48 protein-coding genes (1 of these 48 only partly in view) are annotated in these 57,671 nt (G+C 35.7%); 21 read left to right on the top strand and 27 right to left on the bottom strand.

The window, feature by feature from the left end; all coding sequences use genetic code 11:
- Window positions 1–121 precede the first annotated feature (121 nt).
- The 3 genes from aceB to BC781_RS18205 all read left to right on the top strand — a co-directional run bounded on the left by aceB (window position 122) and on the right by BC781_RS18205 (window position 4,212).
- Entirely contained in the window at window positions 122–1,723 is a 1,602-nt protein-coding gene (aceB, locus tag BC781_RS18215) for a malate synthase A (protein WP_109620489.1), read from the top strand.
- 79 nt (window positions 1,724–1,802) lie between these two features.
- Complete coding sequence (aceA, locus tag BC781_RS18210; RefSeq protein WP_109620487.1) at window positions 1,803–3,077, top strand: isocitrate lyase; 1,275 nt, start codon at window positions 1,803–1,805, stop codon at window positions 3,075–3,077.
- Window positions 3,078–3,270: 193 nt separating this feature from the next.
- A complete protein-coding gene (locus tag BC781_RS18205; protein WP_109620485.1) occupies window positions 3,271–4,212 on the top strand; it encodes a manganese-dependent inorganic pyrophosphatase in 942 nt (313 codons plus the stop codon).
- Window positions 4,213–4,292: 80 nt separating this feature from the next.
- On the opposite strand, the gene BC781_RS18200 is transcribed toward BC781_RS18205, so the two are convergent.
- Window positions 4,293–4,523 (bottom strand): hypothetical protein, encoded by a 231-nt coding sequence (locus BC781_RS18200; RefSeq protein ID WP_146201730.1) that lies wholly within the window; start codon window positions 4,521–4,523, stop codon window positions 4,293–4,295.
- A gap of 641 nt (window positions 4,524–5,164) precedes the next feature.
- On the opposite strand from BC781_RS18200, the gene BC781_RS18195 reads away from it, so the two are divergent.
- Complete coding sequence (locus BC781_RS18195; protein ID WP_109620481.1) at window positions 5,165–5,560, top strand: hypothetical protein; 396 nt, start codon at window positions 5,165–5,167, stop codon at window positions 5,558–5,560.
- Here BC781_RS18195 and BC781_RS18190 read toward each other — a convergent pair.
- The 4 genes from BC781_RS18190 to BC781_RS18175 form a co-directional block, all read right to left on the bottom strand.
- Entirely contained in the window at window positions 5,557–5,934 is a 378-nt protein-coding gene (locus BC781_RS18190; RefSeq protein WP_109620478.1) for a hypothetical protein, read from the bottom strand. The genes BC781_RS18195 and BC781_RS18190 overlap by 4 nt on opposite strands.
- A 91-nt stretch (window positions 5,935–6,025) precedes the next feature.
- Window positions 6,026–8,617: a PspC domain-containing protein gene (locus tag BC781_RS18185; protein WP_109620476.1), complete on the bottom strand. Its 2,592-nt coding sequence runs from the start codon at window positions 8,615–8,617 to the stop codon at window positions 6,026–6,028.
- 242 nt (window positions 8,618–8,859) lie between these two features.
- A complete protein-coding gene (gene mltG / locus BC781_RS18180; protein ID WP_109620474.1) occupies window positions 8,860–9,900 on the bottom strand; it encodes an endolytic transglycosylase MltG in 1,041 nt (346 codons plus the stop codon).
- Window positions 9,901–9,920: 20 nt separating this feature from the next.
- Window positions 9,921–11,192 (bottom strand): M16 family metallopeptidase, encoded by a 1,272-nt coding sequence (locus BC781_RS18175; protein WP_109620472.1) that lies wholly within the window; start codon window positions 11,190–11,192, stop codon window positions 9,921–9,923.
- Window positions 11,193–11,392: 200 nt separating this feature from the next.
- Here BC781_RS18175 and BC781_RS18170 point away from each other — a divergent pair, with 200 nt between their 5' ends.
- The 3 genes from BC781_RS18170 to BC781_RS18160 all read left to right on the top strand — a co-directional run bounded on the left by BC781_RS18170 (window position 11,393) and on the right by BC781_RS18160 (window position 14,032).
- Window positions 11,393–11,761, top strand: a complete 369-nt coding sequence (locus BC781_RS18170) for a nuclear transport factor 2 family protein (RefSeq protein WP_109620470.1) — start codon at window positions 11,393–11,395, stop codon at window positions 11,759–11,761.
- A gap of 174 nt (window positions 11,762–11,935) precedes the next feature.
- Window positions 11,936–12,877, top strand: coding sequence for a TRM11 family SAM-dependent methyltransferase (locus tag BC781_RS18165; RefSeq protein ID WP_109620468.1), 942 nt, complete (start codon window positions 11,936–11,938; stop codon window positions 12,875–12,877).
- A 198-nt stretch (window positions 12,878–13,075) separates the two neighbouring features.
- Window positions 13,076–14,032, top strand: a complete 957-nt coding sequence (locus tag BC781_RS18160) for an isopenicillin N synthase family dioxygenase (RefSeq protein WP_109620466.1) — start codon at window positions 13,076–13,078, stop codon at window positions 14,030–14,032.
- Between the two features lie 56 nt (window positions 14,033–14,088).
- Here BC781_RS18160 and ilvA read toward each other — a convergent pair whose 3' ends face one another.
- The 10 genes from ilvA to sppA all read right to left on the bottom strand — a co-directional run bounded on the left by ilvA (window position 14,089) and on the right by sppA (window position 26,970).
- Entirely contained in the window at window positions 14,089–15,363 is a 1,275-nt protein-coding gene (gene ilvA / locus BC781_RS18155) for a threonine ammonia-lyase (protein WP_109620464.1), read from the bottom strand.
- 83 nt (window positions 15,364–15,446) lie between these two features.
- Window positions 15,447–15,983 carry an acetolactate synthase small subunit gene (gene ilvN, locus BC781_RS18150; RefSeq protein ID WP_109620462.1) on the bottom strand — a complete coding sequence of 179 codons (537 nt, stop codon included), beginning with the start codon at window positions 15,981–15,983 and terminating at the stop codon, window positions 15,447–15,449.
- Window positions 15,983–17,740 carry a biosynthetic-type acetolactate synthase large subunit gene (gene ilvB / locus BC781_RS18145; protein ID WP_109620460.1) on the bottom strand — a complete coding sequence of 586 codons (1,758 nt, stop codon included), beginning with the start codon at window positions 17,738–17,740 and terminating at the stop codon, window positions 15,983–15,985. Before ilvB ends, ilvN begins: the two co-directional genes overlap by 1 nt.
- Window positions 17,741–17,752: 12 nt before the next feature.
- On the bottom strand, window positions 17,753–19,435 hold the full coding sequence (gene ilvD, locus BC781_RS18140; protein WP_109620458.1) for a dihydroxy-acid dehydratase: 1,683 nt from the start codon (window positions 19,433–19,435) through the stop codon (window positions 17,753–17,755).
- A gap of 46 nt (window positions 19,436–19,481) precedes the next feature.
- Window positions 19,482–20,375, bottom strand: coding sequence for a branched-chain-amino-acid transaminase (ilvE, locus tag BC781_RS18135; protein WP_109620456.1), 894 nt, complete (start codon window positions 20,373–20,375; stop codon window positions 19,482–19,484).
- Window positions 20,376–21,058: 683 nt separating this feature from the next.
- A complete protein-coding gene (locus tag BC781_RS18130) occupies window positions 21,059–21,961 on the bottom strand; it encodes a metal ABC transporter permease (protein ID WP_109620454.1) in 903 nt (300 codons plus the stop codon).
- Window positions 21,962–21,966: 5 nt separating this feature from the next.
- On the bottom strand, window positions 21,967–23,262 hold the full coding sequence (locus BC781_RS18125; protein ID WP_109620452.1) for a metal ABC transporter permease: 1,296 nt from the start codon (window positions 23,260–23,262) through the stop codon (window positions 21,967–21,969).
- 11 nt (window positions 23,263–23,273) lie between these two features.
- Window positions 23,274–24,071: a metal ABC transporter ATP-binding protein gene (locus BC781_RS18120; RefSeq protein ID WP_109620450.1), complete on the bottom strand. Its 798-nt coding sequence runs from the start codon at window positions 24,069–24,071 to the stop codon at window positions 23,274–23,276.
- A gap of 6 nt (window positions 24,072–24,077) precedes the next feature.
- The gene (locus tag BC781_RS18115; RefSeq protein WP_109620448.1) at window positions 24,078–25,013 is read right to left on the bottom strand and encodes a metal ABC transporter solute-binding protein, Zn/Mn family; all 936 of its coding nucleotides are present in this window, start codon (window positions 25,011–25,013) and stop codon (window positions 24,078–24,080) included.
- Between the two features lie 190 nt (window positions 25,014–25,203).
- On the bottom strand, window positions 25,204–26,970 hold the full coding sequence (gene sppA / locus BC781_RS18110; protein WP_109620446.1) for a signal peptide peptidase SppA: 1,767 nt from the start codon (window positions 26,968–26,970) through the stop codon (window positions 25,204–25,206).
- A 255-nt stretch (window positions 26,971–27,225) separates the two neighbouring features.
- Here sppA and BC781_RS18105 point away from each other — a divergent pair, with 255 nt between their 5' ends.
- The 8 genes from BC781_RS18105 to BC781_RS18070 all read left to right on the top strand — a co-directional run bounded on the left by BC781_RS18105 (window position 27,226) and on the right by BC781_RS18070 (window position 36,907).
- The gene (locus BC781_RS18105; protein ID WP_109620444.1) at window positions 27,226–28,290 is read left to right on the top strand and encodes a bestrophin family protein; all 1,065 of its coding nucleotides are present in this window, start codon (window positions 27,226–27,228) and stop codon (window positions 28,288–28,290) included.
- A 118-nt stretch (window positions 28,291–28,408) separates the two neighbouring features.
- On the top strand, window positions 28,409–28,933 hold the full coding sequence (locus BC781_RS18100; protein WP_109620442.1) for a DUF4924 family protein: 525 nt from the start codon (window positions 28,409–28,411) through the stop codon (window positions 28,931–28,933).
- 153 nt (window positions 28,934–29,086) lie between these two features.
- Window positions 29,087–29,941, top strand: a complete 855-nt coding sequence (locus BC781_RS18095) for a LytR/AlgR family response regulator transcription factor (protein ID WP_109620440.1) — start codon at window positions 29,087–29,089, stop codon at window positions 29,939–29,941.
- 117 nt (window positions 29,942–30,058) lie between these two features.
- Complete coding sequence (locus tag BC781_RS18090) at window positions 30,059–30,706, top strand: hypothetical protein (protein WP_109620438.1); 648 nt, start codon at window positions 30,059–30,061, stop codon at window positions 30,704–30,706.
- 48 nt (window positions 30,707–30,754) lie between these two features.
- Entirely contained in the window at window positions 30,755–33,139 is a 2,385-nt protein-coding gene (locus BC781_RS18085) for a TonB-dependent receptor (protein ID WP_245935635.1), read from the top strand.
- 400 nt (window positions 33,140–33,539) lie between these two features.
- Complete coding sequence (locus BC781_RS18080) at window positions 33,540–34,403, top strand: LytR/AlgR family response regulator transcription factor (RefSeq protein WP_109620434.1); 864 nt, start codon at window positions 33,540–33,542, stop codon at window positions 34,401–34,403.
- A 130-nt stretch (window positions 34,404–34,533) separates the two neighbouring features.
- Window positions 34,534–35,766 (top strand): parallel beta-helix domain-containing protein, encoded by a 1,233-nt coding sequence (locus tag BC781_RS18075; protein WP_109620432.1) that lies wholly within the window; start codon window positions 34,534–34,536, stop codon window positions 35,764–35,766.
- Between the two features lie 76 nt (window positions 35,767–35,842).
- On the top strand, window positions 35,843–36,907 hold the full coding sequence (locus BC781_RS18070; RefSeq protein WP_146201729.1) for an SO2930 family diheme c-type cytochrome: 1,065 nt from the start codon (window positions 35,843–35,845) through the stop codon (window positions 36,905–36,907).
- 133 nt (window positions 36,908–37,040) lie between these two features.
- Here the strand turns inward: BC781_RS18070 and BC781_RS18065 are convergent, their stop codons facing one another.
- A complete protein-coding gene (locus BC781_RS18065) occupies window positions 37,041–37,490 on the bottom strand; it encodes a lipocalin family protein (protein WP_109620428.1) in 450 nt (149 codons plus the stop codon).
- Between the two features lie 141 nt (window positions 37,491–37,631).
- The gene (locus BC781_RS18060) at window positions 37,632–38,228 is read right to left on the bottom strand and encodes a YdeI/OmpD-associated family protein (protein WP_109620426.1); all 597 of its coding nucleotides are present in this window, start codon (window positions 38,226–38,228) and stop codon (window positions 37,632–37,634) included.
- Between the two features lie 245 nt (window positions 38,229–38,473).
- On the opposite strand from BC781_RS18060, the gene BC781_RS18055 reads away from it, so the two are divergent.
- A complete protein-coding gene (locus tag BC781_RS18055; protein ID WP_109620423.1) occupies window positions 38,474–39,313 on the top strand; it encodes an energy transducer TonB in 840 nt (279 codons plus the stop codon).
- 464 nt (window positions 39,314–39,777) lie between these two features.
- Complete coding sequence (locus BC781_RS18050) at window positions 39,778–41,202, top strand: DUF5700 domain-containing putative Zn-dependent protease (protein ID WP_158281518.1); 1,425 nt, start codon at window positions 39,778–39,780, stop codon at window positions 41,200–41,202.
- 182 nt (window positions 41,203–41,384) lie between these two features.
- On the opposite strand, the gene BC781_RS18045 is transcribed toward BC781_RS18050, so the two are convergent.
- Entirely contained in the window at window positions 41,385–41,711 is a 327-nt protein-coding gene (locus BC781_RS18045; protein WP_109620419.1) for a hypothetical protein, read from the bottom strand.
- On the bottom strand, window positions 41,684–42,043 hold the full coding sequence (locus tag BC781_RS18040) for a hypothetical protein (protein ID WP_109620417.1): 360 nt from the start codon (window positions 42,041–42,043) through the stop codon (window positions 41,684–41,686). Before BC781_RS18040 ends, BC781_RS18045 begins: the two co-directional genes overlap by 28 nt.
- Window positions 42,044–42,546: 503 nt before the next feature.
- On the opposite strand from BC781_RS18040, the gene BC781_RS18035 reads away from it, so the two are divergent.
- On the top strand, window positions 42,547–43,155 hold the full coding sequence (locus BC781_RS18035) for a hypothetical protein (RefSeq protein ID WP_109620415.1): 609 nt from the start codon (window positions 42,547–42,549) through the stop codon (window positions 43,153–43,155).
- Between the two features lie 436 nt (window positions 43,156–43,591).
- Here the strand turns inward: BC781_RS18035 and BC781_RS18030 are convergent, their stop codons facing one another.
- The 6 genes from BC781_RS18030 to BC781_RS18005 form a co-directional block, all read right to left on the bottom strand.
- A complete protein-coding gene (locus tag BC781_RS18030) occupies window positions 43,592–45,061 on the bottom strand; it encodes an NADH-quinone oxidoreductase subunit N (protein WP_109620413.1) in 1,470 nt (489 codons plus the stop codon).
- 174 nt (window positions 45,062–45,235) lie between these two features.
- Window positions 45,236–46,966 carry a complex I subunit 4 family protein gene (locus BC781_RS18025; protein WP_109620411.1) on the bottom strand — a complete coding sequence of 577 codons (1,731 nt, stop codon included), beginning with the start codon at window positions 46,964–46,966 and terminating at the stop codon, window positions 45,236–45,238.
- Window positions 46,967–46,998: 32 nt separating this feature from the next.
- Window positions 46,999–48,999 (bottom strand): NADH-quinone oxidoreductase subunit 5 family protein, encoded by a 2,001-nt coding sequence (locus BC781_RS18020; protein ID WP_109620409.1) that lies wholly within the window; start codon window positions 48,997–48,999, stop codon window positions 46,999–47,001.
- Between the two features lie 38 nt (window positions 49,000–49,037).
- Window positions 49,038–49,340, bottom strand: a complete 303-nt coding sequence (gene nuoK / locus BC781_RS18015; RefSeq protein ID WP_109620407.1) for an NADH-quinone oxidoreductase subunit NuoK — start codon at window positions 49,338–49,340, stop codon at window positions 49,038–49,040.
- Window positions 49,341–49,566: 226 nt separating this feature from the next.
- Entirely contained in the window at window positions 49,567–50,361 is a 795-nt protein-coding gene (locus BC781_RS18010) for a hypothetical protein (RefSeq protein WP_146201728.1), read from the bottom strand.
- A gap of 195 nt (window positions 50,362–50,556) precedes the next feature.
- Window positions 50,557–51,660, bottom strand: coding sequence for a hypothetical protein (locus BC781_RS18005; RefSeq protein ID WP_146201727.1), 1,104 nt, complete (start codon window positions 51,658–51,660; stop codon window positions 50,557–50,559).
- A gap of 568 nt (window positions 51,661–52,228) precedes the next feature.
- On the opposite strand from BC781_RS18005, the gene BC781_RS18000 reads away from it, so the two are divergent.
- The 3 genes from BC781_RS18000 to BC781_RS17990 all read left to right on the top strand — a co-directional run bounded on the left by BC781_RS18000 (window position 52,229) and on the right by BC781_RS17990 (window position 56,832).
- Window positions 52,229–54,154: a serine protein kinase gene (locus BC781_RS18000; protein ID WP_109620812.1), complete on the top strand. Its 1,926-nt coding sequence runs from the start codon at window positions 52,229–52,231 to the stop codon at window positions 54,152–54,154.
- Window positions 54,155–54,265: 111 nt separating this feature from the next.
- On the top strand, window positions 54,266–55,423 hold the full coding sequence (locus BC781_RS17995) for a YeaH/YhbH family protein (RefSeq protein WP_109620401.1): 1,158 nt from the start codon (window positions 54,266–54,268) through the stop codon (window positions 55,421–55,423).
- A gap of 23 nt (window positions 55,424–55,446) precedes the next feature.
- Window positions 55,447–56,832 (top strand): SpoVR family protein, encoded by a 1,386-nt coding sequence (locus tag BC781_RS17990; RefSeq protein ID WP_109620399.1) that lies wholly within the window; start codon window positions 55,447–55,449, stop codon window positions 56,830–56,832.
- A 65-nt stretch (window positions 56,833–56,897) separates the two neighbouring features.
- Here BC781_RS17990 and BC781_RS17985 read toward each other — a convergent pair whose 3' ends face one another.
- Together BC781_RS17985 and BC781_RS17980 are read right to left on the bottom strand one after the other, a co-directional pair.
- Window positions 56,898–57,455 carry a hypothetical protein gene (locus BC781_RS17985; protein WP_109620397.1) on the bottom strand — a complete coding sequence of 186 codons (558 nt, stop codon included), beginning with the start codon at window positions 57,453–57,455 and terminating at the stop codon, window positions 56,898–56,900.
- A 15-nt stretch (window positions 57,456–57,470) separates the two neighbouring features.
- Window positions 57,471–57,671, bottom strand: the end of a protein-coding gene (locus tag BC781_RS17980) for an SRPBCC family protein (RefSeq protein WP_211323875.1). 444 nt of this gene lie beyond the right edge of the window; 201 of the gene's 645 nt are visible here — the last part of the coding sequence; its start codon lies off the right edge, out of view; it ends in the stop codon at window positions 57,471–57,473.

Raw genomic sequence — 57,671 nt, 5'->3', positions numbered from 1 at the left:
AAAATACTATAACGAAACTATATTATTTAGCGAATTTTATTACATTAGCGAAATTTCGCTTTTATTTTACATTTCGCTTTTATACCTTTGAAGTAAGAGATCACCAAAAACAGAATTACCCATGGAGATGACGACAACTCAAAAACTTTCGATTGACATCAAAGGGGAAATGAAAAAGCAGTATCAAGAGATACTTACCCCTGCAGCTTTAGACTTTTTAGCTGAACTACATCTTCGATTTAATAACCGAAGACTATCTTTACTGGAAGCTCGTGTCAAAAGGCAAAAGCGCATCGACGCGGGTGAAATGCCTGACTTTTTACCAGAGACCGAGCATATCCGTGAAGGTGATTGGACTGTTGCACCAGTTCCTGCCAACATTCAGGACCGAAGAGTAGAAATCACAGGTCCTGTAGATCGTAAAATGATCATCAATGCCTTGAATAGTGGTGCAAATGTATTTATGGCTGACTTTGAAGACGCTTGCTCTCCTAAATGGGAGAACATCATGGATGGGCAAATAAATCTTAGAGATGCTGTAAATGAAACTATTTCGTACACAAACCCAAAAAATGGGAAGCAGTACCAACTGAATGATGAACGAGCAGTACTTTTTGTAAGACCGAGAGGTTGGCATTTAGAAGAAAAAAATCTGATCATTGATGGTAAACCAATTTCGGGTGCAATCATGGACTTCGGATTGTATTTCTTCCACAATGCAAAAACATTGCTTGAGAAAAACAGTGCTCCATATTTCTACTTGCCAAAAATGGAAAGTCATATGGAAGCAAGGCTTTGGAATCACATTTTTGTTTTCGCTCAACACCGTTTAGGTATTCCACAAGGGTCGATCAAAGGAACAGTATTAATTGAAACGATTCTTGCTGCTTTCGAAATGGATGAAATTCTTTACGAATTAAAGGATCACTCTGCTGGCCTGAATTGTGGTCGTTGGGATTACATTTTTTCTTATATCAAGAAATTCAGAAATCACTCTGACTTCATCTTACCTGACCGTTCGCAAGTAACAATGACAGTTCCGTTCATGAAAGCCTACTATGAGCTTCTGATCAAAACTTGTCACAAGCGTAAAGCTTTTGCTATGGGAGGTATGGCTGCTCAAATCCCAGTAAAAGGAGATGAAGAAGCTCATTTAGCTGCAATCCAAAAAGTGGCTAAAGATAAAGAAAGAGAAGCTCAAGCAGGACATGATGGTACTTGGGTAGCACACCCTGGTTTGGTAAGTACAGCAAAAGGTGTATTTGATCAATACATGCCTACTCCAAATCAATTACAAGTACTAAGAAACGATGTAAAGGAAGACCCGCATGCTTTAATTGAACCAGCCAAAGGAGAAGTTACTCTTCACGGTTTTAAGAACAATATGGATGTAGCAATTCAATACATTGAATCTTGGTTGAGAGGACATGGTGCAGTACCGATTTACAACCTGATGGAAGATGCTGCCACTGCCGAAATATCAAGAGCACAATTGTGGCAATGGATTAAGAATGAGGTAAAACTCAGTAATGGTCAGACAGCTACCTTCGCTTTGTATGAAGAATTACTTCCTGAAGTTATAGCTCATATTCAAGATTTGGTAGGACTTGAAAAGTACAATACTGGAATGTATGAAAAAGCTACAGAACTCCTTACCGAATTAGTGAAGGAACAAGTCTTCAATGAATTTTTAACCTTGAAAGCATACTCTTTCATAAAATAAAAAAAGCGGTAAGCAGACCCCTATCTGTTTACCGCACAATTCAAAATTGTTTTATTATCAAATTTAAAGTTCTCAAAAAATGACTAAAGAAGCAAGAATCCAAGCGATCAGAAAAGATTGGGAGACAAACCCTCGTTGGAAAAATATTACTCGCCCATATACTGCTGAAGAAGTAGTTAAACTTCAAGGAAGCGTAGTCATTGATCATACTCTGGCAAAACTAGGAGCAGAAAAATTTTGGAAAGCTTTAAATAATGACGAGTGGATAGCAGGACTTGGTGCACTTACGGGTAATCAAGCTATTCAAGAAGTACAAGCTGGCTTAAGAGCAATTTATTTGAGTGGATGGCAAGTTGCAGCAGATGCAAATATGGCTGGAGAAATGTACCCAGACCAATCTTTGTACCCTGCCGACTCAGTGCCTAAGGTAGTTAAGAAAATAAATAATGCGCTGATGAGAGCTGATCAAATTCAGTCTGTAAATGGAGATGGAAATACCGATTGGATGGTTCCTATCATTGCTGATGCGGAAGCAGGATTTGGTGGCAACTTGAACGCTTTCGAATTGATGAAAATGATGATCGAATCTGGTGCCTCAGGTGTTCACTTCGAAGATCAATTGTCATCAGCTAAAAAATGTGGACACTTAGGAGGTAAGGTACTTGTACCGACCCAAGAAGCAATCAATAAACTAGTTGCAGCCCGTTTGGCTACTGATGTTTGCAATACATCAACTATACTTATTGCACGTACAGATGCAGATGCAGCAAACTTACTAACGAGTGACATTGACTCTCGTGACAGAGACTTTATCTATGGTGAACGTACGTCTGAAGGATTCTACAAAGTTAAAAACGGTTTAGAGCAAGCTATCAGCAGAGGATTATCATATGCACCTTACGCCGATCTGATTTGGTGCGAGACTTCTACTCCAGATATTGGACAAGCAAAAGAATTTGCGCAAGCTATCCATGAGAAATTCCCAGGAAAAATGTTGGCATACAACTGTTCTCCATCATTCAACTGGGCTGCTAAACTATCTGAAATGCAAATGGCTTCATTCAGAGAAGAATTAGCATCTCTTGGCTACAAATTCCAATTCATTACATTGGCTGGTTTCCATGCCTTAAACACAAGTATGTTTGAGCTTTCAAAAGCATACAATGAAAATGGAATGCTTGGTTATTCTAAACTTCAAAACAGAGAATTCGAATTACAAAAAGAAGGATTCAAAGCAGTAAAACATCAAGGATTTGTAGGTACAGGTTACTTTGATGCGGTACAAAATACTGTGAGCAACGGTACATCTTCAACGACGGCAATGGAAGGCAGTACAGAAGTAGCACAATTCTAAATCAATACTAATTACACTACTAGACTCCATGAACGATCGCCACTTTGTGGTGGTCGTTCTTTTTGTATTAACAAAAATCATATGATTAAAATTATATTTCCGTAAAATCCTTTTTTAAAGTACTATGAAAATTTAGAAGGTATTTTTAGCTTGCAACTTTATTATAATTGATAATCATATTTCGGTTTTAACGATGAATCATCACGTTTCGATTCCAAAAAATACAACTTTTTTAGGGCACACTAACCCTGATACAGATGCAATTTGTTCATCAATTGCTGCAGCATACCTTTGGGAAGGTAAAGTTTTCAGACAAGGTAACTTGAACCCAGAAACCATCTTTGTTCTAAATAAATTTGGAGTAGAAACTCCAGCTTTCAAAGATGATTTTAAAGGAGAAGATGTAGTATTGGTAGATCATAACCAAACTACTCAATCTGCTGACTCTGTAAAAGAAGCTAATTTATTGGCTATCATCGATCACCACGCTGTTCAAGATAACTTCTTCTTCAGTAAAAAACCGATGACTTTAGATATCCGTACGGTAGCTAGCTGTTGTACAATCATCGCTGATTACTACAAAGTATTCAGTAAAGAAATTCCTACAGAAATGGCTGGATTAATGTTGGCTGGTATTTTATCAGACACATTGGTTCTTTCTGTACCTCATACCACTGATATTGATAGAGCTTGGGCTGAAAAATTAGCTAAAATTGCGGGTATCGAATCTGTAGAAGATTTCGGAAATGCAATGCTAGAGGCTAAATCTGATCTTTCAGTTTATTCTGCTGAAGAGATTCTTACGCTAGATTTCAAAAACTTCGTTTACGGTGATGTAAAAATCGGTTTTGGAGTGTGTGAGAGTTTAAAAATTGCAGATGTTCTTGCTAAGAAGTCTGAGATTGATACTGCTCTTGCGAAGAAAAAAGAAGAAGGCTCATATACACACCTTTTCTTTGCCTATGTAGATTTGAAAGCTACTTCTAGTAAACTTTCAGGCGCTGATGCTACCGATATTGCTTTATTGGAAAAAGTATTTAGTGTTTCTGCTGAAGGTGAGCTTGTAGCACTTGAAGGAAAAATCAGCCGTAAGAACGATTTCATTCCTCCTATCTCTGAGCAATTTGGTGCTTAAGAATTAATAAAATTCTACTAATGAAAAATGCCAACTCAATATTTTTGAGTTGGCATTTTTTGTAATAGGTAATTTTTCAGTTATGAAGCATGTTGGTTCATGAAACTCTGATATGCTTTCCTTGTCAAAATAACCTGATCTGTAACTGTTTTCAAGTTAATAGCTACATCGTTTTCATTTGAAGGGATTTGATTGATTAAATCAGAAATTTCATCTTTTCCTGATCGAATGTTTCTGCTTAGTTGTTTGAATCCGGCTTGGAATTCGATACTTAAACTCATAGATACATCTCTACGAATACTTTTTTCCATTTCCGTTAGATCGTTAAAAAATGAAACTAACGAGTTTTTTACTTCCTGCGAATTTGATGACAATTGATATGGCATAGTCTTGAGTATTATGTGTTTCAATCGGTTGCGTAAAATTAAGGGAGAAATTTCAATTTCCCTAACGTTTTAAGCAGTAGCCCATCTGTGTAAAGACATGTTTTACAACATATAGACTGAAAGAATTATGTTTTGTCAGCGAATAACAGAATTATATTCACATTTTATATCACTTTGTATATGAATACACGATATTTTTAACGTATTTACAACACTTATTTTTTTTTGAAAAATTTCACTTTTTTTTAAATAATATTCCTTTCTAATTATTCTTAGCTATAAAAAGGCATCTATGTTAGTTTTCAAGAAGCTGAACATGAAATTTTCGGTGATGGTTCTCAAATACTAGTTCAGGTACAGCTTAAAATTTGAAATGTACTAGTAGGGTTACAGTACCTTTAAATATCCCCCATAAGCAAAGTATACTCCTCCATAATAAAACACACCTCATTTCATGATATAGTAAATCTTATAAATGAATTGTATAAGCTGTATTAGATGTTTGATTACTGAAGAATGAAACAATAGACTTCTCTGATTTAACCTAATTTATCTACTAACTAAATATGTACAATTATCTTGAGTCTCATGTTACATTTGAGAAGGATACAATTCATAAAAATCTGATTTGTGAAATATCAGGATTCGTAGATGATGAAAAGTTTAAAGAATCACTACTTTCTTATCTACGTTTGCTTTCAAAGTTTCCTGTTGATTGTGTAATATGGGACTTCTCATTCTTGCAAAGCGGATGGGATACGCTAAATGAATGGATAACAGAATCTATTCTTCCAGCTTTAATTAGCACAGGAGTTAAAAAAGTGGCTGTAGTTTGTGGTGAAGATGCTTTTAATGAATTCTCATATATACGTTTAGAATTGATGGTAAACACTCAACACCTTCCGATAGAACTCGTAAAATGTAATACAACTAACGCAGCAAAAGTATGGTCTAGAAACTAATATATCTTATCCTGAATACAGAGATATTCAATATCTTCAACTGTACCTAAGTAATCAGAGATATCAGCTTCTAGCTTGTTTTCTTTATTAAGAATAACAGTTCGGTTAGAACTAAAATCGAACTGAAAATAACCTTCTTCTATATGTGAAATATCTCGAATGTAATCGGCGTGAATACAAACAAAAAGTCGCCTTGTTTTCACTATAATTCCATCAATAAACCCGATAGGCTTGAGTTGACTTATTTCATGTACTTCAAAGGCATTTTTTACTTGCCAGATTTCCCCTGAAATAAGTATTTCATCAGAATTCTCCCAATCAATTTTTTGGATGTTTGGGTTATGCTCTACTATAAAATCTCTAATGACGCTCATAGATAGGTATGTAAAACTGATACTATCTAAAGCTAGCAGAGTAATAATTATTTAGTGTTCCTAAATTGTTACTTATAAGTGAATTAAAAGACTAAAGCTCATTAGCTTTTATCTCAACGATCTTCTCAGGTTCTTTGATAAACTTTATTTTTCCGTTATCACTTTTGTAGATAATCGCATTTTCCTTTACATCCAAAGCAACTGAACAGTTTCCTAGTACTGTTGCATTTATATTTTCAACTTCAAAACGCTCTCCGTCCAAATTACAATTGCCTGTTAGAGATAATGAAAACTCTTCACTCTTTCCTTTCATAGTGACCGAACCACTACCATTCATGATTAACGTTAAATCACTTACTTCAGAGTTAAAGTTAAGATCTCCCATTCCTTTCATAGCAATATCCATTTCTTCTTCAGAAAAACCTTTGACCTCTACGTTGCCAAAGCCTGCACTTCTAATTTCTTTTAGAGCTGGAAGGAAAATTCTTATCTTTTTCCCATGTGAATCTTGAGAATAGAATGTAGGTAATGGGTTAATCTCAAGTGTATTTCTTTGAACTTTGATATCTATGTGCTTAAACAAGTCATCAGACATTTTCACTAAATAGTCGTCTGACTGAATCAATTCTAAATCCAAATTAATTGAAGTATTAACTCTATTAAAGTTTTTCAAACCTATACCAGCAGCACGTCTTCTTTTCTCTTTTGCAACTTTCTCTAACTTCTCTGCTCTACGAGCTTCACGAATGGCCTCTTCTGTAATTTGTAAAATGTCTTTAGAAGTTATATTTATAGCACGAGATACATCACGTTTGATTTCATCTAACTCTTCTTGTGAAATAATTGGATGAGAAAATACAAAACTTGACTTATGCACTTCTTGAATGTGCCCATAATGATCAAATTCCCATGTCTTACCTCCAGAAACTTCCTCATAAGGAAAAACATCTGACAATTGGATTGCTAAGTCTTCAGAAATGGAAAATTCTTGTTTATGAGGCATATAGATAAAAACCTCCATTCTCTGCCCTCTATAAGGATTTCCTTCAAGAATTTGAAAATGGCTATCAAAAATCAATTTGTTTTTAATCTCACTGATTTCTGAATATTCAATCTCTTTTGCATTCGTAATCGCCTCTCTTCTTGAACTTCCGAAAGAGCCATATTTATATACTACTTCTACTTGAGAATTCTGAGTAGGGATAATATGAAACTTAACCTTTGTAAAAGGATTATAAGCAATTCTATTAAAACCTAATTCAACTTGATTCGTCTTGATATACTTTACTTCTTCTTTGAAATAACCATTTTGTCTGAAGAAGTAGAGAACATTCAAACCAATTGCAACAGTGAAGACAAGAGTTGCAGACCAAGAAACCAATACGCTAGTCCAAAAGACTTTACGATAAATATTTCTACCAATAAGTAACCTTAAACCTAAAACTCCTATCATAAACGCAGGCCACCAAAATACAAATAGAATGGCCAATACAATTGGAAGTGAAAATGTATCCCTAAAAGTATCCCAAAGTGAAATATCAAGATTAGTAATCATCAAGAAAAGTTCCTCAAACTCTAGCAATTGATGAATAACTAAAGAAACAGGGATCAAATCAAGGATAACGAAACAGATAAAAATTGTAGAAACACTAACTGCAACTGAAGTTAATAGAAGTATTGTACCTAAAAATATCTGCACAGCACGACCTAGTACATATTGAAATTTTCTTGTTTTTTGAAAGTGAGATTTTACACTATAAAATGTATTTTGTAATACAACAGAAGAACTTTTGAGTTTTTCATTGATATCTAGGCTATCCAATTTTAAAGAGGTAATTAGTGTATTTAAACGCTCATAGATAGCATCTAACTTAACCTTCTTACCCTTCATTTGAATTTGCTCATTAAGACTATTTGCCTCTGGAGTAATAACAAACATCATGAGGTAAAGGAAAATACCAACACCATTATAGAAACTTAGCGCAAAAAATGCTACACGAACTAATATGGGGTCAATTGAAAAATAAGAAGCTAAACCTGCTGCTACCCCTCCTATTATCTGATCATTTGGATGTCTGAAAAATCGCTTCTGATCCTTATTCCATTTTAACTCACTATTTTCTGGTAAGATAAACCAAGCTACAGCGTATGCGCTTACAGCTAATAATGTAGGATGAAAAATTCCGCTAAAAAGCCAATCAATTGGTGCTACATTTAGAAGGAACAAAACAAAACCAACTCTGACCCAGACTGGATCAACTTGGAAATAATGCCCAACGCCTGCTGCAACCCCTGCCAATAGTTTTCTAGAAGTATCTCTATAAAACTTCTTGCTACCATTTCCCTTCTCAAAAGACGAAGAAAATTCATTGACTTTACTATCGTTATTCGCTGAAACCTCTTCTTCTTCAACTATCTCATCCCCTAAGATTTCTTTATAATCACCTAACTTCTGAAAAAGCTCTATTACATCTTCCTCAGTTAGATACTGTTTATCCACGAACAGCATAGACAGTAAGATCTCTCCCACTCTATTATCGAGTTCCAACAAAACTTCTTGCCCATTGGCAAAATTCAAGAAATACTCATCAATTTTAGATTTGTTTTCCTTATAACGTTTTGCAGCCTTTTCTTCAAAATGAAAAATGATCCCACCTATATGTATTGTCGTGGTATACATCATAAGCTTGTATTAGTTAATTTGTACACTGATTTATATTGAAAAATTAATACATTTCATTTTTCACTACAAGTAATTATTCGAAGACAAGCACAACTACCTACATAACAGCATCTTACACTTAATTTTAGTTAAAAAAAGCGACACCGAATAAAATCTCATTTGTCCATAAATGAACATTTTTTACGGTATTGTACAAAAAAAGGGAGCTATAAAGCTCCCTTTTAAAACTGTAAAGAATCATCTTAACGATAGATTCTTTTTCTATTCAATGCTCTTCTATACTTTGCCGCATTTACAGAGTGTTGACTTGAGTTTATTGCAAAGTTATGATAACCTGAAAAATCTTCTTTTGCACACATAAAAATGTATCTATGCTTCTCATAATTTAAGACTGCATCAATAGATGAGATTTCAGGAAGGTTAATCGGACCCGGAGGCAAACCTTTATACTTATAAGTATTATAAGGTGAATCTACTTGAAGGTGCTTTGTTAAAACTCTTCTAATGTCAAAGTCACCTACGGCGTATACGACTGTTGGATCAGACTGTAAACGCATTCCTCTTTTCAATCTATTGATATACAAGCCTGCAACCTTAGGCTTCTCATCTTTCTTTATCGTCTCTGCTTGAACAATAGAAGCTAAAACTGACACCTCATACGGAGAAAGACCTACTTCTTCTGCTTTTTGTAGTCTTGTCTTATTCCAAAATTGGTCATGCTCATACTTCATTCTTTTCAATAAAGCCTCTCCTGAGATATTCCAATATACTTCATAAGTATTCGGAATAAATGCCGACAAGATTGAAATGGAATCATAGCCAAGCTCATTCAATAGGCTACTATCATTTAGAGAAAATAGTAACTCCTCTTTTGACAAAGACAATTCCTTACTTAGCTTTTCTGCAATATCCTCTTTTGTACGACAGTTGTTGAAGGTAATTTTTACAGGCGATTGATTCCCTGCTCTAAGCATTCTGACCAATTCCAAATTGGTCATTCCTTTCTTTACCAAGTAACGACCTTCCTTGATATTTTCGTTATACTTTAAAAGTTTACTTACGAATCTGAAAGATACATAATCAACCAATCCGCCTTCTTCATTTAAAGTCGTTGAAATTGAATTGATATCATCATCTTCAGAAATGAATAATTCGTAAGTTTTAGCTTCTTTGATATCTACATTTGAAGAATAAAAAATTTGGTATGTATATGTAGAAGCTGTAATTGCAATCACAGCCAATGCTATAAATACCACTAAAAGTATTTTTCTTCTTTTATCCATAGTGTTTGTTATGTTTAAGGCTATTTCTCCTCCTCAGGCATATAGATCAAAGTACTAAATCGATCTTTTGCCAATATTGTATTTGTTATTTCTTGAATCTTCTCAGCAGTTACTTCCTCAATTTCATCAAAAAGTGTATCGATACTCTGCATATAACCTCGGTCCAAATAACTTTTAGCGATTCCAAGCATCAAACTAAGATTACTCTCCTCCCCCATAGCTACTTGCCCCATTAGCTGTTGTTTAGCCATATAAAGTTGACGAGTTCCCAATTTCTTAGAACGAAGTTTCTGAATTTCTCTTTCAACTAACTCTAGACATCGCTTAACAGACTTTGTTTCGGTTGCAAAGTTGACATAAAAAGCTCCAGTATCAAGATAATTAATCAAATTCGCAGAAATATCATAAACCAAGCCATACTTTTCTCGGATAGAAAGTATCAATCTTGAGTTCATAGCAGGACCGCCCAAAATATTTGTCAACAAGAAAAATGGTACTCTGTCGTCATGGAATATTGGTAAAGATTCAGTTCCATAAATACAATGCGCCTGATTTATCCCTGACTTTTTAACAATTCTATTTTCAGGTTTGTAGCCCGTAAAATCTTCTCTTGACTTCTGACCAGTAGCTTCTGGAACATCTTCTAGATACTTACTAACTACTCTAAGTACCTTTTCGAAAGGTAAATTACTCACCGAAGCAAAAACTACTTCATGAGTATTCAGATTTTCATTGATAAACTCATAAAAGTCAGCTTGCTGAAAACCAGAAACACTCTCTCTATTTCCTAATATATTTTTTCCTAGAGGATGATCGCCAAATACCAATTCATCAAATTCATCGGTAATTGCATCCGCAGGATCATCTTGATACATAGCCATTTCCTCCAAGATTACACCTTTCTCTTTGATGATTTCTTTTTCAGGAAAAACAGAACCAAAAGAGATATCCGATACTAGATCTGCCATTTTTGGAAAATGCTGAACCAGAGCCGATGCGTAAAAACAAATCTTTTCCTTAGTGGTATAAGCATTTAACTCGCCACCAACAGAATCAAGACTATTTAAAATATGATATGATTTTCTTTTTTTCGTTCCTTTAAAAGCCATGTGCTCCCAAAAGTGAGCAATACCCTGCTGATGAGGTTTCTCGTCACGACTCCCAATATTAAACATGATTCCACAGTGAGCAATACTTGTACTTTTCACTTGTTTATGAATCAATCTAATCCCATTCGGGAATGTATGCACTTGATGATTATCCTGTATATTTCGCAATGCGTTCTTCTCCATGTTCTTCTTTAGAAACTGCAAAAGTAAGAAGAAGTTGCATACTTTTTCATATCACTTCCATTATATAAAGTAATAAAGGGGATTTTTGATCATTATTTTAAAATACTCAGTCTTTTCACTCAAAATTTGAACATGGAACTAAATAGTGATAATCAGTAGTTCTGTAGGGTGTAACGAATTTAAAAACAAATCTCATCAGCATGAATCGTTATCCCTTTATACATCAGTTCTATAAAGCTCTAGACGAAGGAGATTTGTTACACCTTCAAAAATTTCTGACTCGTGATTCCATTGTTAGTTTTGCTCATCACCCGCCTATTATTGGGCGAGACCAAATCGGAGAATCTTTCCTTCGATTCTTTGAAAAATTTTCTTCGATCACGCATCGAACTGCTGAAAAATGGGAAACGCCAGATGCGCTTATTATCAGAGGAGAAAGTACTTACCGTTTCAAAGGCGAAGAAAAACTCATTGTGATTCCCTATTGCCATATCTTCAAATTTCAAGATAATAGGGTGTTCAGGTTTTACATTTACGCCGATATTTTCCCTTTAGGTAAAGTTTTTTAATCTAAATTAAAATTACTTTTTAAGTCCGATTTCTACACATTTCCTTATTTCAAGCAATCTCTTTACTTGAGAACACAAACACTTATTCGTTATTTTCTCAATTCAAAGAATAACATATTTTCCTTTCATTTATTTACTTTTGTGCTTTCAAAATAGATAGAACAATCAGAAGCAATGAGTGGGCAAGGTTATATATATTCTTTCAAGTACGATTACCATCATACATCTTTATGTAAGCTAGAGTCAAGACAAATTTTTCAAAAGGAAGAAGAGGATAAAGTTCTTTTTTCAGATGTGAAGATAGACCCTGCCATCAGCCCTTTCATTCTGAGTCGCTTTGATGTTATCTTATCTACAGAGAACTACGAAGACTTAATTCAAGATATTAAAGCGCTCAATCTAACAGATCATGGCTTTAAAGTTGACTACCTCAAACTAACAGGTGACAATACTCGCTTTGCAGAACGAAAACTGAAATTAAAGGATGTAGGTTATAGTATTTTTGCTGAACCAAATTTCTTCACACCGAGTATCACATATTCCATTTGTACTTACAAAGGTATTTGGTATTTCGGAACCCTAGAAAAGCGTCAGACTGATTGGGTAAAACACAATGACAAACCCTATTCATTCAGTAACTCTATCTGTATGATTATTGGGAAATCGCTCGTTAGTATGGTTTCTAAAGGAGATAAATCACAAAAATTACTTGATGTTTGCTGTGGTGTAGGCACAATTATGTTGGAAGCTTGCTATTCTGGGTTTAACATAGAAGGCTGTGATATTAATCCGAAAAGATGGAATCATACAACACTAAATCTTGAGCACTACAATTATAAAGCAAAAGTTCATTGTTCTGACGTAAAGGATATGACTGATCGTTACGATTCAGCCATTATAGATCTACCATACAATTTATATAGCTATTCAACGGATTTCATTACCAAAAATATTATTGAGTCTACAGCTAAACTCTCAGATCGAGTAGTCATTGTTTCTACCACAAATGTTAGAGAAATCATATCAAATGCTGGACTTTCTATTATTGATCATTGTACGGTAGAAAAGAAGGGGAAATCTACTTTTGCTAGAAATATCTGGGTTTGTGAGAAATAAAACCCAGCCTTAAAATATTTTTGCGCCTAATCCTTAGTTTCAATAAATTTGCAAATAATTACAAATCTCACTTATGGCTCACCGCCACTGTTCGATTAGCTAGGTTCTGTGCTGGGATTCATTTTTTCTCACCTAGAAATCAGCAGTATCTTTTTTAATCCAATCACAGTATTTTATTGATTCTAAATAATTAATAAGATGACTTCTGTTGAAATTGCAAAAGTAGATTTTCTCGATTTTGTATCGGGAGATGCTGAACGAAAGGAAAAATTTGTTCAAGAAATTGGTGATTCTTTCGCTGAAATTGGGTTTGTCATAGTCAAAAACCACGGAGTTAGTAAAGAGCTAAGAGACAAACTTTATGAGGCATCTAAAAAGTTTTTTGAACTTGAAGACACGATCAAAGATCAATATGAAATTGAGTCATTGGCTGGACAACGTGGATATACAGGTAAAAAGAAAGAAACAGCCAAAGGTTCTGAAATACCTGATCTAAAAGAGTTCTATCACATTGGTCAGAACATTCAAGGTGAGAACACAGAAGGCTACCCAGAAAATATTTGGCCTAGTGAAGTAGCCGAATTCAAAACTTACGGAGAAGAGGTTTACAAGACTTTTGAAGATACGGGAAGAAACCTTCTGAAAGCAATTGCCCTTTATCTTGGTTTATACGAAAGCTATTTCGATTCAAAAATTGAGAACGGTAATAGTATTTTGAGACTCTTGCATTACTTCCCAATCGAAAATACAGATGAAATTGAGGATGGAGCTATCAGAGCTGCTGCACACGAAGATATCAATCTAATAACCCTTCTTATGGGTGGAAGTGCTGAAGGCTTACAAGCGCAAGCAAAAGATGGTACTTGGGTAGATGTAAACCCTGAACCAGACGAGATTGTGATTAACATTGGAGATATGCTTCAACGTCTGACAAATAATCGCTTACGTTCTACCACTCATAGAGTAATCAATCCTAGAAAAGAACTTCTTCATACATCAAGATACTCTACGCCATTCTTCTTACATCCTAAGAGTGAAATGGACTTGACTTGTCTGAAAAGCTGTATTTCTGAGTCTAACCCAAAACGTTATGATGATACAACTGCAGGAAATTACTTGATGGAAAGATTAAAAGAATTAGGTCTTTTGAAATAAAATTGACCCTAAAAAAGATAAAACCCCAATCAGAAAAAACTGATTGGGGTTTCTTTTTATGAAATTAAGAAGTTAAATAAATCTGCATTTTCATTTAGCTTCTCATAGACAATGTTTTCTTTATCCATACGTCCTAAAAGTTGCTCATAATCTGAAGCATCTTCAAGTTCGATACCCACCACTGCAGGTCCTTTCTCCCTATTAATCTTTTTACTGTACTCAAAGTGTACAATATCATCTTTAGGGCCTAATACATTATTCAAGAAATCTCTTAAAGCACCAGCTCTCTGTGGGAATCGTATGATGAAATAATGCTTGAGTCCTTCATAAAGAAGTGATCTTTCTTTGATCTCTTCCATACGGGTAATATCATTATTACTACCACTCACCACACATACGACATTCTTTCCTTTTAAATCGTATTTTTCAGCCACTATGTCTAAGGCTGCAATAGATAAAGCTCCAGCTGGCTCAACAACAATAGCATCTTTATTATAAAGCTTTAAGATAGTAGTACATATCTTTCCTTCAGGGACTAGCATAACTTCATCTAGTACTTGACGCCCTATTTCGAAAGTACGAGAACCTATTTTTTGAACCGCAGCACCATCTACAAACTTATCAATTTTAGCTAATTCAATAGGCTGTCCTTTTGCTATCGCCTCTCTCATAGAAGGTGCTCCAGCAGGCTCTACTCCTATAATTTTTGTATTTGGAGATATTTGTTTGAAATAGCTACCTACACCAGCACTTAATCCACCACCACCAATTGGTAAAATTAAGTAATCGATAGGATCTTGTGTATCTTCTAAGATTTCTAAGCCTACTGTACCTTGGCCTTCTATTACTTTATCATCATCGAATGGATGAATAAAGATCGAGCCTTGTTCTTCTTGATACTTCTTAGCCGCTTTGAAAGAATCATCGAAGGTATCTCCAACCAACACAACTTCTACAAACTCCTTCCCAAACATATTTACTTGTTCTACTTTCTGAGAAGGTGTAGGTGCAGGCATAAAAATCACACCTCTAATTCCTAAAGTTTTACATGCATAAGCCACCCCTTGTGCATGGTTTCCTGCACTAGCGCATACAATTCCTTTTTGTTTTTCGTCTTCAGTTAAAGAAGAAATTTTGTTGTACGCTCCTCTGATTTTATAAGATCGAACAACTTGAAGATCTTCTCGCTTCAACAAAATATTTGCATCATGCTTTTCAGAGAGGTTCATATTTCGCATCAAAGGAGTTCTATTAACCACTTCTTTGAGCTTTATATTTGCTTTTAGTATGTTCTCTACTTGTGCTAATTGGGTGTCGGCTGCTACTTCCATAATTAATTTTTCGTATGTTGGTGGGATAAAAAATAGCGGAGCATTTTAGTGATGCTCCGCTCTATAATCCTTTTTCAGGTAAATTATAAACTCTCTTGAAATTCGCTAAACTCCTGTAATAAAGGACTTACATCTTGGCGTTCCTTAGAGATGGATACTCTACCTGATCGAGCGAATTGCATCAAACCAATTGGCTTTAGGTCTTCATACAACTCGTGTGTTTCCCATTCATGTCCAGTTTTCTCAATCACTACGTATTCAGGTGTAGCAGATAAGATTCGGGCATGGTGTCTTCTAACAATTTTTTCAACTTCTTCTTCTTGAGAAAGACTTTCAAAAGCAACTTTATATAGCGCTATCTCTTGATGAATAATTTCTTGATCTCTATAAGAAAATGCTTTAATCACATCAATCTGACGCTCAACTTGCTTCATGATTTTTTCAGCACCTTCTTCTGTCTCAAAAAACACGACTGTGAATTTATGAACATGTTCTAGCTCTGAAGCAGAAGTAGTCAAGCTTTCAATATTCGTTTTTCTTCTGGAGAAAATATTTGTGATACGTGAAGTCAAACCTACTGTATTCTCAGTATAGATTGACAAAGTAAATTTCTCTTTCATTAGGCTTTTGGGGCTTCAAGTAAAACATCAGATACTGAAGCTCCTGTAGGAATCATAGGGAAAACATTTGTTTCCTTTTCTACAACAACTTCTAAAAGGAATGAACCTTTCGCATCAATCATTTTCTGCAATCCTTCTTCTAATTGCTCTCTTTCTGTTACTCTTTCCGCTGGAATAGAATAACTATCAGCCAATTTGATAAAGTCTGGATTTGACATCTCAGTGAAAGAATATCTTTTCTCAAAGAACATCTGCTGCCACTGACGAACCATACCTAAAAAGCTATTATTCAGAATCAAGATTTTTACAGGGATATCATATTGCATAATCGTCCCTAACTCTTGAGGTGTCATTTGGAAACCACCGTCTCCAATGATTGCCACAACTTCTCTCTTCATCTGACCAAGCTTAGCACCTATTGCTGCTGGCAATGCAAACCCCATAGTCCCTAGACCTCCAGAAGTTACATTACTATCTGTCTCAGTAAACTTATAATAACGAGAACCGATCATCTGATGCTGACCTACATCTGTTACTACAATAGCCTTACCTTCTGTCATTTCAGAAAGTTTATTAACGACTTCGGCCATCTTTACTTTCTCTGTATTAGCTGAGAATTCTCCATCTAATACTTTTTCTTTTTCAAGTCTATCTCCTTCTCTGAACTCAGCAATCCACTCTGAATGCGATCGTTTTTCTACCAAAGGAATTAAACCTTCCAAAGCTCTAGAAGCATCAGCTATAATTGGTACATCTGCTTTTATGATTTTATCAATTTCAGCAGGATCGATTTCAATATGAATAACCTTGGCTTGCTTTGCGTATTTGGAAACATCCCCTGTTACACGGTCATCAAATCGCATTCCCAAACCAATCAACAAATCACATTCGTTTGTTTTTACGTTTGGTGCATAATTACCGTGCATACCAAGCATACCAACATAATTAGGGTGACTAGCGTCAAATGCAGACAAACCTAACAATGTACTGGCAACAGGTATATCTGTTTTATTGATAAACTCTTTTAATAATTCTTGCGCCCCAGAAAGAAGAACTCCATGACCAGCCAACAAATAAGGTTTCTTAGCCTCATTGATCAACTTAGCTGCGTCTTCTAATGAAGTATATTCAGGTTTTTTGGCAGGTCTGTAACTACGAACACCTGTACATTTTTTATACTCAAAATCAACTTCTTCAAATTGAGCATTTTTAGTAATATCAATTACTACAGGTCCTGGTCTACCACTTTTCGCTAAATAAAATGCTTTTGCAATTGCACCCGGTATATCAGCCGCTTTCGTTACTTGATAATTCCATTTTGTAACAGGCATAGAAATACCCAAAATGTCAGTTTCTTGGAATGCATCAGTACCTAATAAATGCTCAGCTACTTGCCCTGTAATACAAACCAAAGGGGTTGAATCAATCATGGCATCTGCAATACCTGTAATTAGATTTGTTGCTCCAGGTCCAGAAGTTGCCATACAAACTCCAACTTCATTACGAACACGTGCAAACCCTTGTGCTGCATGGACGGCTCCTTGCTCATGTCTGACCAAGATATGCTTTAATTGATCTTGGTAATTGTACAAAGCATCATAAACAGGCATAATTGCACCACCCGGATACCCAAACATGGTGTCCACACCTTCAGCAAGCAATGATAAAATTACTGCTTCAGAACCTGTTACTTTTCTTTTTGGAGCTATTGGCTCTGCAAAAGCTACTTCATTAAAAAATTCATTTGTTGTGGTCATAGTAGCAAAATTTTAGAATTTGTCTGTTACACAGCCTTCTGCAGCTGAAGAAACTAATTTTGAATATTTGGCTAAAACACCTCTTTTATATATTGGATTTGGAGCTACCCAAGTTTCTTTACGAGCAGCTAATTCAGCCTCATCAATTAAGACATCTATTGTATTATTTACCGCATCAATTCGGATAGGGTCACCATCTTTTATAAGAGCAATCGGTCCTCCTACTTGTGCTTCTGGCGAAACGTGTCCAACTACAAAACCATGAGACCCCCCTGAGAATCTACCATCAGTAATCAAGGCAACATCTTTTCCTAGTCCAGCACCCATGATTGCCGAAGTTGGTTTCAACATTTCTGGCATACCTGGGCCACCTTTAGGACCTTCATATCTGATTACAACTACATTTCCCTTCTCAACTGTTCCATCTTGAATTCCTTTGATTGCATCAAATTCTTTATCAAAGACTTTTGCAGTACCTTCAAATACTTCACCTTCTTTACCTGTAATTTTTGCAACTGAGCCTTCTGGGGCAAGGTTACCATACAAAATTTGCAAGTGACCAGTCGCTTTGATAGGATCTGTAAGTGGACGAAGTAAATCTTGATCTTCACCTAGAGGATCTATATCCGATAAGTTTTCGGCAATTGTTTGTCCCGTCACTGTCATACAATCTCCATGTAGAAGACCATCATTAAGCAAACGCTTCATAATTGCTGGAATACCACCAATCTCATGAACATCTTCCATTAAGTACTTACCACTTGGCTTTAAGTCAGCTAGTAAAGGCGTTTCGTCTGAAAGTCTTTGGAAATCATCAAGACTTAACTCAACTCCCATAGCATCTGCCATAGCAATCATGTGAAGTACTGCATTCGTTGACCCTCCTAATACAATGATAATTCTCAAAGCATTCTCAAATGCTTTACGAGTCATGATATCTGAAGGCTTAATATCTTTTTCTAGTAGTTTTCTAAGGGCAATACCTGCTGCTACACACTCTTTTTGTTTGGTGTCATCAATTGCAGGATTAGAAGCACTATAAGGTAAGCTCATTCCTAATGCCTCAATTGCGGAAGCCATTGTGTTAGCCGTATACATACCGCCACATGCTCCAGCTCCAGGAATAGCATTCTTAATTACTCCTTTAAAATCTTCTTCACTGATTGTTCCAGCAAACTTTTCACCTAGTGCTTCAAAAGCTGAGACAATATTTAATTTCTTTTTCTTATGACAACCCGAAGCAATTGTACCTCCGTAAACAAGGATTGAAGGACGATCTAAACGACTCATTGCGATCATTGCTCCTGGCATATTCTTATCACAACCTACAACAGATACAACACCATCGTAAAAGTGACCAGCTACAACACTTTCAATAGAGTCAGCAATTACTTCTCTTGAAACCAATGAGTATCTCATACCAGTAGTACCATTGGTAATACCATCACTAATTCCAATCGTATTGAATATAAGACCTACTAAATCAGCCTCTTTTGTTCCTTTTTTCACATAAGTAGCCAACTCATTGAGGTGCATATTACATGAGTTACCTTCATAACCAGTACTTGCAATACCGATTAGAGGTTTTGACATATCTTCCTCTGTAAGACCTACAGCATATAACATTGCTTGAGCTGCTGGTTGTGTAACATCTTGTGTTACAGTTTGGCTGTATTTGTTCAGTTTGTGTTCCATTATATAAAAAAATTAACCAGTGGTAAGTAGACGCACTTAATAATATTTATATGATTGAATAAGAATCGTATTCGTTTTGTGTGACAATATGACCATACTTTTCAAAGACCTGATAACCAATTGTATCTTCCCAGTCTTTGTTCATTTTATGACCATCTATTGATGCTATACCAGTTATTTGAGCAGCTGTACCCGTAAAGAATGCACCATCTAAATCTTTAAGGTCCTCTGGAAAGAAAACACCTTCTACGACCTCTTGTCCCATCTGTTTGCAAAGATTTAGAACAACAGACCTCGTGATACCAGGGAAAATATGCCCTTTTTTAGGTGTGAAAAGTATTCCATCTTTCTCAAAAAAGAAGTTAGCACCTGTACCTTCAGCTACTTTTCCTTCTACATCTAGTAATAATGCATCATCGAAACCTGCATTCTGAGCTTCTGCTACAGCTGCAACGGAATTTGCATAATTACCAGAAACCTTTGCTTCTACATCACATGCTAAAGGAGAAGGTCTTTTATAATCTGATATTTTGATATCAAGTAAATCTTTACCTAAATACTTTTCCCACTTCCATGCAGCAATAAATAAATGATGCTTTGTATCTGGGGAAAGCTCCATATTCATACCTGAGTAGATCAAAGGTCTGATATATGCATCAGTAAAATTATTGCGCTCCAACAACTCATATGATATTTTGATAAGCTCTCTAACAGAATATGGCATTGTATGATGCATTTTCTGCGCTGTCTCACTAAAGCGAGCCAAGTGTTCTTCAGCTTTGAAAATATGTGGACCTAATGAAGTTCCATAAGCTCTAAAAGCATCGAAAACAGCATTACCATAGTGCAAAGACTGCGCAAACAAATCGGACTTTGCTTGAGATGCTTTTATATATTCTCCATTGAAGAATACAATCGTGTTTTGATCAAAATATTTCATATGTGTGGCGCGATTAAGGTTCGATATAATTTGTGTATTAAAAAAGCCATTATCAGTTATTGAGTGATAATGGCTTTTTCTTTAGGTAATAAGTATCCAATATCACTCCTACGGAGAAATGACTAGCAAAATGACAATAATAAGGACGATATTTTGAATATTTTTTACCATTTGATGTATTTTGTTTCCGTAAATATAAATGATAGATTTTTTAACATCCAAACATTATTCTATATTTTAAAACGATATGTAAGTATTTTTATTAACACACCATCTATTTAGACGAACATTCAAAAACTATCACTTTACAAAACAGAATATTACTCACTAATTAAACAAATACATTATTTATAATTCTACGATTTCTAAATCAAACTACAGGACAAGAAATCGTCACTAAAACAACCTCTAAACACTGTATACCAATCATTTAAAACCACAATCAAGAAGTCAAATTGCACTTAATTTTATACTCTCCAAAAAATAATAAAGACCTAACATTGTAAAAACTAGAAGTAGAATTCAAGTATTAAAATTTACAACAATAGATTAATATCCGTCCAATTGTATTCATTTAAATTGGTTTAAAGTGAACACTATTACCATAAAAATTAATCATTGGATATAAAAAAAGCACCCTTTTTCAAGAGTGCCTATTTCATATATTAAGATGAATTAAAGTACTAGCTTTCAAAATTCATTTGTGAAATCTCAGTTTGATTCCGTTTATCTTTCAATTGTTTTCTAATTAATTGAATTGATAAAACTATAATAAAGAAAATTCCAATCATCACAACCATACTTCCTGCAATAGACGCATTGAGTAAAACAGCTAACAGATAACCAAATACTGAAGATAAGACTCCAAATAAAGCAGCTAACCATAGCATTTTCTTCAAATCCTTTGATATTAAATAAGCGATAGAAGGTGGCCCTACTAAAAATGCAACAACTAATATCGCTCCTACTGCCTCAAATGAAAAAACAGTAGTCATTGAGACTCCACTCATTAGTGCATAATGCCAAAAGCTAGTCGAGATCCCTACAGAAGTACAAAATATAGGGTCGAAACTAGACATTTTTAGAGGAGTATAGCCTAAAATCACAAATGCCAAAACTAGTAAAAGATTAAACCCTAAAATCCATACTTGCACAGGTCCTAATTCAACTCCACCAAAAAGAGTTAGTGTATCCAAAGGTACATATGCTATTTCTCCATAAAGCACACATTCTTGGTCTAAATCTACTTTATCAGCAAATGAGGTTATCAAGATAACACCTAGGGCAAACAGGAAAGTAAAAGTAACTCCAATAGCTGCATCTTCCTGCATCTTATTCTTTTTGCTCAGCATCTCAATTATGACAGTAGCTATCATACCAAAGGCTGCTGCACCAATAAGCATTGGAAGCGAATCTAGACTTTGAGAGAAGAAATATGCGATCACAATACCCGGTAAAACTGCATGAGAAATAGCATCGCCTACCATGACTACTTTACGAAGTACTAAAAAACACCCTAATAAACTGCAACTAATAGCAACCAAAGCTCCAGTGAGCATTATCCAAAATTCATCAAATACTATCATAATGTTTATTGTGCTTTATATGGGATTGGCGTATTGTGAGGGTCTACTTCAGGACGTCCTAGCTCTTTGATCAAAGCTTGCTCCAACTCTGGTGTAATGATATGTTCTATTGCTTCAGCATCGTCGTGTACATGATCTGCAGGAAGGTTCATATATTTCGTAATGTACAATTCCCACAATCTATGAATCCTCACTAAACGTTTCGATTCTTCAATACCTGTCTCCGTCACGCTGATAAAGTGTTTATCACGTTTCACCAAATTGCTTGCAACAAGTCTATTGATCGATGCTTTGACCTTAAGGCGTGTATATCCTGTTTTTTCAACTAACTCTGAGGCTGTGAAACTTCTAAATTCTTCTTTAGACTCTTTCAGATGATAAAAACTCTTCAATACATTTTCATCTTGAATACGTCTTTTATTTTGTAGTCTTCTGTACACAGAAAAAAGACGTCCTCTCTTTGCGCCAAAAATAATAGAGATAAATGCTAGAAAGGTTAAGAAAACTACAACCCAAGGTCCTGTAGGCATTTTAGGTTGAATATAAGAGACTAACGTACCCAAGTAAGCTGAAATCCCTGCAATAATGACAGCGATAATCATCATTTTAGAAAGAGAATGCGTCCAATATCTTGCTGCTGCTGCTGGTGTTATAAGCATCGCTGACATTAAAACCACACCAATGGCTTGAATACCTGTCGCAATAGCAAGCACTGTCAAAAACGTAATCAATAGTTCTATTTTCTTTACTGGTAGACCCACTGATGTAGCATAACCCCTATCAAAAATGACCATTCTAAATGCTGAAAAACCAAATACAACTGTCAGAATAATAATTAGAGAGGTAGTACTAAACAGTCGAACATCACTAGCGACCATTGAGGCTGCTTTACCGAACAGAAATTTATCAAGACCAGATTGCCCTGCCATTCCAAGCGTTTGAATATGGGTAAGCAAAACAATTCCGATTCCATAAAAAACGGACAAGATAAGTGCTAAAGCTGTATCGGGTTTAAGCTTTGTGTGAGAAACAATAAAGTCAATACACCAAATACTCAAACTTCCTGTAATAACAGCTCCTACCATCAAGTAAACCGGATCTTTTGATTGTGTTAGGAGAAAAGATAAACAGATACCAGGCAAAATAGCATGTGAAACAGCATCTCCTATTAGCGCTCTTTTTCTCAGAAAAGATAAACAACCAACAATAGATGTACTACTAGACATAAGCAATACCGCTAATAATACCCACCTCACATTGGCATCACCTAACAGAATGAAATCCTCAATAAAACTATTCATACTGCTATCTTTTACTTTGTACTTCTTGGTTCACGAACAGGGTGCTGCTTTTTCTGAAGCATATCTCCTACTCTCTGTAACATTTCCAACTGTCCACCAAAAGCTTCTCCTAACTTTTCAGATGCAAAAACTTTCTCAAATGGCCCAGAAGCCACCAAACGTGTACTCATCAAAACAAGCCAATCAAAATAATGCGGAGCAGTTTGTAAGTCATGATGAACAACCATAATGCTTTTACCATTGGCTTGCATCTCTTTTAAGATTTGCATAATGGCTTGCTCAGAGCCTACATCCACTCCAGCAAAGGGCTCATCTAAAAGATAGAAATCAGCTTGTTGTGCGAGTGCTCTTGCAATGAAAACGCGTTGTTGCTGCCCTCCTGACAATTCTGAAATCTGACGATCTACAAAATCTTCCAGTTTCACTTTTCGGATAGCATCCAAAACAATATCCTTATCATTTCGAGAAGGACGCTTAAATATATTTTTAGAGCTGAATCGTCCCATCATCACAGTATCGTACACATTGATTGGGAAATCCCAATCTACAGCACTACGCTGTGGTACATACGCAATCTTGGTTTTTGATCCATCTTCACAATTGAAAACTTTTACATAACCACTGCTTCTCGGAACCAGATCCATGATCGACTTCATCATCGTTGATTTACCAGAACCGTTTGGTCCCATCACTCCGATAATTTTACCTTTGGGTAATTTGCAGTCTACATTCCAAATTGCAGGCTTTTTATCATAAGCCACTGTAAGGTTATGAAACTCAAGAATTGGATTCTTTACAACTTCTACCATCTTTCTTTACTTAAGACCTACTACCATCGTCTCTACATTGTACCTTACCATTCCTAGGTAAGTACCTTCGGTTGTTCCTTCAGCTCCCATAGCATCTGAGTAAAGCGTCCCCCCAATTTTTACTTCGTGACCTTTTTCTTTACAACCTTCTACAACAGCCTCAATCGAAGCAATCGGAACTGAACTTTCTATAAAAACAGATTTTATTTTATTCTCAACGATAAAGTCCACAAGATTTTTCACATCTCTTAAACCATACTCAGACATGGTAGAAATCCCCTGTAAACCTTTTACTTCTATATCATAAGCTTTTCCAAAATAAGAGAAAGCATCGTGGGCAGTAATCAATACACGTTGAGATTCTGGAATCACCTTAAGATGCTCTTTCACCCAACCGTTTAAAACATCCAATTCTTTTAGGTAAGCCTTACCATTTTGCTCATAAGCTTTTGCATTCACAGAATCAGCTTTTACTAACTCCTTTATGGTTGAAGCGACTCCTTCTCTCCAAAGAGCTACATCAAACCAGATATGTGGATCATAAACACCATTTTCATTTAAAGCGATCAACTTGGATGTAGGGATTTGTTCTCCTAGAGAAACTACATGTTTTTTCTTTGCAACCTTTTCTAAAACATCTGTCATGTTTCCTTCAAGGTGCAAACCATTATAGAAAATTAGATCAGCCTCACGAATGTGTTTCAAATCTTTAGGTGATGCTTTGTAAAGGTGAGGATCAACACCCGACCCCATCAATCCAACTACTTCAGCATGATCTCCGACGATATTCACCACAGCATCTTTGATCATTCCAGTGGTTGTAACAATCTTGATTTTAGTTGAAGTTTCTTCTTTTGAATTCTCTGAACTACAACTAAGTAGTGAGAAGAGTAAAGAAATTGTTAGTAGTCCTGTTAGTGCTTTCGTTTTATAGATGTCCATTGTAAAATGCTTTATTATAAAACAAAGCTAAACTTATTTTTAGACTTATCTAAATCTCAAAGAGAAAGTTAATAGATAACTGATCAAATTTGAATTTATTACCTATGATTAATACCATTTATAACATATTCATAAACGAAAAAAGGAGTCACCGAAATGATGACTCCCTTCTATCAATAATATTTTTTACTTAGTAGATCTCTAACTCATAAGGCATACGAGCTTGAACACCTTCCAATCTTTGTAGTTTATTCAACTGCTCATTCCAGTTATAAAGTGGACCAAGTTTTTCTTTCAACTTTGCCTCTTGACCTTGCTCCATACTTTGAGCAAATTTTTCAAAGATAGATTTTGCGCCACTTTGGTAAGTTACTTCATAATCTCCTTCTTCAAGATTAGCCAATTCAGCCGCAACTTCAACAGCCTTGAAGGTTCCGCCTAACTCATCAACAAGTCCTCTTTCCAAGGCATCTTGACCTGTCCACACACGACCTTCAGCAATGGCTCTTAAAGCATCCAACTCCATATTTCTTCCGCTAGCTGCTTTAGAAGTAAAATCACTATAAATACGATTAACTGAATTTTGAACAATACGCTTATCATTCTCATTGAAGTCATCAACTGTACTCATGAAGTTTGAATATTCTCCAGTAGAAACGGCATCGAAAGTAACTCCTAGTTTATTATTCATGAATGCTTTTGGATTGAATAAAACACCAAAAACACCAATAGAACCTGTAATTGTATTTGGAGATGCTACAATTTTATCTGTTCCCATCGAGAAGTAATACCCTCCAGAAGCGGCAACATCTGACATTGAAGCCACGACAGGTTTTTTCTTACGAAGAAGTTGAATTTCTCTCCATACAAGATCTGAAGCTAAAGCACTTCCTCCAGGAGAATTCACTCTGAATACAACCGCCTTTACATCATCATCTTTACCCAACTCTCTCAATCGCTCTACAATCTCAACATTACCAACAGTTCCATCGCTTCCTTCTCCATAGATAATTTCGCCTTCAGCTACCAATACTGCAATCTGATTTGAAGAAGACATACCTGACTTAGACTCTACTGAAGAGATATATTTGCCCATTTTAAGCATGTTTGCATCAGAAGACTCTAAACCAACAGCTTCATATAATTTCTTTTTGAAAACATCTTCGTAAGCAACCTCTGTTACTAACTTATATTTCAATGCATCTTCTGGAGTTTGAACTAGCATTTTATTCGAAATCTCTTTCAATACATTTTTATCAAGACCTCTTGACAAAGCTACATTCTGCAGGTAATGATCATAAAGTGAGTTCAAATAAACTTCAGTTTGCTGTCTATTTGCAGGACTCATTTTCTTATTGATAAAAGGCTCAACCGCACTTTTAAAAGTACCTACTTTAAACACTTCAGCTTTCACACCCAACTTCTCAAACATGCCTGTGAAGTACATCAGCTGTTGAGAAAGACCATTAAACTCAAGAGAACCAACAGAAGGAATGATTACTTCATTAGCTACTGAAGTTATGTAATATGTTTTTTCAGAATAATTATCCGCATAAGCAAAAATTGGTTTCCCAGATAATTTAAAGTCTACAAGAACATCTCTCAATTCTTCTGCTTGCGCATAACCTCCTTTAAAATTCCCACCTTTCAGATATATCGCCTTAACATTATCATCTGTTTTTGCCTCTTTAATCGCTTTCAACACAAACTGAAAAGACAAAGGTGATCCCTCACTTGGCAAACCTGCCAACTCTAAGAATGCACTAAAATCGTCTTCTACAATTTCCTTTAAAGGCTGATTAAGATTAAACTCTAAAATCGAATTATCATCAATTGACACTTCTTGAGATGAAACAGCTGAAGAAACCATTACGGCTACCCCCATTACAGCGAGGATAAAAACAGCTATTAGCACCCCTACAATACTTGCAAAAATTTCACGGATAAATTGTCCCATTATGTTTTAGTTAATTAGTTTTTTAGCTCATCAACAACTCACTTTTTTAGTGAGAAAAAAATACTATTTAAAGTTAGGTTTTTAATATTAAAAAAACACCTTTATACCATACGGAAGCAAATGTGTAAAGTTTTCTTTCGAACCTAAATTCTTTTTACTTAAGAAAGTTACGTCTACTCCTTAAAGATACATGAATACATATTTTTCAGCTTAGTTTAGTATATTCTTGTTCGACTAAAACGACCAATTTTCAACATGCTAATCAAAAAATTCTTCTCCATTAAAGAAATGGCTCTTTGGACGAGGTGGGAAACTTTACTTTTTGCACTCCTCGCTGCTTCAGTGACCATTCTTTATGATATTTTTGATCAAAAATGGATTGTACTTCCATGGACTCCGATTGCGCTTGTAGGTACAGCCGTTGCATTCATCGTAAGTTTTCGGAATAATGCAGTTTACGGAAGGCTTTGGGAAGCTAGAAAGATATGGGGAGGAATTGTAAACGACTCAAGAACATTTTCAATTCATGTCGGTGATATGGTCACAAACGAGTATGCAAAAGAAGGGGAAGCATTAGCCGAAGATGAACTGAAAAAAGAACGAATCATACTTGTTCATAGACATATGGCATGGCTTACGGCACTTCGTTATGCGATGCGCTCCAAAAAGAAATGGGAATCGTTTATGGAGCATCAAACAAATAGAGAATGGGCTAAAAAGATTCACACCCCCGAGTTTGTAATCGATGAAAAAGATGCACTAGCAGAATATTTAAGCGAGAAAGAATTAGAGTTTGTTATGCGAGTTGGAGGAAACAAAGCCGCCACTATCATAAAACTTCAATCTCAGCATCTCAGAAGGTTGAAAGAAAAAGGATTGCTTTGGGAGTTTTCATTCTTAGTCTTGGAAAAAAGATTAGCTAGTTTATTGACTCTACAAGGAAAATCTGAAAGAATTAAAAACTTTCCATACCCAAGACAATATGCCACATTGAATGTCTACTTCGTTTGGGTGTTCGTTGCTCTTTTACCATTCGGAATTGTACCCGAATTCGCTAAGCTAGGAGATGAACTACACGATGCTTATCCTTTTATTAGTGAATTTTTTATTTGGATCAGTATACCTTTTTCAACCCTAGTTTCATGGGTTTTTCATACCATGGAAAGAATTGGAACCGTTGGAGAAAATCCATTTGAAGGTTCTGCTAACGATGTACCTATATCTACAATAGCTAGAAATATAGAAATTGATGTAAGAACTTGTGTTGGCGATTCATTTATACCTGATCCATTTGAGGTGAAAGAAAATGTACAGATGTAACCCAAAGAACTCATGATTGATTTCATAAAAAAATCCATAATTAAGAAGGACTGATCCTAAAATCTATACATATTTGCAGACTATTTCTTTGTGGTACTACACAAAAACTAGAGACAAAATGAATATTGCTGATAAAAAGAAAGAGGAAAACATCTGCGAATACATCATTCACATCTATCGATCAGAGTATCTTATCAGAAACTTTGAAGGAAAGATTGAGGATATAGAGAAATATGTAATCAGTCATTTGCCTGTATCTGATGAAGAGAAGCAAGAACAAAAAACTTGGTATGATTCTCTAATCAGTCAGATGCAGACTGAAGAAATAATGAAAGAAGGACATCTATCTTTTGTACAAGAACATGTTACAGAGTTAGAAGCGCTTCACTCTCGACTATTAGAGGAGGATGAGACTTACAAAGGATTCTTCAATGTCGCAAAACCAGATATAGACAAAAATCTGGAGATTGCGGATGGTTTGATCACAAGTGAAATACAGATTTGTTTGAATGCTATGTTCGGAATGCTTCTTCTAAAAATGAATAGAAAACCAATTCCAGAAGATGCTCAAGCAATGCTAGAAAAATTTGGAGATGTACTGTCATATTTGAGTGTGGTTTATAAAAGAGAAGCACAAGCTTAACTTTTAAAATCACCTTACAATAAAGCCCCTATTCAATGTTCTTGACTAGGGGTTTTCTTTTTTTATCTTCTAAATAAGGTTTAAACACCCTTCTATATATTGAATATCTAAGTATATCTTTTTTAATTTGGAGTCCATTTTAATTTAAAATAAATGAGCTCAAATATCTTCGAAATACTTTCATATACCGTAGGAAAGCCTTGGAATAAAAAAAGTCTCACCAAAATGGCATGGGGTACAGCAGTATTCGTTAGTTTATTTCTGATCTTATTTATGCCCTTTGGTATACGAGACCTCAACATGCCATTTTCAAAAATCATTGTGCTTTTAGGGTACGGTATGATAACTGGAGGAGTTCTTCACTTGAGTGGTTCAATCATCAATATTATTAGTGATATTTTTCCTTTTAAACTTTGGCAAGTTCTTGTAGCCACTTTTATTCAAATGGGATTAATTGCACTAGCCAATTCTTTTTATTCGATCTCCATTGGCCTTTTTGAAAATAACCTAAGTACCGTATTAGAATTCATCTATTACACTTATCTCGTCGGAGTCTTCCCTACACTTTTCATCACACTTTTTCGACATAAAAAAGCGCTTTCACATAAGTATGATGCCACTCAACTAGATAATCAATCATCTGAGAACTATTTAACATTAATTGGACAGAATCAAGATGATCAAATAACACTAAAAACTGAAGACTTTCTGTTTATGCAATCTTCGGATAACTACACCACTTTATTTTATTTAGAAAATCAAGAGGTAAGGAAAGCTGTACTAAGAGGAAGTTTAACCTATTTTCAAAATCAGATTGAAGCTGAACACATAGCTCGTTGTCACCGATCATATATTGTCAATTTTCAAAAAGTCATACTTTGGGAAGGTAATTCTGGAGGAGGTAAAATCACACTTTCAAATTATACTGAAGTGATTCCTGTGAGTAGAAATTATGCTCAAAAATGGAACTCCATTCTCAAAAAACGTTTGCCAAACATCCCAAAATAGTACTCAAAATCCCTAAAAAGTAAGATTCTCCCCAAACTAATCCCAAAAACGAATAAGTCTTTCCCTACTGAAAAAAAGTGTTTGTTCTTGCAGTATCAATAAATAAAAAACACTGTCATGAACGATCTTTTAAAACAATTCTTTTTAGTCCCTCACATCATTACTGGCGCAGTAGCACTGATAGCAGGAATTTGTGCTATTCTGCTTTCTTCAAAAATTAAATGGCATAAAAAAGCAGGAAGTATTTTCAAATGGAGTCTAGGTATCTGTTTACTCACAGCTCTTATTCTATCTCTTTTACTTAGCAACTTAAACCTTGGACTAATTGGCATTTTTTCAAGTTACCTACTCTATTCAGGAATAAGATGCTTAAGTTGGAAAAAGGATAGGAAACGATCATTTGATCTAAAGTTTTTAAGCATTTTTATCCCAATATTTTTGACTATGCTTATTACTGCTTATTTTCTACCTCACTACATTATACCTCTCATACCATTCGGAAGTATTGGTCTTATTATGGTTAGCTTTGACCTATACCACTTATACTATCCTGCAAAATTGAATTCAAATCTACTTTTGAAAAAACATATTGGAAGAATGGGAGGAGCCTTCATTGCCACAATAACTGCTGCCCTTGTCACAAATTTGGGACATACATGGCTTGCATGGCTCATGCCAACTATTATAGGAAGCCTTTTCATTACTTTTTTCCAAGTCAAAATCAGTCTCAAGCAGAAGAAGCTTAAAGTGAAAAACTTAGCCTAACTACACGATTTACAACATACTCTGAATCTAGAATCAATTACTATCGAAATGAAATCAGTCATCAGATACATATTTTTCTTTTTATTGGTTTGTACATCCTTCGAAAGCTTGGGGCAACAGACACAAATCATTCAAGGTATTCTTATCGATAAAGAATCTGAATACCCAATTATTGGAGCTTCAGTTATCTTGAAAGAACATGACCCAATCATCGGAACTACTACAGACCCAAATGGTAGATTTAAACTTGAAAATGTTCCTACAGGGAGACATCAAATTCTGATATCAGCAATTGGTTATGAAACAATAACCCTAAATGAAATTCTAGTCATTGGAGGAAAGAGTACCCAACTCGATTTAAAAATGACTGAAAAAGCAACCCAATTAGATGAGGTTGTTGTCAAACCTGATGATCCGCATTACACTCCAAACAATGAAATGGCTTTGGTTTCGGCTAGAGGTTTTGATACCGAACTCACAGAACGATTTGCAGGAAGTAGAAATGACCCTGCCCGAATGGCTACTAATTTTGCCGGTGTTTCTGGAGCCAATGATGGTAGAAATGATATAATCATAAGAGGGAACTCTCCTATGGGCGTCTTATGGCGTTTGGAAGGTGTTGATATTCCCAGTCCAAATCACTTTGCAGCTTTTGGCTCAACAGGAGGGCCTGTAAGTATGCTAAATACCAATACACTAGGGCAAAGTGACTTTATGACGGCGGCATTTCCAAGTGCCTACGGTAATGCTTTAGCAGGTGTTTTTGATTTAAATATGAGAAATGGGAATCTCGGTAAAAATGAATTTATGGGGCAAATTGGCTTTAATGGTATTGAGCTAGGAGCTGAAGGCCCAATGGGTAAGAATAGTAATTCTTCATACCTTATTAACTATCGCTACTCTACACTTGCGTTCTTTAAACTAATCGGAATTAGTACAGGTACAGGAGAAGCTGTCCCCGAATACCAAGACCTTTCCATGAAATTAAACTTTGCACTCAAAGATGCTTCTTCCATTTCAATTTTCGCGATTGCAGGAAATAGTAACATAGATATTCTAGGTAGTGAACTCGACCTTGATGATCCCGAAACTGATCTTTACGGAAATGAGATGGTTGATATTTACAACCGTAGTCGTACCGCTATTACAGGGGTTTCACATAATTATTTCTTCAATAAAAACACATATGGAAAACTGATTTTAGCATATACACATGCTAGAGTACAAAATCAGATTGATAGTATAACTTGGAACGAAAATATTCCTACGCCTACTGAAGAAATAAACTCATTTAATAAAGAAGACCGAATCACAGCTCACTATTTCATCAATAAGAAATGGAATAAAAAACATACGACAAGAACAGGTCTTTTAACCACTAGCACTTTTGCTGATTTTACAGATAGTACATATATCAATCATGCCGACCAATGGCATACTTTCAGAGCTGGAGACGGAAGGTCTCAAATGACTCAGATTTATACGGATTGGATGTATAAATTTCATTCAAAATGGCTTCTTCGAACAGGTTTATACACCAATTATTATCAACTCAATGACAATTGGAATATTGAACCTAGAATAAATTTGCAATATAAATGGAATCATAACCTTTCTTTATCTGCAGGGTTTGGCATCCATAGTCAACAACAACCTTTGCCAATTCTCCTTTCATTACCCGAATTTGGACAAAATAATAGCCTGAATTCCAATCAGAATTTGGACGCTTCCCGATCTAGACATTATGTTTTAGGTATGGAATATCTTTTTGCCAAACATTGGAGATTAAAATCCGAAATCTATTACCAAGATTTATACAATATTCCTGTTGATCCATTTCCGTCAAGTTTTAGTATGCTCAATGCAGGGGCCGATTTCAGCCTACCTTATAAAACAGGTTTAGTAAATGAAGGAATTGGGCGAAACTACGGAGTTGAACTTACTTTAGAACGCAACTTTTCCGATGGATTCTACATGCTTATGACCTCAAGTATTTTTGATTCTCAATATCAAGGTTCTGATGGTGTTTGGAGAAACACTGCATTCAATAGTGAGTATGTAGCAAATCTTCTTCTTGGAAAAGAGTGGAAACTCAATAATTCGATGACACTAATGGCTGATACAAAAGTTGTCACTGCAGGAGGACGTTACTACACTCCTATCGATTTCGAAGAAAGTATAGCTACAGGTGAAGAAATATTGGACGAATCTAAAGCCTTTAGTGAAAAAATGGATGCTTATTTCCGATGGGATATAAAAGTCGGATTTCGATGGAATCTGAAAAAAATCACTCAAGAATGGACTGTCGACATCCAAAACTTAACCAACAGACTTAACCCTTATGACTATAATTACAACCCGAGAACTCAAAGTATCAATCAAGTAAATCAGCTAGGATTATTTGTTGTTCCTCAGTACAGAATTTACTTCTAGAATTGAATAATAAACTTTGTTTAAGAGCTTCCATATAAAAAGTGGAAGCTCTTTTCTTTTGAAAAGTTAGCTGTTAAAATTGGTATTATTTTAGGTGAGATTTGGAGATATTCGATGAAGAATATTAATTTCTACTTTTATAGATAAATGATCATCGACTTTCAATGAATTAAGTCGCGCATTTATGTAGAGGAAATTTGTGTAACAGAATTTTTACAGACATCACGATAAATGTAAAGCACATCAAACTAACATATTCATTTTAGAGACGACCACTGGAATGAACATTCTTAGAATAGCTTTTTAAATGCCTTTAGCTATGTGCTTAACTTTTCTCAATCTCATAACATGAATTTGGCCAGATTAAAAGCCTGAGCTAAATACTACTAACTTTTCAAAAATGACCATTTTAAACTTTCAGTCTAAGGATTTGGCTTGTTTGAAGACGCCTTTTACTTTGTTAGACGATAATAAAAGTAAAGTATTCTTCATTCTCTTCTGTGGAGGCTTTTCTTCTTTTTTCATTTACTTTTTCAATCCTTTCAACATCCAAAGGATGAATTACGAAGATGCTTTTGCCCATTTCTTGTCCATAAGCAATGCAGGAATTATTGCAGCGTTAATTTTGGGTATCACTCACTTTTTTATTCGTAGACTTTTCAGGGCGACTACTTTTCGTCTATGGCAATTCTTATTATGGGTAATCTTTGATTTCACCTGTCTTTGCACAGCATGTCTTTTCCTTTTTGGCGAATTTGACGAGCCACTACTTCACGAACTTAAAATTGTTGTTCGTTATACTTTATCTCTCGGAATGTTGCCTTACAGCTTGGCTTGTTTACTAATTGCTGTTTATAAATTATCGACGCGAAAGCCTAAAGAAATAGCCATTCCAAAAATTGAAGAGAAAACAAGTATTGACAAACAATTTCTTTTTAAAGAAAAAAGTGGAAAAGTTGCTTTAGCTGTAAAGCCCGAACAAATCCTTTACCTCAAATCGGAAAACAATTATACCATGGTTGTTTACTTAGAGAATGATGAGGTCATTAAAAAATTAGTACGTACCAACTTAAAACAATTGGAGAAAGAAATTCGCTTTCCAAAATTAATTCGAATACACCGATCTTTCATGTTGAATCTCGATGCAATGTCGAGCTTTGAAAAGGTAAAAGGAGGCTACCAAATTCAGATAAATCAAATCCCAAATACCTGTCTTAAAGTATCTGAATCGTATAGAACCGAATTTGAAAGTTTCTTGACTTAATTTTACACGTCAATTACACACCTAATAAAGCGATTTCACAACATTTCAGCCTTAGGAGTACAATAGATGCCATTTTTGGTCATAATTTTCACAAACTGATTTTTTGAAAAACTAACTTAAATAAATCAACATGAGAATTAAATCGACCATTGTATGGCTGTCTTTGATTGGCATTTTAGGCTTTAGTTCATGTACTGAAGATGATGCGACACCAAAGCCAGAGGACATCAACATTTCAGCAAGTGAAACAGCAGCAGAAGATGCACAACTAGCATTCATTGAAGTAGAGGACGGACAAACTATCGTCTTTGGTGAAGGAGTTTTTAACTTCACTAATACTTTATCAATGGATGGGAAAAAGGAAATCACAATCATTGGTGCAGGTAAAGACAAAACATTTTTAGATTTCAATGGACAAATTGCTGGAGGAGACGGTGTTCTGATCACCAACTCTACAAAAATTAGAGTTGAAGGACTTACTATTAGAGATTCTAAAGGAGATGCATTAAAAACTCGCGACTGTAACACTGTAAGTTTTGTAAGTGTAGGTACTGTTTGGTCGGGTGAACCAAGAATGGAAAATGGTGCTTATGGACTTTATCCTGTACTTTGTACTGAAGTTTATATTGATGATTGCTACGCTTACGGAGCATCTGATGCAGGTATTTATGTAGGTCAATCAGATAAAGTAATTGTAAAAAATAGTGTTGCTGAAGGAAATGTAGCGGGTATCGAAATTGAGAATACAACAAACGCTGACGTATTTGACAACGAAGCCTTCGATAATACAGGTGCAATCCTTGTGTTTGACCTTCCTGGTCTTACAAAATACGGTAGCTCGGTTAGAGTATTCAACAACAACTGCCACGACAATAACCGTAAAAACTTTGCCCCAGAAGGTAATATTGTTGCTAACGTTCCTGCAGGAACAGGATGCATGGTTTTAAGTACAAAAGATGTTGAAATCTTTGAGAACACATTTGATGAAAACAACTTTGCGAGTGTAATTGTAGCAAACTATCTTTTAATCAACCAGCAAGCAAACGACCCCTTATACAATCCATTCCCTTCTGGGATTTACATTCATGACAACAGCTACACGATGTCTGCAAATATTACAGCAGAACAACCTGCCCTTATCCAACAATTGGTTGGTGTTCTTGGCTTGTATCAACTGAGCCAACCTCACATTTTCATAGATGGAATTATCCCTGGAGTAGAATCCATTTGTATTCAAGAGTCAAATTCTTCTTTTGTCAACCTAAACGCATTGGATCAAACATTCCAAAGCGTAAAAACTGACATTAGTGCTCACGACTGTACAAAAGATCCTTTATCTGAGGTGGAGTTCTCTCCATTCTAATAAACAACTGTAACAAGATACACCTGTAAAAAGGTGTGTCTTGATTTCTTTCAACGCTAACAAGCCTTTTACACCTATGAGAAAAAAAACATTCACCCACCTACAAGCACTCATTTTTATCGTTTTAGCTGCCACAGCCACTTTTAGATGTAGTTCTGAAGATGAGGTTTCACCAAACCAAATCAAGATGCCAACAGATAAAGGATTTGAATACCTTTCTGAATACAATTTCTTTGTTGGAGAAATAGCCGAACTCACACCCAACGAGGAAGCTAGAGTTCTACCTTATGACCTAAACACACCACTTTTTAGTGATTATGCCCTAAAGAAAAGATTTATCTATGTTCCCGAAGGAAAAAGCATTCCATTTCAAACAAATAATGTGTTAGACCTACCAGTGGGCTCTGTTTTGATTAAGCATTTTTATTATGGAGAAAAGGATTATATCGAAACTCGTCTGCTTATCAGAAATAATGATGGGTGGCAACCCGAAACTTACATTTGGGAAGAAGATTTAAGTGATGCTCGTCGTTCAGTAATTGGAGGAACAAGAAAAATGACACTCAACATTGATGGTGAAGACCAAATCTTCAATTACATGATTCCAAATCAGAATCAATGTAAAAACTGTCATGCTTACGATGGGAAAATTGCTCCTATAGGCCCAGAAATTCCTAACCTCAATAAAACTTACAACTATGCTGAAGGTGAAGAAAATCAAATTCAAAAATGGATTTCAGCAGGTATTTTAGAGGGGCATTCAGATACTAATATTCCTGCTTGGCCAGCTATTGATGATCAGTCTGCTACCTTAGATGACCGAGCTAGAGCATACCTTGCTATTAATTGTGCGTCTTGTCATAGAGCTGAAGGTTCAGCAGCCAATTCAGGGCTATACCTCGGTTTTCATGTTGATGAACCGATCAATTTGGGATATTGGAAAACACCAACTGCAGCAGGCGATGGTTCTGGTGGTTTAAGATATGTTATCCATCCTGGTAATGCAGAAGAATCTATCTTGATGTACCGATTAAACTCTAGTGAAGTAGAAGTTAGAATGCCTGAACTAGGAAGAGAGCTTATTCATAAAGAAGGTGTTGAGCTTATTAGAGATTGGATTAATAGTTTAGAAAGCGAATAACACGAGCTTAAAAACTAGCTAATTAAAGCATTAAAAAAGAACACTATATATTTCGTACTCAATTCACAACTAACAAAAAAACCGCTTGTTCATTTGATCAAGCGGTTTCAAGCTGTTTGAATGCGATTCTAGTTTACTCTACTCTTATATACTTCTCTATTATATCGTGACTTACCCCTAAATCAGCGATTTCTTCTTTGCCTTGTTGAATCAAAGTATCATTTGAGATTTGGATATTGAAAGTAAAACTTCTACCCTCCCATCCGAAATTGCAAAAGTCTAAGTGTTCTGTGTATTGATTGCCGCTCAATTCATATTTTCCACCACCCGAAATATACCTCTCTTGTTGTTCGCTTGTGGAATAATTGGTAAAGCTGAAATGCGAATCATTGATGATTTTATACATTGCTTTCCCTTTTAAAGAATCTACCACTACAGTATCATCTTTGATGGTTGTTGCTGAAATTAGCTTCCAAGTTCCTACCAACGGAACTTTAGATTCTAATACTTCTTCCTGTGTATTTTGTGGCTGACAAGCAGCGATGAGTGTAGCAATAAGAAAAAATGTAATGGTGTATTTCATCGTCTTGAATATCTATCAATTAGTAATTCAAACATACGACATTGCATTTTTCTGAGGTAGGCTTTCAGTCTGATTTAGACCAACGTCATTTAGTTTTTCGATAAACGACATTGGTCTATGGTTCATTAGCTAAATGGAAGGTTACTTTCTGTATTTATCATTTAACCCTTTTCCCTCTAAAATCATTGGTCTGATCTTTTCAAGGCGGTTTAACTTCGTTTGCTCTCTCTTCGCTTCAGAAATATAATCGGTATATTCTCTTTGTTTTGTTAGGTTCAAACTTCCAAATGCTGATTTTAAATCTTGATCTTCATCCAAAGCAGTTTGCAACTCGGAAGGAATAACTAAAGGCTTCTTTTTTTGAACAGGAACGACTTTCCCTGCCTTCTGATTTTCTATTGCTTCTTCTACATAAGATTGAAATAATGGAATATTGATATTTTGATGCGGGTCTATTTTCCACTGTCGCATCGCCTGTGTTTTCCCTTCTTGAGCATTGACCAACACATCGCCTTTATCTTCCATCAGTGCGCCATTAAAAAACCATACACCTACATGATCTTTAAATCCTCGGATAGCCATCACATTTTTACCCTCCCATGTATATGTCGGATTCGACCATTTAAAAGTTTCTTCCAAACCCGATGCGAGAATGAGTTTTCTGAGTACTAATAGTGTTTCTTGGTGATTGGGATCGTTTAAAAAATATTCCTCTGCTGTCTTGCTCTTATTTTCCATAGAAGTTATTCGTTTTAAGATGAGTAAAAATAGTAAACAATCCTCAAAGTTTAGGAACGAAGAAAATACAGACGCCCCTATTCTATAAGTAGATCTAGTTCAATTCCATTTATTATAGTATACTAAAATGGGTACAACATCCTCATCTGATAAACTGATACAGATTATTTATAATTTAACTTCATTAAGTTTCTTCCTTTTTTTTATAATTTTAAACTTTCACAAAAACTAATAGAATTAAACAAATGAAATACTTATTACTTTTTAAATTACTCCTTTTTTCGACTACACTTTTTGCACAGAATATTATCTACTACGATCAGTTTTTCAGTACAAAAGCAGAGGAACAAACCGATTATTCTATGGAGTTTATTCAGGTTGATTCCTCATGGAATGTAAACAGATATGAAAACGGAGAAAAAACTAAAACGTACTTTATCCAAAATCAATTAAGTACTCAAGCCAAAGTAGAACGTTTCATCACATATATAGATAATAATTTAGCTTCATTTTATCGTAAGCCTTCATATAAGAGTATTACTGCAGAAATATCTCAATATGAAAATGGGCGGGTTGTTTTAAAGTCAATCTATAATGGAAAGGACTTAAAATGCCTGCTTGCATTGGATGGTAACGGAAACAACACTTTAGTTGATGGAAATGGAATATTTGAAACAATTGATTCTAACTTTCCTAACGATAAATTTCACTGTATTTACAAGGACTCAGTGATTACTGATCAATATTCAGTTAGAATCATTCAACAGGATACTATCTATAATAGTGTGGACTTAATGGCTACACCAAAAGAAGGCTTGCAATTATTTCTTAAAAAATTAAGTAAACAACTACGCTACCCCTTAAAACAGAGATTAACAGGAAAAGAGGCTCTTATTTACATTACTTTTATTGTCGATGAAAATGGCCAACTTAATAGTTTTAGACAGCTAGGCAAGCAAAACTTAGGGTTTGAACAAAAGACCATTAAAAAATTATCGAAACTTCCTACATGGAATCCTGCTATAAAAAATGGTCGAACGGTTAAAACTAGATTGATTTTACCAATTCAGTTTAAACTCATCTAGGCATGCTACCTTAATTTTTTAGAATTCACAAAGTGAACGATTGTGATTTCTACAATTCCATTCTGACCTCAATAGACTAGTACTATTCTTCAGGCTCGAAGTATAATTCTGTCGAGTCTGAAGAACAGCGTACACCTATTCCATTCATTCCCCCCTTGGATACTACATTCACTCGCTACGCGCTAACGCTAAAGATAGTTCTAACGAATACGCCTCAAATCTCTTTTTTACGTAACAAGGCATAGACTCAACTACACTTCATCTCCATAACCTCACAAAAGGCCAATACTCAAACACCCAAGGCTATGATGATTTACATTTATTAATCATACATTTTCGACTAACAAATATTTTCTGACGAGATTAATGGTTTAACTATTTACTTCATTTTTTGTAAACAGGATATTTGCCAATACTAAAACCAAAAGGCAGGTATTCCTTTGTTTTCTAGAAATCATATGATCATGAGAAATTTACTTTTTATACTAGCTGCTATATGTTTCATGGCATGTAGTACTGAATATGAAACTGAAAAAGAATCTAATTACAGTATTGAATCTGCAAATTTAGCTTTTGAGATTGCGACAAAGATTAGTAATAAGCAAACTGTGACCGATGCTGAATGGGACAGTCTGATGGCTTCCTCTGGTTATCAAGCCTATTTTTGTATAGGTAAAAAAATCCCACGAAATAACTTCTTGAAAAATGCTTTTGAAGTTGCCTTTGATGAAAGTCAGAAACATACTTTAGACAGTATCTTGAACGAGCCATTTAAGCTCAGCCCACAAATGAGGTATAATTTCATGGTATTGAATCTTAATAACTATAAGGAAAGACAGAAAGAAGTTCAGGCTTTTGCTGCCAATACCGACTTTTCCATGATTCTTGAAAAGGCAAAAAAGCTTGCCCAAAGCTATGTTCCAGAAGAGATTAGGGAAAGTGAGGTAGCCTTGCATAAAGTCAACTTCGTGCTTATAGAACCGAATGCCTATGTGAATAATTGTGGTTTGGTGGTTGATATCCACAATGCTTATAATATGGGAGAAGAAGAATTAATCAAGTTGCTTGCTCACGAGTTTCATCATAATTATAGAGGGATAAACCATAGCATTAGTGACCATGTTTTATTCCGAAAAATCGATCAGCTTCAACTAGAGGGAATTGCTGATCTGATTGACAAAGAGATTCCTCCATTAGATAAAATTGGCATTTATCCTCAAAGTATTGTTGATACTCACAATGAACTGTTTGCCAATACACCTCAGATTTTACAGCAATTAGATTCGTTGACCTATGCCTACATCGCTGGGGAAATTGACGAAAAAAGCTATACCGAACACATGAATAGCTTCTTTTTAGATGGGGGTCATGCCAATGGGCAGTATATGAGTCTTAAAATTAAGGCTGCTGGATTGACTGATCAGCTCATTGCGAACTACAATGACCCTGTTTCTTTTATCAAATTGTATAATGAGGCTGTTGCAAATGCGCCATCGGAATATCAGTTCTCTGCTACATTCATTGATTACATTGAAGAGCTGAAAAGAGAGCATTTGGAATCAAATGTTGTGACTTCTGAAGAGGAATTTAAAGTAACCTTTAGAGTAGAAGTACCTAGTCCTTCGGATGAAGTATTTATTACAGGAAATAAAGCTGCTTTAGGCGATTGGAATCCCGATCAAGTGAAGTTAAACAAAAAAGATGCTTCTCTGATCAGAGAGATCAAAGTACAGATTAACTCACCCGCAGCATTTAAATTTACGAGAGGAAGTTGGGGTACGGAAGGCATTACAAATGATTTCGGACGTAGCCAAAACCTTAAATTGAAGTTTGAGAAAGATACGGTAGTGAATTATAAGATTTATAATTGGAGTGATTCAAATATTTAAGGAATCAGTAATTGTAAAAAGCTACTATTTTTCATGTATTAAAGCTACATATAAATGTAAGGAGGAAAGAAAGTATCCTATGACATTATAGAATTACTCAATTTAAAATGACAGCTACCCAAAGCGTAGAGACAAGGCATGCCTTGTCTCTACAATAACAAATACAATAAAAATAATTTGAATTAGTTACGGACAAAAACGCCTAAGGATTCCATCATTTGAGGGGAATCTTCGAGGGCTATTTTAGCCATATCGTAGAAATCTCGCATCCACTCATCTAATTCGGCGAGGGCTTTGTCTTTGGCCCTTGTGGCTTCTTGTGATTCTGCGATTTCATTGCGGTGGACTAGCTTGGAATTTCTTACTGCAGCTATCATTGCTTGTGTTTCTTGGAGTTCTTCGGTCGTGATTTTTAATCGCGCTAAACGGGCAAGGATATTCGCATCTTCGAGGGCAGTGGTGTAAAAGTTTTCGGTATAGTCTAACCACGGGAATAAGGCTCTTGGCATTGAACCTTGTACACCGGATCGTCTAGGGTATTGGGCTCTTTTTTGAAGAGGGCTTTTGCTTTTCTACGATGTGATGCGTGTTTGTCTTCCAATTCTTGTTTAAGGGCTGTGAATTCTCTTGAAGCAGCGGTGGTTTCGTTATCTTCTTTTTTGTTGAAATCGTAGGCGGCTTTGGCGATCTGCCAAAGGGCTTGTCCTTTTGCTATTTCGGTTTCGTCTATCCCTATTTCTTCTAAGGCTGTTTTGATTTGTGGTACTTCTATGGCATTAGTGAGCGCCATTTGATAGGTATTGATAATATTACTTTCGGTTTTTCTGAAATTAGTAGGCATAGTAACAATGATTTATGTAAAAAATAATTTAGTTATCGGGTTGATTATATATTGGTTTCATTTTCTGGGTATTGAAGACTGCTTTCTTTTACATGAAGGCTCCTCACCTTCTCCCAAGCATTCCTCAGAACTTCCTGAAGGTTCCTCACCCTCTCCCATGCGTTCCTCAGACCTCCCAAAGACTCCTCACTCTTTCTCAAGCATTCCTCAAAGCTTCCCGAAGACTCCTCAGCATTACATCGGATTGAAACCTTATCTAGGATAGTGAATTATATAATACTTTAAAGTCAAAACATTAATATTCGATACAGTTCGTTTAAATAGTTCAAATACTTAACTATTTATTTCAAATAGCTAGCTTAAAAAGCGTCTTTTCACGATATTGATAGTTCAATTTTTTACGGTTCTATATCTGTGGGTATAGAATACTATTTAGATAATGGGGAAATGTGTCACTGATTGAAAAAGGTTATGGCATACACTCCCATATTACCACAAATGATATGAAAAAATATAGAGAAGACATAAAAGTAATTTTTCAAGCCTTAAGCTTTATCGCCTTATATATTGCAATCAGTATGATTGACAATCCAGTTGGAGCAATCATAAGTGGTGGGGTTTGGTTCTTTGTATGGTCATTAAATATCTATGACATAATAAAATACAGAAACCAAAAAAGTCAGGACGAAATTCGCTTCCCGACTCAAAATGATTCTTATTCTAAAATGACCTCATTGAGTTTAGGCTGCATGCTAATTATCGGTATGATTATTTGGATTGCTCTTCTGACAGAATTCACATTTATCCCGATAGTTGGACTAATTGCTGGTCTTTTAATATTGATAAATGGAATAATTTATCTCCCTAAAGGTCAAATCAAACTTGAAAATTCAAAGCTAATATCATTTGGATTAAAAGAGGAAATTGAACTAAGTAAGATTGAATCAATCAATATAGACAGAAATCAAATAACTATACGAAAAGAAAAGAATTCAACAATAAAACTTGACAGACTTGAATTAAACAAAAAATGGACTTCTAAGATATCAGAGTTCCTATATGAAAAGTTAAATACAGAAGAGGTGAAAATAACTTGTGGTAACACGATATAGTGAATAAGGGATTCAACGGTTTACGAAATTTCAATGCTATTTATAAAAACCGCCAAATATTTGAGTTGGCTTTTGAAATGAATAAGATAAAATCAAAATACAACGTTTTGGTTCAATGTAGAGTAGTAACTCAAAGGAATACAACTTTAAGCTATTATTTTTAAGTAAATAAAACTTAATTCAATAAATAATGTTGTTGCAGGATCACTTTTTCAGTATTCAACATATTTAATTGCATTTATTCTACTTAAACAAGTAAACTAATTAGAAAAGAAATAAATCATAAAAACTACTGCCAACAAATTGGTAAGTTTCACCTTATGTAAAGACACAAACATGATACAAAACTTACACAAACCATCAAACCAAAAAAACACCTCTTAACTATCTAATCAGATAATTAAGAGGTGTTTTTTATATGAATCTATTCTCAGAATTAGATTAAAATCTGTGGTAAGATAAAGAGTACAATCAGCGGTAAAGCAAATAGAATTAGGAAGCTCTTTTCTCTTTTTAAGAGGCTGAAACCTTCATCGGATAGCTCTTTGATAAATAACTGATAAGGGATTTTCAGATAGAAATATAAAGAGATCACGGTATTGATAAGGGCTGCTATAAGGGCATAGAACAACCAATCGTTTTGGAATTGCTCGTATGCTGACCATACACCTGTGAAGACAAATAGCTTGGCTGAAAAACCTGCAAATGGCGGTAGTCCTACCAAAGAAATAAAAGCGATGGTCATTGCGATACCCAAGGCTAGATTTCCTTTTCCTTCTCCTGCAAAACTTGCAATGCGGTCTGAGTCTTTGCGCTGTTCCAAAATCCCGACGCCCATAAAGATGACCAAATTTGCGAATGCATAAGCCGTCATATAGAAGAGCATGGTTTGGTAGTTTAGCGAAGCATCTAGGAATAAGACAAGCATGAGCAGTCCCATTTGTCCGATGGTAGAATATGCCATCATTCTTCTGCTTCCCTCCTGTCCGAGTGCCGAGACATTTCCAATAAACATGGTCAAGATGGCAATTCCGATCAAGATATTCGGGATGATCGGATGCTCAAACAAGGCGACTCCGAAGCCATCAACAAAATGCTTGAGGGCTAAAAGTGCGGCTATCTTTGGGGCAATGGATAAAAAGGCTGCCGTCCCGATTGGTGCTGACTCATACATATCTGGCGCCCAAAAATACATTGGGAATACCGAGAGCTTGAATAGTAATCCTGCAAGGAAGAAGACAAATACAATGGTCGAGATTTCTACGGGCTGTTGGAGTAAGGCTGTGGTTACTTCCGAGAAATTGAGTGAACCTGCGATGCCGTACATCCAAGACATTCCGTAAAGCATTATGGCTGTTGAGATCACGCCCAAGAGTAAATACTTGATCGCTCCTTCTCCACTTACTTTTCTGAATCGGAATGCGGTCAAAATGTAAGACGGTAACGAGATCAATTCTAGTCCGATGAAAAGCAGGAGTAAGTTATTGGCTTTGATCAGTACATGCAGTCCTAAGATGATGGAAAAGATCAAGGCAAGTGTTTCTCCTTCTCCCGATAGTTTGTTATTCTTTTTCTGTATATCTGGTTTTCCTAATACCAATTGGAATACGACATAAAATACGCCTATCAGATCAATGAGTATAAGGAATGCTTTTTCTTTGGTAATGGTGTTTAGCACTCCCAAAAAAGTTTGTCCTTCTACAGGAATTGAGATGGCTAAGTAGGCTAAGTTTAAGCCCAATAAGCTTAGTGCTAATAGGTTTAGCCCTTTCTTTTCTTTTCCATATCGGATAAGGTCTAGGAGTATGATGAGTATGATGCCGAGTCCGAGGACTACTTCCGTGGCGATACTCGATACACTTCCTAGTATTGCTTGTACTTCCGATGACAAATTTGAAATCTCCATATTTTCTCCTTTTGCTTCTCCTTACTACGTTTAAGTAGGTGGATAACTGATGTTAGTTATTGTAGAGACGTCGATTTATCGCGTCTCAGTACTTTATCATAGCAACCAAATACTTATTCGCATATTTAGACGCTATAAATCGCATCTCTACGATAGTCAATACATCAATATTTTCTAGTTCAATGCGGCAGTTCCTCCTGTGTTCAACAGACCGACAAATACTTCAACTGAGGCACTCATTAGGTTGAACAACCATTGTGGTTGTAGACCGAAGTAAAGTGCTAAAATGGCTAGAGGGAGAAGTAAACCCCACTCTCTTTTTGTAAGGTCTGTCAATACTGATTCTTCAATGTTTTCTTTTAGCTCAAACTTTCCTAAGAACATGCGTTGTAGTGTCCATAGGAAATAAGCGGCTGTTAAGATGAGTCCGAATGCAGCTAGAATTGGCATCCAATTCGGGATATAACCGTTTACACTTTCTGAGCTGAATGCTCCGATAAATACGAATAGCTCGGCTACGAAACCTGAGAAACCCGGTAAACCTAAACCTGCGAAGAATGCAATACCTGTAAAGACAGTGTACTGTGGCATTTTCTGCGCTAAACCTCTGTAGTCGTAAATACCGAGTGTTGAAGTTCTGCTATATAATACACCTGCCACCAAGAATAGCATGGCAGAGATAATTCCGTGAGAGAACATCTGATAGATTGCGCCCGAGATCCCTTCGATGGTTCCCGATGCAACTCCCAATACCACAAATCCCATGTGAGAGACTGATGAGAATGCAATCAGACGTTTCATATGATGTGTTCCGAGTGCAACGAAAGCACCATAGATAATCGTGAAGACTCCGACTAGGGCTATCCACCATGCAAAGTCTGTTGCGATATCTGGGAAAATACTATAAGCAATTCTGATAAAACCGTAACCTCCAATTTTTAGAAGTACCCCTGCCAAGACTACTGAAATAGCTGTTGGTGCTTGAACGTGGGCATCTGGCAACCATGTGTGCACTGGGAATACAGGAAGCTTTACAGCAAAACCAACTAAGACTAACCAAAAGGCTATAACTCTTAGGGCGACGCCCGAGAATTCGTAGGTGCTTAGTGGGTGCAAGAATGAATTTGGAATATAGTTACGGGCATCAAACATAGAAATCATATCGAAGGTCTTCACTAAAGAGGCTCCTTCAATCTTTCCTGCTTGTAGCCATTGTTGTACTTTATAAATCATAGTGGCATCTACTTGGTTGATCTGTTCTGCCCAACCCAATTTTACAGCCGTAGCCATTGGGTCAATTACTGAAGTAGCCAAACCAAGCATCACTAGAAGAATCAGTACCGATCCGAATAGTGTATAGATAAAGAATTTAACCGCAGCGTATTCTCTTCTTTTTCCTCCCCAAATACCAATCAAGAAATACATTGGCAATAACATAAACTCGAAGAAGATATAGAAAAGCAAGAAATCTAAAGCCATAAAACAGCCCATGATTGAGCCAGAAAGCAATAGATAAAGTGCATAAAAGCCTCTCTCCTTTTTCTTGATATCAGAAGCTGCAATTGCACCTACAAACATCACGATACCTGTCAGTAATACCATCGGGATATTGATACCATCCAATGCCATTGAGAAATCTGAACGAACCGTACCGAAATCGCCTAAGTCTAAAGCGAACCAAGGTAATCTGATTGCCAATTGGAATTGGTCGTAATCATTAACTCCTGCCCAAGCCAATAAGTCAGTCTGATAGCTCAGCGTTAAATACAAAGAGAAAAGAAGCTGAAGAAAGGTCGTTCCAATCGTCAGTTTTTTAGCCCAGCCTTGTTGTGAAGCTGGTAAAAATAGAATGATGATCGCCACGAGAAGGGGCAAAAACACCAATGATGACAATAATATATTCATATCGCTAATACGCTAAAATATCTTTCACTAAATCAAAAAGTAAAACCGATGAGTAAGGCAGCAAAACCTAAGACGATAAGGAAGTAGTAATACTGTACATCCCCGTTGAATGATCTTTGGACTTGCTTTCCGAATCCTTTGAAGAATTTGGCGATGCCATTTACCATACCATCTACAAATAGGCTATCAAAATGGAATACCATTCTTGAGAAAACGACCATCACTACGGAGAATCCTCTCACAATTCCGTCTACTACATTTTGGTCAAACCAACTAAATGCAAGTGCAATCTTCTCTCCTGCTTTAGATGCCAATACATCCCAAGAAATCCAGTATGAAAACGCACCTAAATTTGGAGCATCGAAAGTCAATCGTCCATCATCTGCCATTGGCTTCATTGCTTTCTTAATGGTAAAGAACCAATAGCCAAATAGAAGACCACTTACACCCAATACTGCAGATAGGATTTCGGTCATTAAAACTAAATCGTCTGAAACGCTCAATTGTCCTAGTTTGATACCTTCAATCCATCCACCATATAAGTGCAATGGATTTAAAGAGAATGCAAAGAAAAAGGACAATACTGCTAGTACTGTCAGTGGGAAAAGCATACGTTTTGGCACGAAGTACTTCTCTTTTTCTGTTTCTCTGATCTCTTTCGGGAATCTATTCTCTCCGAAGAAAGTGTAACCGATCAAACGCGCGACATAAATTGCCGTTAGTAATGCGGTTGCAAATCCTGCTACAGGTACAAGCCAAGCCAACTGACTCGATGAGCTTTCCGCAAAACTTACGGTTTGTGCTAGAATCGCGTCTTTTGAAAGGAAACCTGAAGTAAGCGGTAAACCAGCCAAGGCTAAGGCACTTACCAAGAATGTACCCCAAGCCAAAACAGGAAGTTTCTTATGAAGTCCTCCCATAAATCGGATGTCTTGTGCATCGAAATGGATATCGTGCTTCTCTCCCATTTCGTGGAGATAATGAATTACGAGTCCTGAACCTAAGAAAAGCCCTGCCTTAAAAAAGGCATGAGAAAAAAGATGGAAGACTGCAGGAAAAACACCTCCTACACCAAGTGCCACCATCATATATCCTAATTGAGAAAGCGTAGAAAACGCTAAAACTCTTTTTATATCAAATTGGAAAAGTGCCGTTATAGCTGCTAAAACCATCGTGATTCCACCCGACACCACCATGAGTAATTGTACTTCTGGTGTCATCGCGAAATAGTTTCTAGCCAAAAGGAAGATCCCTGCGGCAACCATAGTCGCTGCGTGAATCAAAGCTGAAACTGGTGTAGGTCCTTCCATCGCATCTGGAAGCCAAACCGATAATGGCCACTGTGCCGATTTAGCCATCGCAGCCAATACTAATCCAACACCCAATACTTGGAGCAGTACGATTGAAGAATCTAAAACGATTAGCTCTTGAAGCTCTTGAATATTTGTAGTCCCGTACATTCCTAGTGCCACCAAAATAGCGACTAAGAATCCTGCATCACCGATTCTATTGACGATAAATGCCTTTTTAGCTGCTTTAGCTGCACTGTCTTTAAAGTGCCAAAAGCCAATTAGCAAGTAAGAAGACACCCCTACCATCTCCCAGAAAATATACATTTGGATAAGGCTTGGCGAAAGTACCAAACCAAACATAGAGAATGTAAAGAGATTGAGGTAAGCAAAATACCTTACATACTTTGGGTCAGCATGCATATACACCATTGAGAAAAGGTGTACTAAAAATGAAATCACACTTACCACTACGAGCATCCCGATAGATAAGTGATCAGCCCAAAGACCGATTTCAATTTTGGTATTGCCAATGCTTAGCCATGAGAATTGCTCATTCACGATAGCTGCTCCTTGGTAAAACAGGCGAACAAAGAACCAAATAAAGATCATAGCAGATACACCCATTCCAGCAGAAGCGAGTTTGTCAGCAATGATCTTTCTTTTTTCTCCAAGAACAAGGAGTGATATAAATGAAAAAAGTGGTATCACTAAGGCTACCACAAGTAGAAATGTTAGTCCCAATGTTCCTTGATTTTAGAATAACAGAAGTATGATTGTTTTTAGCCTTTCAATTCATTAATACGGTTGATAGACACAGTTTTGTAATTTTCGAAAAGCTTAATTATAATCGCTAAAGCCACTGTAACTTCAGCAGCAGCAATCACCATAATAAAAATGGTCATAATTTGCCCTCCTAACTCGGCATCACCTCTACTAAAAGCTACAAAATTGATATTTGCGGCATTCAACATCAGCTCAGCTCCCATCAGAACCACAATAAGGTTTTTCTTTACAATTGTGATTGTCAAGCCAATGCAAAAAAGAAACCCACTAATATAGGTGAAATACTCTATAGGGATCATATTGTAATCTTCTTATAACTTCTTTGAAAAATTACTCAAATATATTTACAAATATTAAAAATCTATCAATTTGATAGAGAAATAGAATTTTATTTTCAACAGCTCCCACCGATTATTGTTTATAATTTGTCCAAATAAATATCTTTTTCCGTAAGGGTTTAAATGAAAAAAGCTGAAGTCTCAAGAATGAAACTTCAGCTTTTTATATGTAAAACGAAATTGATTTTTAGGAGAAACGCATGACTCTGCTCACCTCATTAAAACCATACTTCACAAATTTATCTTTTAATGCTATCGGCACTTGAAGTACACAATTCGGAATTCCAGATTTTCGAGCTTCTAACAATAAATGTTTGAAAGTAACTGGAAAGACTGCATCATTTCTAAAGTTTTCTTTCACTAAAAAGTCATAGATACCAACTACACTTTCGTTGTAGAACATATTTGCAACAGCAATGATCTCTCCTTCGTATGCCCCATAAAACAATTCGAAATGAGGAATTTTATCCACCTCTACTTTTTCAAGCTTTAGATAAAAATTTCTCAAGTCTTCTTTTCTTTGGCTATCTGATTCTAGTTCACAATGAACTTCCGCAAAAGCTTTTAGTTCTTCTTGTGTATTCACCATTTTGAATTCAAAGCCTTCAAGCAGGTGAAAGTCAAAATGTATATGTTTCACTTCTGCCATCAAAGTAGAAAACACATCCTGATTCTTAAACTTATAAAGTCTGATATGCTCTAGTAAAACTTCGGACATATCATTCTCCCAACACCATAAAGTAAATTGCTTGTCTTTATGATCTAAAAACTCCAGGATAGAATCTACATTTTGAGTAGTATCTGAAGGATGAATTTCTCTGATGATAGCTTGATTTAAATAGCTATTTGATTCTGGGCTTTCAACTTTAACAATTGCATTGCTCCCCTGTTTTTGAACAGCTGGAAAGTAGCGTGCAATTGCTTCAAGCTTTTCTATATAGTTTTCACGACTAAGGACTCCTCTTTCTTTCATCATTAACATATCTCAAACATTTATAACAAAAAGTAAAGCCTAGAAGGTTATTTGAAATGGATAATTCTATGCTATGTTTCTGTGGTTCTGAATAAGTTTGTTTTTGGAAACTTACTACAAGATCATCAAAAAAATTAAATATCGGAGATTAAATTACTTGAAGAATGCTCTCACGTATGTTTCTAATTTAAAATGAGAAAATCTTTAAAAGATATTTGGTGTATCAAGTTCACTCAAGTCTGGCAGTTCAATATGTTTTATATCCATTTCGGGTAAAGAATCGGCCAGTTCTAGGTCACTGTAATACACACTATCCAAAAGCAATGAAAATGACTTCGGTTCCCAAATACAAAAATCGGGTAAGTACTGATTTGCGGTCATACTATAAAATACACTCGCATTTTTATGTTTCACTCTCTGGCTTAGGAGTAGCCTTAGCGTATATTCATTTAACTCAACAAGGTTTGAAGATAAAACTAACCAAGCGGAGTTTCGATCATGCATAAAAGCACTTAAGATTTTCCCGAGTACTTTCATATTAGAAAACTGATTCTCGATACAGCTCGAAACTTCTCCATATTTATTTTCTAGTCCGCTTTTAGGAATGAAATAAACTTCTTCACAGAATGATTTTACTTTCTCATAACTGCTTATCGCTTTCGTGTATTCTTCAGATTCATCCTTACTGTCATCCCCAATAATTACAGTCTTAAGTCCTGCATTGAAATTAAATACTTTAGCTTCAATTAATTTTACCATAAAATCCAATTCATCTGACTTTATAGTCGGAACCCGTTTATACTTCTCTTGTAAGAATCGTAATTCCTTCGGCATCTCTTTATTCCCGCTTGAAAGTATAAACACCCAAGGCTCTCTTATTTTATCTAAATATTTAAAGTTTTTACTGTTTGCAGTATCTATGATCACAATCTGCTTTTCCACACGAAATGATAAAGCATCTAAAAGCAGTAGATCAAGCCCTTTACTTAAATTTCTTAAGCGTTGATTATTCAATTCACCAGCAAAGTCAATCGAAAAAGATTGAATATTCTCACTACACTTTAATTTAAGCGGAGGACTTATTTCATTGCTTTTCTCCTCATCGCCCAACAGTACTGTTCCAAGTTCATAACCATGAAAACATTGTACTATTCGCTCTATCCAATTTTTATTGACAGCTATATTTGGACCTAAAACACCTAACCAATTAGAAGGTGTATCTCTTGTTGTCTTCTCTTGTGAATCGTTTAAAAGAGGTAGCATGATTTTGCTATTTCTGTTTGGGTTAATGAAGAGGGAATTTTGCATTTTTTAGTAAAAAATGATGCTTCAAAAAACTAAAAAAACATACTTATCTGAAAGATTTGGGTGTAAATATTCTTAGAAAATGAGAAAGAGATCAATATTGTTTTGAATAGCTAAAAAGGTTTTAAATCTTTCTTCTAATCAGACAATTGCTTGAATTTCGCTTCAAAATTAAAATCATAATTTTCTAATATTTTAAAACCTGAAATTTACATTAACAGTAAAGTAATAGTGAACTAACTGTTTCTAACATTGTACTAGCTTTCATCTACATCAACTGTTATCACTTTTATACTTTAAGAAGTGACTATTTGTGATATTCGAACTTGTTCCAAGTCTACTCATGAGATAGTTCGCATAAATAGTTATATTCGATTTAAACAGCATAAGTAGAAACTATACTTCATAATTTGATTTCAGAAGGTATCTAAAACGCTGAAGTTTTACATTATTTGGTGTATAAATACGCATTGTGTACCCATACAATTAAAGAAACAGCCCGATAGAGGTTAGAGGACTCATTCTCATTGAAAATCTAGCTATAACTCCTGAACCCATAATGAAAAAAGATATGAGCAAGAACGATTTTAAAAAGCTATTTAACGAGTATCAGCAAAGACAAACCCAAACATCAGCATCAATGCCTTTTCTAGACTTTCTAGAAATGGTAAAGAAAGATAAATCAGTTGCTGACCTTGCCCACATGAGAATGTTCAAGGCTATTACAGGTGAAGGGCACGATGTATTAGATACTGAAAAAGATTCTCGATTAAGACGTGTATTTGGCAACACAAAAATTAAGAGCTACAACTTCTTTAATAAAGAGTTCTTCGGAATTGAACAAGTACTTCAAAAGCTTGTGCGTTACTTCCATTCCGCTTCTTTGAAAGGGGAAGAGAGTCGCCAAGTATTATTCCTTGTAGGACCTGTTGGAGCGGGTAAATCATCTCTTATCGAAAAGCTTAAAAAAGGTCTAGAGTTTTCTAAACCAATCTATTATTTGGAAGGGTCACCAATGCATGTAAATCCATTATGTGCAATACCAAAAGAATTAAGGCCTGAAATTGAAGAAATCTTAGGTATAGAAATAGAAGGTACACTTGACCCGATAACACAATACAGACTAGACAATGAATTTGGTGGAGACTTTACAAAATTCAATGTCTCAACCTTTAGTTTTAGTGTAAACAGTAGAAAGGGTATTGGGGTTGTTCCTCCTGTTGATCCAAATAACCAAGATACTTCAGTACTCATCGGTTCTGAGGACATCTCTAAGATGGACAAATACTCAGAAGATGACCCTAGAGTGCTAACATTAAACGGTGCATTCAATGCGGGTAACAGAGGTATGGTTGAGTTTATTGAGGTATTCAAAAATGAGATAGAATATCTTCACGTCATGCTGACTGCTACGCAAGAAAAAGCAATTCCTGCTCCTGGTAAACATGGAATGATCTATTTTGATGGAGTGATTCTAGCTCACTCAAATGAGGCAGAATGGAATAAGTTTAAAGCAGATCATACAAATGAAGCTATCTTAGACCGTATTGTAAAGATTGAAGTTCCTTATGTACTGGAACTATCTGAGGAAATCAAAATTTATGAGAAAATCATTAAGAAGTCAGACTTCAATGCTCATATAGCTCCTCATACTTTAAGCATTGCTTCAATGTTTGCGATCATGACTCGCTTGAAACCAACTGCTAAGTGTGACATTCTTACGAAATTGAAGCTTTACAATGGTGATGAGGTTACTGAAAAAGGTCAAACCAAACACATCAATGTTCAAGAGTTGAAAGAAGAACATGCTGATGAAGGTATGAACGGTATTTCTACTCGTTTCATCATGAAAGCATTGGACAACTCACTTTCAGATAGTGAAACGAATACAATCCATCCAATTTCAGTTTTAGACTCTTTACAACACAAACTGAAGGAAGAGCCTTTAGCTGAGGATGTAAAAGAAAGATACATGCATATTTTGAAGGATATTCTGTATAAGGAATACCTTAAAATGCTTGAAAATGACATCACGAAAGCTTTCGTTCACGCCTATGAAGAACAAGCTGAAACTTTATTCCAAAACTACCTTGACCATGTTGAGGCTTATGTATTAAAGAGTAAAGTCATCAATTCTAAAAAAGAAGAGCTTGACCCAGATGTAAAATTCTTGGCTTCTATTGAAGAGCAAATCGGTATTACTGGTACTGCTTCTGATGGATTCAGACAGGATGTAATGAGTTACATCACTCACATCTTGCGTAGAGAAGGCTCATTGACGTATAAGAGTTACGAACCATTGAAAGAGGCTATCGAGCGTAAATTGATGGCTTCTGTGAAAGATATCACTCGTATTATCCTTAAGTCTAAAACAAGAGACAAAAAACAACAGGATAAATACAATGCCATGGTGAAACAACTTATCCAAAGTGGTTACAACGAAGAAAGCTGTGAAGCTGTGTTGAGTTTTGCAGCCAATAATTTATGGAAAGAATAGAATAATGATTTCTATGGCATAAGATACATTTTCATTGCCTTTGGCAATAAGTAGCAGGGAAAAGGCAGTAGTTCTTAGGTTCAACTGTCTTTCCTTTTAATCCCATAAACAATGGCTATTTTCAGAGATTATAGTACCCAAAAAAGAGATAGATCCGCTTCTGACAGACAAAGACACAAAGAACTCGTTCGAAAAAAAATAAAAGACGGCATTGCTGATATTATTGCCGAAGAAGCAATCATTGGACAGAATCGAAATAAAAAAATTAAAGTCCCTATAAAAGGAGTAAAAGAATACCAGTTTGTATTCGGAAAAAATGAGAAAGGGGCTGCACAAGGAACTGGACAGGAAAAAAAAGGGCAAGTAATTCAAGATAACCGCCAGAAAGGCGGACAAAAAGGAATTGGTGAAGCTGGGAATTCTCCTGGAGAAGATATTTACGAAACTGAAATCACCATAGAGGAAGCTGTAAACATGATGTTTGAAGATCTTGAGCTTCCCGACCTCGATCGTAAAAAATTCTTCCAGACTGAAGCTGAAACACTCCGCAAACTACTTGGCTATCAGAAAAAAGGAATCCGCAATCGTTTATCAAAGCGTAAAACAATGATAAACAGGATTAAACGAATGAAAGCCCAACAGCCCGAAGAAAATGAATCATTCCCGTTTCACAATAATGACTTGGTCTACAGAAGACTGACCATTGATATCAAAGAAAACTCTAATGCTGTAGTTTTTTGCATCATGGATACTTCGGCTTCGATGGACCAAATCAAAAAATACCTTGCTAGAAGTTTCTACTTTCTGTTGTACACCTTCTTAAAAAATAGATATCGCAATACTGAGATTGTTTTCATTGCTCACCACACAGAAGCAAAAGAAGTAAACGAGAAGGATTTCTTCCATAAAGTAGAATCTGGTGGTACAATGATTTCATCAGGTTACAAAAAAGCAATCGAAATTATTGAGCAAAGATATAATCCCGCTATCTGGAATATTTATGCATTCCACTGCTCTGATGGAGACAACTTCAGTAGTGATAACAAATCTGCAATTGAGGCTGCTACTGCCCTAGCACAAGTCTGTAACCTATTTGGTTATGGCGAAATAAAACCCAATACAAGTTATTCGTGGTCTAGTATGATTGACGAATACAAACGTATTAATGAGGAGAATTTCATTGCACTTAAAATCAGATCGAAAGAAAACATCTGGCCTGCATTGAAGAAATTTTTAACCCTTGACAAAAACGGCGTATTGGATGATTAATTACGAACTCAAACAACCAACACATGAGTAACTGGACACTAAGCGATTTAAAAGTATGGAACGATAGGATTGAGAATATCGCTAAAGAAATGGGCTTGGATTACTTTCCTCAGGAGTATGAAGTTTGTGACTATCATGACATGCTGGGGTATCAATCCTATGTAGGTATGCCAACTAGATACCCGCACTGGAGCTTCGGAAAAGCCTTCGAAAAGCAACATACCATGTATAAATTGGGTATGTCTGGTTTGGCTTATGAAATGGTGATCAACACCAACCCTTGCTTAGCATACTTAATGATTGACAATCCATTGGCTATGCAGGTTTTAACAATGGCTCATGTCTATGGTCATAATGACTTTTTCAAAAATAATATACACTTTTCTCATACTAGACCTGAACTTGCTCTTGAAATGTTCAGACTACACTCAAATAGAGTCCGAAGTTACATAGAGACACCAAGTATTGGGATAGAAAAAGTAGAGCGTATTCTAGATGCAGCCCACTCTATACGTTATCAAACAGATAGAAATCTTTTGATAAAAAGTTTAGATGTACAAGAACAAAAAAACAACTTCTATAAGAACTTAAATAGAGAGCCAGACCCTTGGGATCATTTAAAACCTCAAGATTCTAGGACACAATATGATTTTGAGCCAGACCCTGTTCTAGACCTTTTAGGTTTTATTGCAGATAATAATAAGTATTTAGAAGATTGGGAAAGAGATCTGCTGAATATGGTTAAAAAAGAATCGCTTTATTTCCTACCTCAGATGGAGACAAAAGTGATGAATGAAGGATGGGCTAGCTTTTGGCATTTCACCATTCTAAACCGATTAGAGCTACCTGCAGATATGCATATGGATTTAATCAGATCACATAATCAGGTGATCAGACCCCATGTAGGTGGACTCAATCCATATCATGTTGGATATACGATTTTCACTAAATTGGCAGGGAGCGATGGTCATCAGATCAAATATGATATTGATCCTCAAATTTTTGAAGTCAGAACAGTTGATCGTGATATTTCATTCTTGAGAAGATTCTTAACTCAAGAACTGGCAGATGAATTACACCTTTTTGAATATCAGCAAAGAGGTACTAGAATTACGATCAGTGAAGTAGCTGATGATGATGGTTGGAATAAAGTAAAAAACACTTTACTGAAAAATATTGGATCAAACTCGATACCAATCATCAAAGTTCAGGAAGTAAATCCAAGAAAGAATACCTTAATTCTGAAACATGAATATGATGAAAGAGAACTAGAATTGAATTACACTCGAAAAACTCTTGAACATATTCATACACTATGGAAAAATCCAATTGTCTTAGACACAACTGTAGACAATCGTAGTGTAAGGTGTACTTTCAGCGATGGAAACTTTACTGTTGAAGAAAGCTAAAAAAAGGCTGATTAAATCTTAATACGTAGATTTAATCAGCCTTTATGTTTTTAAAAACTCTTGTTTTAAGCTTCTACCTCTTCCAATTTCTCCTCTACTACACTAGAAGTCAAAAACAGTTCTGTCACCACTAATACTACTACAGAGATAATCCCCAACAAAAGCATAGAAGCAGTAGGAACAGCCAACCATTCCAATGAATCTTTTGCAGCACCAGTCCCTCCTATACCTGGAGCTGTTAAACCTGCTAACATCCAGAATACTGAATAACCTAAACCACCAAATCCTAAAGCGATTGAAGTAACGGTTCTTAACAATGGCTTACGGTACATTGCTCCTAATAATAAAATCAAAGCCAAAGAAGCTGCTCCAATTGCTCCACCATGTAAATGTGATCTTTTAAAATAAGACCATGACTTTGACACAACTTTATTCATAGCAGCTTCATCACCTTTATATTGAACTTCAAGAGCTGCTTTTCCTTCATCTGCTAAATGTGTCTTTATAGCTTTCTCATTCGCGCCGAAAAAGCCTCCCATACCGAATCCGTATAGAATTGTTAAAGTCGCAAATAATACCCCCCACTTTAACCTCTTTAATTCACTAAAAAATTGGTTTTCCATAATTATATAATTGTACTACATTAAACTTGAAATGCACTTTAAAAATTCATGATACTGACTTACGATAAAAGGAGAAAGGAACCATTCGGGCAATACCCCTTTTTGACTTGTATACACTTGGTAACTAATAGTCCAATCTGATCCTGTACTTTTCTCAATCCTCCACTCCCCTTTTACTCCAGTGATTCTATTTTCATTTCCTTCAATTTTATCTAC

It is taken from the genome of Sediminitomix flava, from assembly GCF_003149185.1.
Classification (GTDB): domain Bacteria; phylum Bacteroidota; class Bacteroidia; order Cytophagales; family Flammeovirgaceae; genus Sediminitomix; species Sediminitomix flava.
The sequence above is the reverse complement of the archived record's forward strand: the minus strand, read 5'-3'. Positions and strand labels throughout refer to the sequence as shown.

Excerpts from the sequence above, each read along its gene's own strand:
- BC781_RS18000 (WP_109620812.1), top strand. The coding sequence starts at position 52,229 with ATGAGCAAGAACGATTTTAAAAAGCTATTTAACGAGTATCAGCAAAGA.
- BC781_RS18060 (WP_109620426.1), bottom strand. The coding sequence starts at position 38,228 with ATGGAAAATAAGAGCAAGACAGCAGAGGAATATTTTTTAAACGATCCC.
- mltG (WP_109620474.1), bottom strand. The coding sequence starts at position 9,900 with ATGGATAAAAGAAGAAAAATACTTTTAGTGGTATTTATAGCATTGGCT.
- BC781_RS18030 (WP_109620413.1), bottom strand. The coding sequence starts at position 45,061 with ATGGAGATTTCAAATTTGTCATCGGAAGTACAAGCAATACTAGGAAGT.
- BC781_RS18065 (WP_109620428.1), bottom strand. The coding sequence starts at position 37,490 with ATGAAATACACCATTACATTTTTTCTTATTGCTACACTCATCGCTGCT.
- BC781_RS18165 (WP_109620468.1), top strand. The coding sequence starts at position 11,936 with ATGAGTGGGCAAGGTTATATATATTCTTTCAAGTACGATTACCATCAT.
- BC781_RS18160 (WP_109620466.1), top strand. The coding sequence starts at position 13,076 with ATGACTTCTGTTGAAATTGCAAAAGTAGATTTTCTCGATTTTGTATCG.
- ilvD (WP_109620458.1), bottom strand. The coding sequence starts at position 19,435 with ATGGAACACAAACTGAACAAATACAGCCAAACTGTAACACAAGATGTT.
- BC781_RS18190 (WP_109620478.1), bottom strand. The coding sequence starts at position 5,934 with ATGAGCGTCATTAGAGATTTTATAGTAGAGCATAACCCAAACATCCAA.
- BC781_RS18195 (WP_109620481.1), top strand. The coding sequence starts at position 5,165 with ATGTACAATTATCTTGAGTCTCATGTTACATTTGAGAAGGATACAATT.
- BC781_RS18010 (WP_146201728.1), bottom strand. The coding sequence starts at position 50,361 with ATGTTAATGATGAAAGAAAGAGGAGTCCTTAGTCGTGAAAACTATATA.
- BC781_RS18040 (WP_109620417.1), bottom strand. The coding sequence starts at position 42,043 with ATGCCTACTAATTTCAGAAAAACCGAAAGTAATATTATCAATACCTAT.
- BC781_RS18130 (WP_109620454.1), bottom strand. The coding sequence starts at position 21,961 with ATGATAGTATTTGATGAATTTTGGATAATGCTCACTGGAGCTTTGGTT.
- BC781_RS18100 (WP_109620442.1), top strand. The coding sequence starts at position 28,409 with ATGAATATTGCTGATAAAAAGAAAGAGGAAAACATCTGCGAATACATC.
- ilvE (WP_109620456.1), bottom strand. The coding sequence starts at position 20,375 with ATGAAATATTTTGATCAAAACACGATTGTATTCTTCAATGGAGAATAT.
- BC781_RS17990 (WP_109620399.1), top strand. The coding sequence starts at position 55,447 with ATGAGTAACTGGACACTAAGCGATTTAAAAGTATGGAACGATAGGATT.
- BC781_RS18125 (WP_109620452.1), bottom strand. The coding sequence starts at position 23,262 with ATGAATAGTTTTATTGAGGATTTCATTCTGTTAGGTGATGCCAATGTG.
- BC781_RS18085 (WP_245935635.1), top strand. The coding sequence starts at position 30,755 with ATGAAATCAGTCATCAGATACATATTTTTCTTTTTATTGGTTTGTACA.
- BC781_RS18115 (WP_109620448.1), bottom strand. The coding sequence starts at position 25,013 with ATGGACATCTATAAAACGAAAGCACTAACAGGACTACTAACAATTTCT.
- BC781_RS18045 (WP_109620419.1), bottom strand. The coding sequence starts at position 41,711 with ATGCCAAGAGCCTTATTCCCGTGGTTAGACTATACCGAAAACTTTTAC.
- BC781_RS18185 (WP_109620476.1), bottom strand. The coding sequence starts at position 8,617 with ATGATGTATACCACGACAATACATATAGGTGGGATCATTTTTCATTTT.
- nuoK (WP_109620407.1), bottom strand. The coding sequence starts at position 49,340 with ATGATCCCTATAGAGTATTTCACCTATATTAGTGGGTTTCTTTTTTGC.
- BC781_RS18050 (WP_158281518.1), top strand. The coding sequence starts at position 39,778 with ATGAGAAATTTACTTTTTATACTAGCTGCTATATGTTTCATGGCATGT.
- BC781_RS18170 (WP_109620470.1), top strand. The coding sequence starts at position 11,393 with ATGAATCGTTATCCCTTTATACATCAGTTCTATAAAGCTCTAGACGAA.
- BC781_RS18005 (WP_146201727.1), bottom strand. The coding sequence starts at position 51,660 with ATGCAAAATTCCCTCTTCATTAACCCAAACAGAAATAGCAAAATCATG.
- BC781_RS18105 (WP_109620444.1), top strand. The coding sequence starts at position 27,226 with ATGCTAATCAAAAAATTCTTCTCCATTAAAGAAATGGCTCTTTGGACG.
- sppA (WP_109620446.1), bottom strand. The coding sequence starts at position 26,970 with ATGGGACAATTTATCCGTGAAATTTTTGCAAGTATTGTAGGGGTGCTA.
- BC781_RS18200 (WP_146201730.1), bottom strand. The coding sequence starts at position 4,523 with ATGGAAAAAAGTATTCGTAGAGATGTATCTATGAGTTTAAGTATCGAA.
- BC781_RS18175 (WP_109620472.1), bottom strand. The coding sequence starts at position 11,192 with ATGGAGAAGAACGCATTGCGAAATATACAGGATAATCATCAAGTGCAT.
- aceB (WP_109620489.1), top strand. The coding sequence starts at position 122 with ATGGAGATGACGACAACTCAAAAACTTTCGATTGACATCAAAGGGGAA.
- aceA (WP_109620487.1), top strand. The coding sequence starts at position 1,803 with ATGACTAAAGAAGCAAGAATCCAAGCGATCAGAAAAGATTGGGAGACA.
- BC781_RS18120 (WP_109620450.1), bottom strand. The coding sequence starts at position 24,071 with ATGGTAGAAGTTGTAAAGAATCCAATTCTTGAGTTTCATAACCTTACA.
- ilvB (WP_109620460.1), bottom strand. The coding sequence starts at position 17,740 with ATGACCACAACAAATGAATTTTTTAATGAAGTAGCTTTTGCAGAGCCA.
- BC781_RS18080 (WP_109620434.1), top strand. The coding sequence starts at position 33,540 with ATGACCATTTTAAACTTTCAGTCTAAGGATTTGGCTTGTTTGAAGACG.
- BC781_RS18095 (WP_109620440.1), top strand. The coding sequence starts at position 29,087 with ATGAGCTCAAATATCTTCGAAATACTTTCATATACCGTAGGAAAGCCT.
- BC781_RS18035 (WP_109620415.1), top strand. The coding sequence starts at position 42,547 with ATGAAAAAATATAGAGAAGACATAAAAGTAATTTTTCAAGCCTTAAGC.
- BC781_RS17995 (WP_109620401.1), top strand. The coding sequence starts at position 54,266 with ATGGCTATTTTCAGAGATTATAGTACCCAAAAAAGAGATAGATCCGCT.
- ilvN (WP_109620462.1), bottom strand. The coding sequence starts at position 15,983 with ATGAAAGAGAAATTTACTTTGTCAATCTATACTGAGAATACAGTAGGT.
- BC781_RS18055 (WP_109620423.1), top strand. The coding sequence starts at position 38,474 with ATGAAATACTTATTACTTTTTAAATTACTCCTTTTTTCGACTACACTT.
- BC781_RS17985 (WP_109620397.1), bottom strand. The coding sequence starts at position 57,455 with ATGGAAAACCAATTTTTTAGTGAATTAAAGAGGTTAAAGTGGGGGGTA.
- BC781_RS18075 (WP_109620432.1), top strand. The coding sequence starts at position 34,534 with ATGAGAATTAAATCGACCATTGTATGGCTGTCTTTGATTGGCATTTTA.
- BC781_RS18090 (WP_109620438.1), top strand. The coding sequence starts at position 30,059 with ATGAACGATCTTTTAAAACAATTCTTTTTAGTCCCTCACATCATTACT.
- BC781_RS18070 (WP_146201729.1), top strand. The coding sequence starts at position 35,843 with ATGAGAAAAAAAACATTCACCCACCTACAAGCACTCATTTTTATCGTT.
- BC781_RS18205 (WP_109620485.1), top strand. The coding sequence starts at position 3,271 with ATGAATCATCACGTTTCGATTCCAAAAAATACAACTTTTTTAGGGCAC.
- BC781_RS18025 (WP_109620411.1), bottom strand. The coding sequence starts at position 46,966 with ATGAATATATTATTGTCATCATTGGTGTTTTTGCCCCTTCTCGTGGCG.
- ilvA (WP_109620464.1), bottom strand. The coding sequence starts at position 15,363 with ATGGAAGTAGCAGCCGACACCCAATTAGCACAAGTAGAGAACATACTA.